Raw genomic sequence first — 55,738 nt, forward strand, 5'->3', positions numbered from 1 at the left:
ATGAGATCGCGATTGACCTCGGTGATGGCGTGGGGCAACGCAATGACGCCCCCTCGACTTCCGCTCGCAATGAACTCGGCGAATGCGCGCTCTACTTCGGCGCTGTTGTGGATACCGGCAGCAGTTACCTGAATCTTGAGTGGTCCAGCCAAGCTCTCTATCGCCCCGAAGAATTCCTTGTGTGCGGCCGTTTCGGGATGCATGAAGACCAACACCCGAGTGGTGTCCGGTGCAGCTTCCCTGAGCACCTCAAGCCACTTGCCACCCATCGAAGCCTCAAAATTGGTGAAGCCGGTTATGGTGCCGCCGGGCCGAGCCAGATTTTGGATGAAGCCGCTTCCGGCCGGATCGGCAACCATCCCGAACACGATGGGTACGTTGCCGCCGAGCGGCTTCAGGATGGCAACTGCCGGGTTACTTAGCGCCACGATAACATCAGGGTGCGCAGCGACCAACTCGCCTGCTTGCAGGCGCATGCTGCCGGCATCGCCGTCCCAAGCGCGAACCAGGAATTGGACGTTTCGGCCTTCGACCCAACCGAGTGCCTCAAGGCGGGCCTTATAAGGCGCCAGTATCTCGCGCACTTGGAGCGGGCTCCACCATATGCCGATCGTGCGCAAACTTCGCTGCGCGAGAGCCGCCGACAGATCTCCGTAAGCCGCGGCCCACAAGCCCGCAAGAAACACCCGTCGTTTCATCGATGAGCCAGCATCAGATCATCCATCGGAGGCACATTGTACCGAATTTGATCGATCTAACTACGTCATCGGCAGCACATAGTCGCATCCTACGTCGGGAGCGCATGGCCCGCTGCTGGCAGTCGCAAAAGCCGTTTGGGTGAGCGAATCGCGTGTCACTTGCGGGCACCCCAGGTTCGCGTTGCGGTGCCGGATCGATGCTAAATCTTCGGCGCGATGGCGCAGATCACGTTTGTCTCGACTGACGTTGTACCGCTCTCCCGCAGCTTCTTCAGGTTCGCGGCTTTGACCCCCGCTCTTTCGCCCTCGCTCATCTGCTCGACCGTCCAGCGGTAACCTGAACCGAGCACTATGGTCCACCAATCCTCCACAGACTCAAGCCGCTGCCGGCCGTCTTCCGAGGTCACCTCAGCGCCACTGATCCCACTCTCCGACAGAAGCTGGCGCAGCGCGTCCGGCCTGGTGATGCGCTCCCAGGGGCTGACGGTTGCGACGAGATCGGGACGGAACTCCTTCACCGCCGACCAGAATGCTTCAGAGCCAGGCTCGAACATTCTTGGCCCCCAGGTGGTGATGGCGAGCTTTCCGCCGGGCCGCAGCACGCGCCACAGTTCGCGAATCTCAGCGACCATATCGGCCACGAAGAAGAGCGAAAACACCGAGATCACGGCGTCGAATGATGCATCTGGGTAGCTCAGTGCCGTCATGTCAGCACGACGGAACTCGACGTTGTGCAGATGTTGCGCGAGGCTTTTCGAGCGCGCGATCGTCAGCAGCCGTTCTGCAAGGTCGATCCCAATAACTCGCCCCTGCGGTCCGACATCGATCGCGGCTGGTATGGCGGAAGCGCCGCTCCCGCAACCTACATCAAGCACCGCCGATCCCGGTGCGAGCGAGAGCCTTTGCAGGGTGAGCCGACCATAGCGATCCCAGAACGCAAGCGGGCCATCATCGAAGTGGTCCGCTGCCGCGTTATACGTCGCCTCTGCCTTCAGCTTGGCTGGGTCGCTGACTGGATCCATTTCGTAGATCCCCTACAAACCGTAGGCTACGTTACACGCGCTTATATCAAAAGCGGTCCCAACTTGGAAGGTCCGGCTGGGTCAACAGCCGACGTTCACTGGCCCTTACTGCCGTCAGGTTGAATGGGAGAAGGCGGGCCGCCCTGGGGTATGAAAATAAGTCCCGATCAACGAACAGTCCGAACGCTGACCAGCGGATGAGCGCGGCGCCAAACAGCACTATGGCCGTCGAGCCAACCAGCACTCTTTGACCTCACGGTGCATACCGCATTCTAGTTGCCGCCTGCTGTCAGGCCCCCTTCCGTTGCTCCCGCTCGCTCCCTTCAGGGTAGCTCGTTCGACGGCGGTTTGAACTCGATATCATCGGGAAACGAACGCGATTGCCGCGCCCGCCCCAGGACTTCGCCAGCGGCCGACTTAACGGTCACCTCATATTGGTAGACACCGGGGTTGCAAGGTCCGAACGTCCGAAGAGCGCCAGCCGGAAGGATGCCGTTCTTTGGCAGGAGAACTTCCTGGCCGCCGTATTCGTGATCAGCTTGGGTAAGCTGCACGAGGATTGAAGCCGCTCCTTGCGGAACGTCCTTAAGTCGGATTTCTGGATTTTCGAACAGGCTAACGCAGGGCCTTGAGGTGAGAAAGGAGAAGCTCATTGTCATTCCTGCACTGGCCTGTCGTGAGACCAAGCCGTGCTGAAGCTGCTGCCGCGCGGCCGTTTGGGCCGCTGCCGAGGTGGCCCAGATCAGGACCAAACATGTGACTGAAATTTCTCGCATTGGCTACGATAGCACAGGCCGAGAGACGAGTCTGATCTATTCTCGATCCGTTGCTATGGCGGTCCGTCTTCTGATCTCGTCCTCGATTTTCTCAAGCAAGTCCAGGATCTCGGGACTATCCAAGTCCTCGACCGCGGCGCGCGTATAGCGCTCCACGATCGTCAGCTCAGTCTCTGAGAAAGGTCCAGCGCCGTTTTGCATCACCATCTCCAGTCTGTACGAAGCGGGAGCATTCGGCTCTCGGTCACCGATAGATGCCGCGGACCGTGCGGTGATATCAAACGTTAGCACGCCGTAAGCGACCTCGTCCAAAGCAAATCAAGCGATTTAAATGACTCGCATTCCGGCTGCTTTCGGATAAGGATTGGGTGTCACAGTGCGGATCGTGGCTTTTGCCTGTGATGAGAACGCCCGGTGCGCTCCCGCCTTCCTCTAGGAAAAGGAGCTTGCCATGCTGTCCCAGGGCCATGTTCAACAGGCAGCGGCACTTGAGGAGCGTCTCATAAGAGAGGCGCAAACTCTACGAGCGGAGGCGAAGCTCCTGCCCGAGGGCTTGCTCCGTGACGCTGCCTTGAGAAAGGCGCTGCAGATCGATACGGCTGTGATCTGGTTCAACTCTCCGGGCGTGCGGCAGTCGAACGGCAGCGATAGCGATTGATATCCCCCTTGTCTCAGCGGCGCCTGCTGAGTAGTCCTCGAGACTTAAGCCCAATCGCCAACATCCCGTTCACACCTCATCGGGGTGCTCACAGCGCCATGGAGAGGAGGACGAGCAGCCCGGCGGCAGTCAGCGCCCAAACCAGCGAGAGCGGACCGGACTCTCCATCGGCGTTTCTGGCGGGATCGAAGGCGCGAATAGCGATTCATGACGCCCCTTGAGCGCAACGATCTCGCCTTTTCGAACCGCGAAAATGTGGTGATTGTCATGACGCAGGTGATCGGGCCGACGGGTGAAGCGTGTGACGATTTCGCGATTTTCGTCGGGCTTTGCCGCGCGTCTCGGTGTTGAGGAAGAGTTCACCGGCGGGCGGAGAAGGCATTCACGCCGCCAGCAATTGTGCCGGCGCCATCGCGAGATTCCGACGCTCACAAGAGTTGAGGCGGGTGCCTGGTCATGCCGCGCCTGCGGTTCCGTATAGGATCGTTGCAGCTGCCGGCTGCCCACGCGGCAATCAAGGTGAGAGAAGTGTTGAGGACATCCAAACAGGGGAGATTGATCAGCTCCTTCCATAGGCCTACCGCCGTCAAGACTTCAAAGGAAGGGCCTGACCTGCTAGGCGAACAAAGGCGCTTTCGATTGCCTGACAGGGCGAAAGTTGCAAACTGGTGTGCGTCCAGCAGATAGTGACAGCCAATGATCGAAATCAACGACGTTTCCTTGAGCTATGATGGGTTCTCAGTACTCAGGAATATCAATCTAACGCTCTCCGAACAGCGGATCGCGATTGTCGGATCGAACGGGTCGGGAAAAAGTAGCTTTGCGCGCTTGCTCAACGGCCTTCAGCTGCCGACTGAAGGCAAGGTCGTCGTCGACGGATTCGACACAAAAAGGGACGGCAAGCAGGTTCGCAAGAAGGTCGGCTTTGTCTTCCAGAATCCGGACAACCAGATCGTTTTTCCGGTTGTGGACGAAGATCTTGCCTTTGGGCTAAAGAACCTAAAGCTTCCAAAGGAGCTCGTCGATCAGAAGGTCACCGAGGCACTGAGCCGATATGACCTGCTGCCATTTCGCAAGCATGCCTCTCATCATCTGAGCGGCGGCCAGAAGCAACTCATAGCGATTTCCGGAGTGCTGGCGATGGAGCCAACCTATGTCGTGATGGATGAGCCGACAACGCTCCTTGATTTGCGGAACAAGAGACGCATTGCTGAGGTCATCGACTCGCTCGAACAGACCGCGATCGTAGTGTCCCACGATCTTGACTTCCTTCGCAGCTTCGATCGAGTCATCGCGTTCGAGGACGGAGGAGTTGTGATCGACGACAGTCCGTCTTCGGCGTTAGCGCGGTACGTAGAGCGTCTCTCATGAGCCTAGGCACGTACCTTCATCGGGACTCGATTATCCACCAACTGCCTGCCGGGATCAAAGTCCTTCTATTGCTGGTCGGCGGTACAGCACTCTTTCTAATTCACGACATTTGGATCATCGGTGCTGTCTTGAGCGGAATCGTATGGCTGTACGTTCTCGCTGAGATCCCCGGCAGAATCCTCATAGCGCAAATTCGTCCCGCCTCCTGGATATTCTTGGTCATTTTCCTGTTCCAGCTGTTCACCAGAGACGCGGTATTCGCGGGGCTAGTGGTCTCGCGTTTCGTTGCTCTTCTCCTGTTGGCATCATTGGTGACGTTGAGCACGCCGGCTTCGTCCATGATCGAAGCCGTTGAGGGGAGTATCGGGGGGCTGCGGCGTATTGGCATCAACCCAGCTAAGGTCAGTCTCGGACTGTCGCTGGCGCTTCGTTTTATTCCAGTGGTTGCAAAGATCACGGCCGAGGTCAGAGAGGCTCAGCGGGCTCGCGGTTTGGAGCGGAGTGTGATCGCGGTAGCGCTGCCGGTCATCATAAGGACTCTGAAAATGGCGGACGATGTCGCCAATGCTATTGATGCGCGAGCCTACGACCCGTAGAATGCTCTGGTTGTGGGGGAGCCATGGCGACCAAAGATATCGTTTACATCGCTCTGTTTGCAGCGGTGACGGCTGCCGTCGGGTTGTTTCCGCCATTTCCATTGCCAGTCACTGGCGTTCCAATCACAGTGCAAAACATTGGCCCGCTCCTGGCAGGGACAATTCTCGGCGCGAAGCGCGGCCTGCTCTCGCAGGTTCTGTTCATTATCTTGGTGGCGGTCGGTCTACCGCCGCTCGCGGGTGGCCGCGGTGGCTTCGCGGTGTTTTTGGGGCCGACCGGAGGTTTCCTTCTCGCCTGGCCCGTGATTGCCTTGTTTGTTGGCTACGCGGTCGAGAGCTGTTGGAGAAATCTGACGCTACCCAAGACGATCGCGTTCTGCGTCATAGGCGGGCTCGGAATTAGCTATCTGATGGGAATTCCCTGGATGGCCGCCTTGCTACACCTGAGCCCGAACCAGGCGATGCTTGGCTCGCTACCTTTTGTGCCTGGCGACTTGGCTAAAGCCGTTCTCGCCTCGGTTATAGCCATGTCCGTACGACGTTCATACCCGATCATTAACCGCGAGTAGAGTTGCCGGTAGACGGACAGCTGGATGCAAGGTCGCAGGAAGGAACATGATCGGTCGATCTAAGTGCGCTATTCCTATTCACGACTATGATGAGTTGGATAGCACCAATGCTGAGGCCAAGCGCTTGGTCGAGCTTGGAAGCGACGGTGCATTTGTGGTGTCTGCGGCCAAGCAAACGGCCGGAAGAGGCCGTTTTGGTCGCGTCTGGCACGCCCCAAAGAACAATGTCGCAATGACAATTACGCTGCCCCATAATGCGGAGCATGAAGATTTCACGACTTTGCCATTGACGACTGGCCTCGCGATACACGACGTCTTGCGAGATCTGATCAATGATCGGGCTGCGGTGAAGATCAAATGGCCGAATGACATAGTTGTTGATGATGCAAAGATCTCTGGAACTCTCATCGAGAGCGACGCCAACAGGATCTATGTCGGGATCGGGGTCAATCTTGCATCGGAACCGGAGGGGGTAATCTACCCTACGACTTTCCTCGGTCGCTTCTGCGACATCGAACGATTAGCTCTCGTTGAACGGATCGCAAGTAGCTGGTTGGCGCGCTTTGAAAGCTGGACCCAAGCCGGTTTCGTGCCGATCGCAGACGCCTATAGTAGAAATATCTGGCGATATGGACAGTCCATATCGATTGCGCTTAACGAGGCTCGGACAGTCCGCGTCGAAGGGCTCTGTCGTGGCGTGAGCAACGCAGGGTTCTTGCTTCTCGAATTGCCCGGAGGTGAAGTGCGGGCGTTCTCGACCGGTGATGTTGGCGCGTAAAGTTGCGGTAGCCGCGGCCAAGTAATTCGCACGGAGACCCTGACTGGTTGGGACCTCTCGCGACCCCTGCGAAGAAGCAGCCGTTGGATGGTCTCCTCTTAGGCCCGGCAGGCAGCGTCTCGGGGGGCAAGTCGGATCACCGGCAGGTGAAACACTAAGAAATCAAAATCCCGCTCAGTCGGCCAGAGCAGATCAGACGGAAGCGGCTAGCGCGACAATAGGCCGTGCGAAAACTCCATTCGGACGCATCGCATGACATCGCCCGCTTCTCGAAATTTGCGGATAATTGTCTCCCAGTGTAAACTAAACCTCTGGTAGTTCCTGTTTGTTTTGATAAGTTGGATATCCAGGGTCTTGGATGAGTGACGAAATCAGGCATCACGCCCGCGTCCGAGGCGCTGTGCGTGCCGGTGCGACGTGCACCGACCTGCGCTTGACGCCGGAGTAGATCGCTAGCGACGAGTCGGGTTTTACATGCCGTTTCATCAACAGCTTCATCACCACGCCGCGGCCACCCCAGATAAGCCCGCCTTCATAATTGATGGCAAGGTGCGCAGTTTTGCCGAACTGGAAAATCGATCGCAATTATTCTGGGCTTATGTCGCGTCGTTGCCAGGGAGCCGGAAGGAGCTTCCCATCTTGAATCGGGTTGAAAAGGTCGTTGCGCTCGATCTCGGAAACCACCTGCTCTTCCCTGAATTGTTTGTTGGCGCCACTCACGGAAATAACGTGTGCGCGGTTCTTGATCCCAAGATGCTGCCCAGCCAGCTTCAGGATATACTGACAAGACTGAGGCCGGATCTGATCGTCACAGAGACGACGAGCACCAGCGTTGCAGATATTGCAAGGCGCATGGGATTTAACGTCGAGACTGCCGATGCGTTCGTGAAGCCACGTCAAGGCAATCCGCCGGCCGACCCTAAACAGCCGCCAGAGACCGAAGACGGCACCTTCTTGGTGAATTTCACCTCCGGCACGACCTCTCAACCGAAAGCCTATAGTCGGTCGCGCGCGGCGTGGCGCGCAAGTCTGGCTCGTGGAGTGCCCCTGTTCGGCCTGCAGGATGCTCCTGCTACTGTGTGCCCGGGCGCTCTCGCCCACGGTCTGGCGTTGTACTCTCTGGCTGAGACCCTTCACAGCGGCGGCACGTTCCACACTGTGAAGCAATGGAATGCCGATCTCGTGGCGAACGCGCTGAGCCGTGGCGACATCGACAGATTAGTCGCGGTCCCAACGATGGTCAGCGCGCTCGCGGAGCGGGTCTCACCCCCATCCCCTGTCTTTCCGTCGATTCGGGACGTGCTGACTGCAGGCGCCAAGCTCAGCAGCAAGCACGTTGCGCTGATGCGCAGCATGTTCCCCCAAGCTCGCATCATGGAGTACTACGGAGCATCAGAACTGGGTTTTGTTTCCGTTTCGACCGTGCATCCCTCCGACCCCGAAACGCCAATCGGCACAGTTGGGAAGGCGTACCCAGGGGTCGAGATCAGTGTACGGCGCTCCGAGCAGATGCTTGGCGATGAGACCGCAGGAACCATCTACGTCAAGAGTGACCTGATTTGCGACGGGTATCTTTGGGGCGATGATGGCAAAGCCTTTAGAGTCGATTCGAGCGGAGCAACCGTGGGCGACATTGGCGAGCTCAAGCCAAACGGTGCCCTGACGGTGATGGGGCGAGAGGGAGGCATGCTGATTACTGGCGGCTTCAACGTATACGTCTCGGAAGTGGAAGCCGTGCTGAAGAATATTGCCGAAGTGGATGAAGCCGTTGTTCTTGGCGTCGATGATGCGTATCTGGGGACGCGTCTGGTCGCGATACTGTGTGGGGGCTTTGAGGGTGGCAAAGGTATCCTCGAAGAAGCGGGCAAATCGCTTCCACGGTACAAGATACCCCGAGACCTCTACAGGACATCGTCATGGCCGATGACAACCAGCGGCAAAATCGCCAGGGGAAAGATCGCAGAACTGCTTCAAGATGGCCAGTATGACTCCATCGAACTTACAACCTGATCGTCAGCCTATCGTTGTTTCGGCTTTTCGTACACCGATTGGTCGTGCCTTCGGAGCATTCGAGGACGTCGAGCCACACGAACTCGTCGCACCAATCATCCGCCATATGCTCAGCAGAATTGACGCTCGGCCCGGCCTGATCGACGACGTCATTCTTGGCAATGCGATGGCGGCTGGCGGCAACATAGCCCGACTTGCGGCGTTGGCGTCTGGCCTGCCCGTCAGTGTCCCCGGGCTAACCGTAGACCGTCAGTGTGGCTCAGGATTGGAGGCGATCATTCTTGCATGCAGGCTGGTGCAATCGGGCGCTGGCGAGTGGTACGTTGCGGGAGGCGTCGAGTCGACTAGCAGGGCTCCTTGGCGGATTGAAAAGCCGCGCACCAAAGGCGGTCTACCTCGTTTCTACAACAGGGCGCGCTTTTCCCCCGACGACATCGGCGATCCGGAAATGGGTGTCGCGGCAGAAAATGTAGCCCGTGAATGCAACATTACGCGCGAGCGCCAGGACATCTTCGCTCTTGCTAGCCATCAGAAGGCCATCGCGTCGATCGATGCGGGGTCTTTCGAGGAGGAAATTGTTCCCATCGAGACTCGACGCGCGGTGATAGATCGTGATGAATGCCCGCGCCGCAACACGTCGTTGGATGCTCTCTCGTCGCTAAAGCCCGTCTTTGTCGAGAACGGAACCGTCACAGCCGGAAATTCGTGCCCGCTCAACGATGGCGCCTCCGTGACGATGATCTTGAGCAGGCGCCTGGCCCGTGAGCTTCGCCTGAAGCAGGGGTTGATGTTCATCGACGCGGCCTCGGCTGGAGTCGATCCAAATCTGCTCGGTCTCGGGCCCGTCGACTCGACAAATCGGCTGTTGCGACGATTGCCATCTCTCACGCTCGACAAAGTTGAACTGATCGAGTTCAACGAGGCATTTGCTGCGCAAGTTCTCGGCTCGCTGGATCGCCTCGGTATTGCTGCCGATAAGGTCAATCACGAAGGAGGCGCTCTCGCTCTGGGACATCCCTTCGGCGCATCTGGTGCGATACTCGTGACGCGGCTGTTCTCCCAATTGTTGCGCCGGCGAGCAGATGGCGCTCTTGGAATGGCGATGCTCGGGATTGGTGGCGGGCTTGGGCTCACCACGCTGTTTCAATGGGTCGGAGAACTCTAATGCAGACAACTCCAAAGAGCGTCTTTATTACGGGGGCCTCTAGCGGGATAGGCGCAGCCCTGTCGGTGGCCTATGCAAGTCCAGGTGTGCACCTCGCCCTTGTTGGTCGCGACGATCGGCGGCTTTCCGATGCCGCCGCTCGTTGCCAAGCCCGCGGAGCTGATGCTTCGGCGCTTGTTCTGAATGTCGCAGACCAGGCCGCGATGGCGAGTGCCATCACAGCAGTTGACCACAAATATCCCTTGGATCTGGTGATCGCGAACGCTGGTATTGCCAAAAGCCAGGAAGATTCAGCATTTGCCAGGCAGTTGGTGAGCACGAATATCTTGGGTGTTCTGAACACTGTCGAGCCGGCAATAGATGCGATGCTCTCCAGACGGCATGGGCATATCGCGATCATGAGTTCGCTTGCCGCTTTCCGGGCGTTTGGAGGTCCGCCGGGATACGCAGCAAGCAAAGCGTGGGCGCGTCTCTATGGAGAGGCGCTGCGCGGACGATTGGCCAGCAAGGGAATCGCGGTCAGCGTTATCTGCCCCGGGTTTGTTTTAACCCCAATGACCTCCGCCGCTGGCAAAGACGGCATGTCTGCCGAAGACGCGGCAGAAGCGGTCAAGTCCGGAATTGAACGAAATTTGGCGCGGATCAGTTTCCCGCGAGGTATGGCCGGCAGCACGTGGTTGTCCAATATGTTGCCGAGTTGGTGGACTGACCGCAAAATCAAACGGAAATGGCAAATGTCGCGGCGGCATTAGGGCAATTCGAACATTGGCTCGTTTGTCCCTTTGCCACTTCTCGCGGTCATGAGCTTCTGGAGTTTGGCTCCGGCGGTCACGTTACGGCGCGAGTCGGTGAGGTATCCTCTTCGAGCTAGCGATGCATCAACTTGAGGATATTCTGGCCGGGGTCGATGGTGAGGGGGGCATGATTTGCGGGGCATAGGCTCTGTCCTTCATTGGTTCATGTGAGACCGGACGCGTGTGCTTTCCCTCCGTTGGCACCGAATAGTGTCATGTCGACTCTACCACTGGATTTATCATGGCCGTTCTGCTACCTTACCAAGTCTTATCTCTGATCGGAGGTGCTCCCTATGACCAAGGAAATTCTTGCGCGCCTTGATGGTGTTCTTTTGAAAGTTTCGGTCAAGGAAGGGCAGGTCGTCAAAGCGCGTGACGAATTGTACGTCGTGGAATCAGTCAAATCGGAACTGTTCGTTCGCGCGCCGTACGATGGAAAAGTCGAGCGGATTCTCCGTTCACCCGGCACGAGTGTTAAGGGTGACGACATCGTCTTGGTGATGAAGACGACGTGAACCGTTCAGCGTAGGTGTAGGAACTATTCGAGCACGCCACGCTCGCCAACACGACCAAAAGGACGCGGCGTCCGATCTTCCTCGGGCGTCCCAGGGCTTCGTAGTGTCGACGGCCTAGCAGCTAGACCGCTGGATGAAAAGCGTTCGGGGCTCAAGAATCAGGAGCTCATATTTAGAGCGGCTGATATTGCCTGGCGCGTGCCGCTGGGAATTGAGGTCGCCGTCCGGGTCTTGGTGTCGACGCATACCCAAACGACGGTCCCTAGCACGGACACGGCGTTGTCCGACTCGCGCTCTATAGAGCCCTCAAAGGTGAGACTGGAATTGCCGATGCGCCCAACGCGCACCCGCGCCACGACGGCCTCGTCGAATCCAAGCGGGCTTTCGTAGGTCAGCTCAGTCTTCTTGACATGGTAGCTACGGCCCTCGGCCCCCGGCACGAAGTGGCCCTCCAATCCAGAATGGCGAAGAAAATCGTTTATGGCGGTCTCGATGTAAGAAAGATAAGCGCCATTGTGGACATGGCCATGCATATCCACGTCCCGGAACGGGATACGAAATCGAGAACTTATTGGATTGGACGAAGAGCCGCTCTGCATGTCAATCTTGGGACGTGCGTTTAGAACTCGATGGATACCATACACTGCGATGCGTTCGGAAGACGAGTATTATCAGCGCGCAATCGTTCGAAATTTCGGGCCGGCCGAGCGCGTAGTCAAAATCGAGACATATCGTCCTCCACCTCTTGCAACTGACCACGTTCTGGTGAGGATGACGCATTGCGCAATCAATCCCTCTGACATTATTACAATCTCTGGCGCGTATGCCCACCGGACTGAACTGCCTTTTGTGCCTGGCTACGAAGGCGTAGGTGTCGTCGAGGCGACCGGCGGTGATTCCTTGCTCAATGTTGGCGACCGGGTTTGGCCTCTGGGTAGTGCTGGCGCTTGGCAAAAATTCAAGGTGACGGACAGCCGGTGGTGTTTTCGCGTTCCCGCAGGCCTATCGGATGAACAGGCCGCCTTCGCCTATGTGAACCCGCTGACAGCCCTGTTGCTGAGTAGGTCGCTTATGTCGTCGCCTGCTTTGCACGTGGCGGTAAACGCAGCCGGATCCGCAATTGGTCGGATTCTGATCAAGTTGGCAAATCGGGTCGGGATACGTCCGATTGCCATCGTGAGAAATCCAAGATCACTTCAGCTTCTTTCCGACCTCAACTTGCGTGTTACCCTTGTGGAACCGGGCGACAGGCTATCGGCTCTCATTGCTGAAGTCACAAGCGGCGCCGGATTGGATATCGTGTTCGACGCGGTTGGGGGCGAGGAGGGGGCGCGACTGGCGTCGGGGCTGCGCGTAAATGGCGTGCACTTGCATTATGGACTGCTGTCGGGGACCCCGCTGCCCGTGTCATTGACCACGACGCGTCCCGATATCGACCTTCGCTTTTTTCGCCTTCGCGACTGGGTACATTTCGTGGAGCGCGGCGAGCTTGCGCGGGAAATGACTGCTGTTTCGAATCTCATTCAATGTGGCGTAGCGGCCACCCCTGTCGAAGCTTGCTACCCTCTTGCCAAGATCGGCCAAGCGCTCGCGCACAATGCTCGTGAAGGTCGTCGAGGCAAAATCCTCGTCACATGCTAGTGTCGTTATGCATCCGTTTGACGCAACAAAAGAGATTGTATATTGAAGGTTGTGCTTTGAGGTTATGCCAACCGAGGTCTTGTTCTATGCTTCGATTTATATCGGCCTTTTTGCTTGTTGTCGGCTTGAGCCTTTCGAGTGCTTCTGCGCAAACGCTACCGCTTCCTTCGGTTTGGAAGAATGCGCGTGGTTCGGAGATGAGGATATGGCCCGGTGCGGCGGCCGGCTCCTTCCGAGGCGTATATACCAACAATGCGGCTGGATTTGATTGCCAAGGTATTCCGTTTGACTTGGTTGGCGAGACCAGCGCGAATGCGGTTAGATTCGTGGTTGTGTGGAAGAACGCCATGAAATCCTGCAACTCTATCACCGCATGGGTCGGAAGCTTGATTGGCAATGATATTCTGAGGACCGGTTGGGAGCTTGCTTATGTGGACAGGAATACCGGCCTTATGAAAACTCTGCGAGGAAGCGACGTTTTTCGTCGGGTGCCGTAGCGGTTGTCGTACGCTCTCCGTTTCCCTCAATACGACTGTGGCCGCAGCGTTATGATTTCGCTGGCCCCGGTGTGAGCGGGCCGCTCAGGTAATTGCTAGATTCCAATCGGAAAGCCCATTGCGATGACACCAAGATCCCGATCCTGGTGAGGGGCAAGACGGACGAAGGGCAAGACGGACACCGGCCAGATCTGAGCCTATGTCCGTGATACTCTTGCGTCAAAAATCATAAAGTCATTCCAATGAGACGAGTTCGTAGTTTTGTTCTGAATGGCGCACCATCTCTGTGATTCTCTACCCCCCGGGGCACCACGTCCCTCGGATCTCGCGACAAGTGCGCCAGACGCGGCTCACTCGACTGTGCCGGCAAGCCGCAGATTCGGCACGCCGACGCCGCGGACGCGGATTGGTGCCGAGAGCTCCGCTCCGCTGACGTCGAGCACGAGGCCATTATCGTCGCGGCGCTGGCGGAATTCGATCGTCCTGCCTGTCTTGCGCCAATCCGACGTCTCGCCATCGTCGACATAGACAAGACCGGAACCACCGCGATCGGGCGCGCCGAACACGATGGCGGTCAGCCCCCTGTCGTCTTCAATCGGAACGATCGAGCCCGCGCGCGCGAACAGCGGTAGCCGGCCCAGAGGCGCTGCCACGGTGATGGTTCGCCCGCCTTCGAATGGCGTCCCGTCATGCCAGTCGTACCAGCCGCCGGGATGAGCGGGCAGATAGACTTCGCGCGTTGTCGCCCCCTCACCGAGAACCGGGGCGACAAGGAGATCGGGGCCAAGCATGAACGCGTCTTCGACGGTCGCAGCAATCGCGTCGAAACCGAAATCCCACAACAGCGGCCGCACCGGCGGCACGTCTTCCACTGCCGCACGCCACATCTGCGTATAGAGATAGGGGATCAAGCTGTGGCGAAGCTCCATGACGGATCGGACTTGCGGGAGCACGCTCGCATGCATCCACGGAGTGTTGACGATGCCGCTCGACTTCCAGGAATTCATCACCATGCGCGGCCACAGCGCGCAGAACTCGACGAAACGGCAGAGCAGTTCCGGTCCCGGCGAAGGACCATGGAAGCCGCCAACGTCGTGGCCGATGTTGTAAAACCCTGATAGGCTCATGTTCAGGCCTTGGGTGAGATTGTAGCGCAGCGTCTTCCAGGCGGTCTCGTTGTCGCCGCTCCAGGTCTGGCCGTAGCGGGCGATGCCGGCGCCGCCGGCGCGCGTGATCGTATAAGGGCGTTTGCCGGGCGCCTGCGCGGCCTGCGTCTCGTAGGCGAGCTTGTGCATCAATAGCGCCTGCGCGGGGCGGGCGAGTGTCTGCGGGAACGGACGGCCGTCGCCGTTGCAGACCGCGTCCTCATCCCAGATCTCGTACTCGTTGTTGTCGCTCCAGACCGCCGTCACGCCATAGGCGAGCAGCGCGTCGCGGATGCCGTCCGCCCAAAACTGCCGGCCTTTCGGGTTGGTAAAGTCGACATGGAAGCCGAGACCATCCCAGAATTGCGCGACCGCCGGCTCGCCGGTCCCACCGTCCGCGACGAGGATGCCGCGCGCCTTGGCTTCGCTGAGTCGGGGATGATCATCGAGCAGGCAGGGCTTGATGTTGGTGACCGGCTGCATGCCCGATGCCTTGAGCCGCGCCATCGTCGCGGCCGGATCGGGGAATTTGTCGCGATTCCAGTTGAAGACGTAGCGACGGTTGCCGATCGAGGTGTAGCCGGAGCCGAAGTGAAAGCTGTCGCAACGGATGCCGTGGCGCCTGCAATCCTCGATGAAGCCGGTGATGCGCGCGTCCGCGTCCGGTGCGTCGGCGATGGTCATCGTCGTCATCGCGAAGCCGAGCGTCCAGCGGGGCGCGAAGGCCTGTCCGCCGGTCAGCCAGGAAAACCGGCGCGTGACCTCTGATACGGTCGGTCCGGCGAGCACGTAATAGTCGAGGTCGCCATCCTCGGCGCGATAGAAGCGGAAGAGGCCGTGGTAATTGTCGATGGTGCAGCCGAGGTCGACCGAGCCAAGCGCGAGATTGTCGTAGAAGATGCCGTGCGCGCCGCGTGCGCCGTCGACGATGAAGAACGGCAGCATCTTGTAGAGCGGATCGGACAGCTCGGCGTCGAAGCCGCAGGGATCGACGGCATCGATCGAAAAGCGCCGGCCGGTGCGATCGAGCGGACCGGCCTTGTCGCCGAGGCCGTAATGGCGCTCGTCTTCATGCCGTTCCATCGCGTGCAGCAACGCATTGCTCTTGCGCGACAGGAGATAAGCCTGGGTCGGGCGGTCCTGCAGGAATGGCTGGTCCTCGCCGTCGCGGTACCAGGCGATGCCGAACGGATCGAGCCGCACGCGTGCGCGAAGACCCGCGGCGGCCAGCGTGACGATGCCGCCGTCCTCCGACGCGGTCGTGGCCGGATTGGCAAAGCCGGAGATGTCGTCGCGCGGCCGGCCCTCGAATGGCGGCTCCATTCGATCGGGCGCGATCGCCCAGCCGCGATCGAGCCGATAGCCCTCCGGCCGGCGCAGGGTGACGCGACCGATGTCGCGCTCGAGAATCGCGATACGCAAGGTGGCGAGCGGGGCCGCCGCCGGCGCGGTCGCGAGGTCGAACAGCGCGGCGTGGCCGTCGAGGCCGCGGAAGCGGCCGTGGGTCAAGGCTTTCATTTGATCAGGCTCCGGAGACGATCACGGCCGGGCGAGAGCCGCGCCGGTTGCGTCGAAGATATGCGAATGGTCGGGTGCGAAGCGGATCGCGACGGCATCGCCGCGGTCAAAGCGCGACTGGCCATTCTGGCGCAGCGTGATCTGCGGCAGGCCGGGAGGCGTGGCATAGATGAAGGTCTCGCCGCCAAGCTGCTCGACCAGATCGACTGTCGCGGCGAGCATGCCCGCATCGGGGACGACGTCGATATGTTCGGGCCGGATGCCGAGCGTCACGCGCGCCCCAGTGGCAAGGCCGGACGCGGTGCGAGGCAACGCGATGTCGCGTTCGCCAACGCTGAGGCGCAGCGTGCCGTCATCGGACAGCACGGTCGCGGGCAGGAAGTTCATGCGGGGAGAGCCGATGAAACCTGCGACGAAGGCGTTCGAGGGGTGGTTATAGAGTTCGAGCGGCGTGCCGACCTGCTCGATGCGGCCGGCTTTGAGCACCACGATGCGATCCGCCAGCGTCATGGCTTCGACCTGGTCGTGCGTGACATAGATCATCGTGCCGCCGATATTGGCATGCAGAGCGGCAAGCTCCTTGCGCGTCGCGACGCGGAGTTCGGCGTCGAGGTTCGACAATGGCTCGTCGAACAGAAAAATCTTCGGATCGCGCACGATGGCCCGGCCAATGGCGACGCGCTGCCGCTGCCCGCCGGAGAGCGCCTTGGGCTTGCGGTCGAGATAGTCCGCCAGACGCAGCATGACGGCGGCGCGGTCGACCCGCGCCGCGATCTCGGACGGCTTCAGTCCCATGTTCTCGAGCGCAAAGCCCATATTCTTGCGGACGCTCATATGTGGGTAGAGCGCGTAAGACTGGAACACCATGGCCAGCCCCCGCTCGGAGGCGGGCAGGTGGGTGACGCGTTCGCCGTCGATATGAATCTCGCCGCTCGTCACGTTTTCGAGGCCGGCGATGACGCGCAGCAGCGTCGACTTTCCGCAGCCCGACGGGCCGACGAAGACGACGAATTCGCCATCCTTCACGGCGAGATCGATGCCGTGCAGCACGTCGATGCTGCCGAAGGATTTTCGCGCGGCGGTGAGTTTCAGGTCAGCCATGATCGATTGCCCGATTGGTCATTTCATTCCCGTCGAGCCGATGCCCGTCGTGATGAAGCGCTGCAGGAACACGAAGACGAGGGCGACGGGGGCGAGCGTCACCACCGTCATCGCGAGGAGGTAGTGCCACTGGGTCTGCAGCTCGCCCTGAAAGGCATTGAGGCCGATCTGGAGCGTGTAGACCTCGGTCTTGGTCAGGACCGCGAGCGGCCACAGGAATTCGTTCCAGCGCCACATGATCGAGAAGATCGAAAGAACCGCCAGGGCCGGCAGGGTCAGCGGCACGACGATGCGCCAATAGATCTGCCACTCGGAAGCCTTGTCCATGCGCGCCGCCTCGATCAGATCCTTCGGCAGCGTCAGCATGTATTGCCGGAGGAGGAACACGCCCGTCGGCGTCGCCGCACCCGGCAGGATCACCGCCCAGAGCGAATTGGAAAGGCCGAGCTCGGTCACCACCAGATAGACCGGCACCAGGATGATGGTCATCGGGATCATCAGCGTTCCGATCACCGCAAGCGTCGCCGCCTGCTTGCCGGGAAACGCGTAGATCGCGAGCGCATAGGCCGCCATGGAATTGATCAGCAGCGTGATCAGCGTGGCGACCACCGTGACGAAGACCGAATTGAACAGGAAGCGGATGAAGGCGAAGCGCTGCAGCGGCTCGGTGTAGTTCTCGGTCGCGAGTGCGACGCGGCGCACCGGTTCGCGCTTGTCGATCGCCACGCGAAACTGTTTTGAGGGATCGGCGGGATCGACCATCTGGGCGACAAGCCCGATGCGCCGAACCTGCGCCAGTTCGCGCACCGAGCCGTCGGGAAGCGTCGTGCGGAACAGCGGCAGCTTCTGGGGTTGGCCTGATACCGTCACTTCGACCTGTGCGAAGGGCAGCAGCGACGGCGGAAACTCCAGGAGCGCACTCTGGGTCTTGAACGATGACAGCACCAGCCACAGCACTGGCCCGAACATCAGCACGACGCCGAGCGCGAGATAGGCATAGGCTGCGATGTCGGTCCAATGCAGCGGCCGTCCGGGGCCGTTGCGACGTTGACCAAGCAAAATCCCAAGGCGCATGGCGGCTACCTCAGATCTCTTTGCGCCGCGCGGCGGCGAATTGCAGGAGCGTCAGGATGAAAAGCACCAGACCGAGCACAACCGACGCGGCGGCGGCGAGACCGAAATTCTGCACCTGGCTGGCGAAGCCGGTCTCGTAGATGTACTGGACGACCATCAGTGTCGCGGTGCCCGGACCGCCGCCGGTCAGCACGAAGACCTCGTCGAAGGTCTGCGCGCCCTTGATGAGCGCGAGCACGATCACGACGATCATGTTCGGCCACAGCAGCGGCAGCTTATGCGTGTCAGCACGCGCCAGCGCGGCGTTGCGTCCATCTCCGCAGCCTCGTAGAGGTCCGCGGGGATCGCCTGCAGGCCGGCGAGCAGGATCAAGGTGTAGAACCCCATATGCGCCCACACCGATACGAACACCGCCCAGAACATCGCCCAGCTGGGATCGACGAAGAACAGGATCTTCTGGCCGCCGAGCGTGGTGATGGCCGCGTTGAGGAGCCCGTCGCGCTGCAGAATCCATTTCCAGATCAGCGCAACGACGACGGGCGACAGCAGGACTGGGAAGAAAAATACCGCGCGGAAAAAGCCGCGCCCGCGGATCTTCATGTTGAGGACCAGCGCGGTGATCAGCGAGAACAGCACCATCGCGGTCACCTGAAATACGACGAACTTTGCCGTATTGGCGACGCCACGCCAGAAGTGATCCTCGCGGCAGCTGGCCGGGTCGAGAAAGGAGCCGCAGTCGAACAGATAGGCGAACTGGTTGCTGCCGACATAGGGACGCTCGGAGGGAAACAGCGCCGAGCCGCCGGTCACCGAGAACACGATGTTGATGCCGATCGGCAGGAACACGAACAGGCCGAAGAATGCGAAGTTGGGCAGCAGGAACACATAGGCCATGCGCCGCACGCCGATCACGCGCTGCAGCCAACGCATCGGCGGATCGAACAGGCGCAGCGCGAGGTCCACGGGCAGGACCGCGACGCGCGCGAGCGCGCCTGCGGCCATGCCGGGCTGCGGGCGGGCAGCGGACGGAGTGTCCGACATCGCGGTGATCCTTCGATCCTGTGAACCCGTCGCCGTCACTTCTTGTTGCGCTCGGCGATCTGCTGCGCGACATCAGCGGTGATGCGCTTCTCGGCGTCTTCGAGGCTCGTTTCGCCTGACACCGCCTGCCCGAGCCGGCTGATGACGGCGTTGAAGATGATCCGGCTGTTGATGTAGCCCTGGGTCCGGTAAGCGAGCGGCGAAACCTGGGCGGCGCTTGCGGTGAAGATCTTCAGCGCCGCGGCGGCTTCGGGGCTCGCCGTCGGATAATCGAGGCCTTTCTTGGCGAGCCCGAGATGGCCGGGCACGAACAGCGAGCGCGCACAGAACTCCGCCAGCACCGGTTCGCTTGCGAGATAATCCATCAGTCGCGCCACTTCCTTGGGATGCTGGGTCGACTTGAAGGCCATGAGAGCGCCGCCGCCGGGCATGCTGCTGCATCCCCCCGGCCCGCAAGGGTTGGGGACCGCCACCCAGTCGAAGGCGTTGTCCACGGTCTTGGCGAACTGGGCGATCTGCCACGATCCGGACAAGTACATGACGACCTGCGCGTTCTTGAATTCGTCGTTGGCGCCGCGATAGGCCGTGCCGGAGACCGAGCCCCACAGCTCCTTCGACATGACGCCGGACTTGTGCCAGTCGTAGACCAGCTGCGCGGCGCGCTTGAAGCCCTCGTCGACGACATCAGGCTCGCCGTTCGCGGCGAAAACCTTCGTGCCTTGCGACACGGCAAGCGCATAGAAGCGATGGCCCGAGCGGTCGAGCGCGAGCGGGAACGGCGCCTGGACCTTGCCCGCAACCTCCTTCACCGCCTTCGCCCAGTCCTCCCAGGTCGCCTTCTCGCCCGGCATCGCGACCCCGGCCTGCTCGAACAGGGTCTTGTTGACGAAGGGGCCGGTGACGGTGAGCTGGGTCATGAAGCCCGGAATGGCCTGCGTGTCGCCCGCCGGGCGCATCCATTCGAGGAAGGGGCCGAAATTCGCCTCCCAATAGCCGGGGTCCTTGAGGAAGGGACGCATATCGAGCGCGAAGCGCGACAAGCCGCCCATATCGACGACACGCGCGATGTCGGGGCCCTGGCCTGAGGCCAGCTGCACCGGCAGATTCTCGTTGACCGCCTTGTAGGGCACCTGATCGAGAACGACGTCGATGTCCTGGTTCTGCTCGTGGAAGCGCTTGAGCAGGTCGGCCATCACCTCGCCTTCGTTGCCGTCCGAGTACCAGGCCATTCGGAGAGTCGTCGTTTCGGCCGCGGCAGGCCCGCCGAGTACGCTGGCGGACAGAAGGGACAGCGCAAGAGACGTGATGACGGGGGTGATGGCACGCATGATCGTTCCTTCCTCCACACTCGCCGGCCCTGCTGGGGCCGCGTGAGACAGGCGCAACGGGTCCGTTCTCCGACGGATCCTTCAGCACCAGACGTTTCCTTCCACATTGGCGTCCGCCCCCGGGGCGGCGGATGCCGTTTTGTCACGCGCTTGGGCGCCCGCTTCCGCTGACGCGGACACCAGGGGCAGACCCAGTGGCGCTCCTAATGGCAAAACGATCTTGGCAAACGTTTGCCAAGCTGTCAATCGTGGTTTAAATCGTCATGGCGGGCCTCGGAAGCAGGCTCAACTGTCGCTATAGGTTGCATTCGGACCAGTCCCCATGGAGGCCGATGCCGGAAGACGTCTCACTTGCCACCGTTGCGGCCCGGGCCGGCGTCTCCGTTTCGACCGTATCGCGGATCGTCAACGGTGAGATGCGCCGCGCCTCCCCGGCGACGGTGGCGCGGGTGCTCGATGCGATCGAGGCGGTCGGCTACCGGCCAAACCCGGTCGGACGGGCGCTCAAGAGCGGACAAAGCCAGCTTGTGGCGATGATCGCGGCCAATCTCGACAATCCGGCCATGGCGACCATCGCGAGCTCGACCGAGGCCGCATTGCGCGAGGCCGGCTATGTCATGGTCCTGTGCGATACGCACGACCGACCCGAACTTCAGGACGAATATCTCTACGCGATGCGGGCGCAGATGGTGCGCGGCTATGTTCTCGTTGCGGCCGTCGCCAGCCCCGGGTTGAGCGAGTTGTCCGCGTCCGGCGCCCCGACGGTCTTCGTGACCCGCCGCAATCCAAGCGGCAATGGTCCGTTCGTCGGTATCGACGATTCCGCAGCCGGCGCGGCCGTCGCCGACCACTTCGCCGATCTCGGACGGCGCGCCCCGGCCGTCGTTTTTCCGCGGCTGGGCTCGTCCGCATCGCGCGACCGTGTGTCGGGCTTCCTGGCCAGACTGCGGGAGCGTGGATGGTCCGACGACGCGATCATCCGGGCCGATGGAGACGGGCGATCGCATCTGCAGATAGGCTACGATGCCGGTGCGCGAATTTTCGGCGGCCGCGACAGGCCGGACGCCATCCTCTGCGTGAGCGACCAGATCGCCTATGGCGTGAACCGGCGCGCGCTTGAACGCGGCCTGAAAATCCCCGGCGATTGCGAACTGGTCAGCATCGACGGCACGCCTCTCAACCAATGGGTTGCACCCTGGCTGAAGTCGATCGAAATCCCCTACGCCATCTACGGGGCGGAGATCGTCGCGGGCCTGCAATTGATCTGGCGCGGCGAAGCTTTCGGCGAACGCCTGCTACCCTACAAGTTCGGCTGACACGCGAACGTTCATGGTTTGCCACAGGACGCGCGTCCGACTATCCTCCAGGTTGTAGCGTCTGCACATGAATTGCCGAGCGGCGCTTCGACGGCAACAATCCGCTGGCACCTGCAACATCTTGGGTTTCGCCGGTGGGAATCACGGACAGCATGGAAGCCACCGCACTTGACCTCGGCCTGCGCGGCGCAGTTGCCGGTCTTTTCCTGATGATGGTGGTCGTAACCCTGGGGCGTGTTCGCCCGCTGGATACGATCAAATGGCTCAGCGTCGCCATGGCCGCTTCGGGCGCGCTCTACGCAATCGTGACGGCACCGTTCGTGCCGAAGGCAGCGGTCTGGTGGATCATGCCGGTCCTCGGCGCCAATCCGGTGCTCGTATGGTTGTGGGCGCGTGCGAGTTTCGACGACGATTTCGTGGTTCGGCGCTGGCACGGCGCCCTGTGGCTGGCCGTCGTCGCCGTCTGGTTCTCGGTGATCTTCACCTGGACGACGTGGCCGATATTCGCCAAGGCAGGCGTTCGATCGATGTCGATGCTGGCGATTATCCTGTCGCTCTCCGCAGCCGTGCAGACGGTCAGGACGTGGAAGACCGACCTTGTCCCCGGCCGGCGCCGGCTGCGGCTCGCAGTCCTGATTCTCGCGCTGCTCATTGTCGTCTTGCTGTCCGTCCCGGACCTGACCTCGATCTCGGCCAGGAGCGTCGGCATATCAGCCAGCCTGGTCGCATCGGCCGGTCTGCTGGCCATCGCGGCACTCGCCGGATGGGCCCTGTTCCATCCGCCGCCGGCCGTCCCCGTGATGGCAGCGACGACTACCTCCGAAACTGCGGATCGGATGCTTCCGATCAAAGCGGCCGGCGGCCGTCGCGATGCCACAGCGTCGCTGCTGTTGCGCCGGCTCGACATCTTGATGACGGTCGAACGGATCTATCGGCAGGAAGGTCTCACCATCGGCGCCCTCGCGGCCAAGCTCGACCTGCCGGAATACCGGCTCCGCCAGGCCATCAATGAGGGCCTCGGCTATCGCAACTTCAATGCCTTTCTCAACCGTTATCGCATCGACGAGGCCAAGGCGGCGTTGTCCGATCCGGATCAACGGGACGTTGCGGTGCTGACGATCGCCATGGACGCCGGTTTCCAGTCGATCGGACCGTTCAACCGTGCGTTCAAGGCGGAAGTCGGCCTGACGCCGACCGAATTCCGTCGCGATGCGCTGGCCCGGTCGGCGGCCATGGCGTTGGAAAAGATGGCCTCGGAAAAGATGGCCTCGGAAAAGATGGCCTTGGAAAACGACGAAAACTTCAGAATCGGCCAATCCCGTTGAAAATCGGCTAGCCGAATTCTGTATCGGGCGAGAGAGCGCTTGCCGGACCGGACAAGCTCTCGAGATGGATGACAGGACGCGCTCGCTCCGCTCGCTCATGATCGACCGGCCCCCGCCGGCCGGGCCTTCGTCGCGGCCGCGACGATGGCTGCTTCGGGCCATCGGGAGTTTGATCGTCCTGATCGGGCTGGGAAGCGGCGTGGTGCTTTGGCTCGGCAGCCCGATACAGCCGGCGCAGGCACCAGCCGTCGAGGGACCGTCTCCTCAGCTCGTCCGGTCCGACAATACGGTTCAGAGGAGCGTGGCGCTTGCGCCTGGCAGCACGGGCAGCCTGATCGCGTCCGGCTATGTCGTGGCCCGCCGCAAGGCCACCATCGCGGCCGAGGTCACCGGCAAGGTGGTCGAGCTCCTGGTCGATGAGGGCATGGTGGTGCAGGCAGGCCAGGTTCTCGCCAGGCTCGACGATGTCCTCGCCGACAAGGATTACGCGCTGGCGCAGGCGCGCGCCGAGGCTTCGGAAGCGGCCGCGGCCGCCATTGCCGCCGACCTCGCCGACGCCGAGCGAATCCTCACGCGTACCCAGACGCTGTCGGGGAAGAACTATGCCACCGAGGCCGATCTGACCAAGGCGCAGGCGAGAGCCGGCGTGCTGCGGGCCCAGCTCCACCAGGCGGAGGCGCAGCTGGCGGCGGCCCGGCTCGAGGCCCAGCGCTACGGCGAGGTGCTCGGCAAGCACCGGATCCGCGCGCCGTTCGCCGGCGTCGTGGTCGACCGCAGCGCGCAACCCGGCGAGATGATCTCGCCGCTGTCGGCCGGCGGCGGCTTCACCCGCACCGGCATCTGCACCATCGTCGACATGGACTCGATCGAGGTCGAGGTTGACGTCAACGAAGCCTCGATCGGCCGCCTGCATGCCGGCACCCGCGTCGAGGCCGTGCTCGACGCTTATCCGGACTGGCGCATCCCGGGCGCCGTCATCGCCATCGTGCCCACCGCCAATCGCGAGAAGGCAACCGTCAAGGTCCGCGTCGGCATGGACGTGAAAGATGCGCGCATCCTGCCTGATATGGCGATCAAGGTCACATTCCTGGACGACGGCGCGCCCAACGCGGCGCGATCCGATTCCCCTTAAGGCACGCGGGAGCAAGATCCATGTTATCGCCGACCGATCCAATCGACCCGATGATCGACATCGTCGACCTGTGCAAGCGGTTCACCAAGGGGAAGGAGACGATCACCATCTTCGATGGTCTCAACCTCGCCATTCCACGCGGCGATTTCGTCGCGGTGATGGGACCCTCGGGATCCGGCAAGACCACCCTGCTCAACCTGCTCGGTGGCATCGACCGGTCCGACGCCGGCGAGATCGAGGTCGCAGGTGAGCGTCTTGATCGCCTGTCCGAGAGCGAGCTTTCGCGCTGGCGCGCATCGCATATCGGCTTCATCTTCCAGTTCTACAATCTGATGCCGATGCTGACCGCGGCGCAGAATGTCGAATTGCCGCTGCTGCTGACGCGGCTCGGCCGCAAGGAGCGGCGCCAGCGGGTCGAGACCGCGCTCGGCGTGGTCGGGCTCGCCGAACGGGTCAAGCACTATCCCAAGGAAATGTCGGGCGGGCAGCAGCAGCGCGTCGCCATCGCGCGCGCCATCGTCTCCGATCCGGCGCTGCTGCTCTGCGACGAGCCGACCGGAGATCTCGATCGCACCACCGCCGACGAGGTGCTGTCGATCCTGCAAGTGCTCAACCGCGATCTCGGCAAGACCATCGTGATGGTGACCCACGATCCGGCGGCGGCGCAATACGCCAGGCGATCGCTGCATCTCGACAAGGGCCACTTCATCGAGAAGGAGCTCGCGGCGTGAACGATCTGGTCCTGATCCGCAAGAATCTGTTCCGCCGGAAATTGCGGGCCATCCTGATGATGGTCTCGATCCTGATCGCGTTTGCGATCTTCGGCGTGCTGGCGAGCTTCGAGCGCGCCTTCAACGCGGGGCAAGACCGCGCCACGCCCGACCGCCTGGTGGTCCTCAACAAGATCAACTTCACCCAGCCCTTGCCGATCTCCTACTACAATCGCGTCGCCGCCATCGACGGCGTCGCCCAGATCACCCATTTCAGCTGGTTCGGCGGCTACTACCAGGAGCCGAGGAACTTCATCGCTGCCTTCGCGGTCGATCCCGAGAACTGGATGAAGCTTCGCGACAGCGACTTCGTGTTCTCACCCGGGGCGCGCGCCGCCTTCATCCGCGAGCGAACCGGCGTTCTGGTCGGAGCGCGCCTGATGGAGAAGTGGGGCTGGAAGGTCGGCGATCATATTCCGATCTCGAGCAGCATCTGGTCGCAAAGGAACGGCTCGCACGCCTGGGACTTCATCATCGTCGGCAGCTTCACTGCCCGCATTCCGCAGGCCGACACCAACGTCATGGTGATGGGCTACGACTATTTCAACGAGACCCGCTCGTTCGGCAAGGACCTGATCAACTGGCTGGCGCTGCGCACCACGTCGGTGGCCGCGAACGAGCGCGTGATCGACGCCATCGACGGGATGTTCGCCAATTCGCCCTACGAGACCACGACCGACAGCGAGAAGGCCTTCAACAAAGCGTTCGCCGCCCAGCTCGGCAACGTCGCCCTGATCGTCGAGCTGGTGGTCGGGGCCGCCTTCGTGACCATCCTGATGATCGTGGGCAACACCATGGTGATGACGGTGCGCGAGCGCACCAGCGAGATCGGCGTGCTGAAGACGCTCGGCTTTTCCGGCGGCCGCATCCTGCGCATGGTGCTGGGGGAATCGATCCTGCTGGCGTTGCTCGGCGGCCTGCCCGGCCTCGGCGTCGCGCTGCTTCTGATCACGCGGGTGCGCGATAGCCTGATGAGCTTCGTTCCAACGCTATCGTTATACCCCGATATCGCAGCGGCGGCCGTGGGATTAATGGTTGTGTTCGGCATCATCACGGGCCTGGTGCCGGCGCTCAACGCGATGCGCCTCAATATCGTCACTGCGCTCGGACGGAGTTGACCCGATGCGCTCGATGATCCTGCAGATCCTGGCGGTCACCGCCATCAATCTCAAGAGCCTGCCGCAGCGGCTGTGGCTGTCGCTGGCGACGGTGATCGCGGTCGGCCTCGTCGTCACGGTCCTTCTGGCGTTCCTCTCCATGGCCAACGGCTTCAGGCGCACCATCGCGGATTCCGGCGCGGAGGACATCGCGGTCGTGCTGCGCAGCGGCGCGGTTTCGGAGATCAACAGCGTGGTGTTGCGCGACCAGGCCCGGCTGATCGAGGACGGCCCCGGCATTGCGAGGGGATCCGACGGCAAGCCGCAGACCTCGGGCGAGCTCTATCTGACCGTCAATGGAATCAAGCGCAGCACCGGGACCAAGGCCAGCCTGCCGCTGCGCGGCCTCGGCCCGCAGGGCCCGGGCTTGCGCCGCGGCGCCGTCATGATCGCGGGCCGGATGTTCAATCCGGGCAGCAACGAGATCATCGTCGGCAGGGCGCTGGGCAAGGAATTCGAGGGCTTCGAGCTCGGCCAGACGGTGACGTTCAACAATGTCAGGTGGACGGTGGTCGGAATCTTCGGCACCGACGGCAGCGTGTTCGAATCGGAAATCTGGGCAGATCTCCCGGTGCTGCAGAGCCTGTTCAACCGCGCCGGCGCCGTCCAGACCGTGCGGGCGCGGTTGACCAGTCCGGCGGCGATCGAGACGCTGCGCGCCTACAGCGACAACGATCCACGTCTCAAGCTCGACGTGATGTCCGAGGCCGCCTATTTCGCCCAGCAGGCGTCGAACACGTCGGACCTGATCCAGAGGCTCGGCTGGCCGCTGGCGATCGCGATGGCGTTCGGCTCGCTCGCCGGCGCGCTCAACACGATGTACTCCTCGGTCGCGGCGCGGGCGACCGAGATCGCGACCCTGCGCGCCATCGGGTTCGGCGGCTTTTCGGCGTTCGTCGGCACGCTGGTGGAGTCGCTGATCCTGGCTGCGATCGGCGGAATGATCGGCGCCGCAGCCACCTATCTGGTCTTCGACGGCTTCACCGCCTCGACCATGGGCGCAAGCTTCAGCCAGGTGGTGTTCAACTTCGAGCTCAGCCCGCGCCTGATCGGCCAGGGCCTGTTGCTCGCGCTCGCCGTCGGCTTGTTCGGCGGATTGTTTCCCGCCGTCCGCGCCGCCCGCATGCCGATTGTCGCCGGGCTCTATGGCTGACTCGCGACCTGCCCCACCTTCTTCCGCTGCCCCAAATATCGCAGCGCCAGCTTGATGAAATTGTGCACCACCATCGAGGTCTCGTCTTCCCGAAATACCAGGAACACGTCGGCGGCGGGCGGGGAGGGGCGGATGGGGCGAAAGGCGATGTCTGACGTCGTGAAGCGCGCGATCGACTGCGGCACGAGCGCGACGCCGAAGCCGGCTGCAATCAGGCTCGGGATCGACTGCGCGTCGACGACCTGCTGGGACACCTTTGGCAGGAAGCCGGCATCGACACAGCAGCTCTGCACATAGCGCGCGAAATCGGAGCTGTCGGGGTCGAGCACGACGTGATCCTCCGACGCCAGCTCGGAAAGCGCGACGCGCTTGCGCCTTGCCAAGGGGTGAGTGCGGGGGACGGCGAGAACGACTTCTTCCCGCCATGCCAGTCTGCTGGTGAGGTCGCGCTCGGTGGGCACGCCGCGGATGAGCGAGATGTTGGTGGTCCGGTTGAGCAGGGCCGCGATCTGCAGAGCCGGTGCCTGTTCGTGCACGGTCATCTTCACCAACGGCGCGACCTGCCGGTAGGCCGCAAGCAGCTCGGCGAGAGGACCGCGCAGGATGGACCCGGTCGCGCCGAGATCCAGCGTTCCCACCAGGCCGGCGCCGATCGAGCGCACCTCGTCTTCCGCTGACTTGACCTGTTGCAGGATGGCGCGGCCGCGCAGCAGCATCGCTTCGCCAGCCTGCGTCAGCTCCACCTTGCGGCTGGTCCGGTAGAGCAGCGGCGTGCCAAGCTCGGCCTCGAGGGCCTGGATATGCTGGCTCAGCGGCGGCTGCGACAGGTTCAGCCGCCGCGCGGCGAGGGTGAAGCTGCGCTCTTCGGCCACCGCGATGAAGTACCTGACCTGGCGAAGATCCATAGCGAAAACCTATCAATCGTGTCGTTCTATATATTGGACTTGATGTCGTGCCTGGTCAACGAATGACCGATGCAGCCGTCGTCCGCCCTGAAAGCGGCCAGTAGCCCTGCACGCAGCGCGTCGCGGCGCCAACGACAATAATGGCGAAAGGCTCAAGTCGCCGACCAAGCCAGACCGACACCAATCCCGCCAGCCGAGGAAAGCCATGCCCAGGATCTTCAAGTCACTCTTCTTCCAGGTCGTCGTCGCACTCGCGCTCGGCATTGGGCTCGGCATGGCCTATCCTGATACGGCCTTGCAGATGAAGCCGCTCGGCGACGGCTTCATCAAGCTGATCAAGATGCTGGTGCCCGTCATCGTGTTCTGCGTCGTGGTGCACGGAATTTCGGCGGCGGGAGACCTTTCGAAGGTCGGCAGGGTCGGCATCCGCGCGCTGCTCTATTTCGAGATCGTCACCACAATTGCGTTGGTGTTCGGCATCGCGCTCGCCTATTACTTCCAGCCCGGCGCCGGAATGAACATCGATCCCGCGACGCTCGATGCCAAGGCGCTCAGCGGCTTCAGCCAGACCGCGGCCCAGGTCGCCGGCGGCGGCGTCTCCGAGTTCCTGATGAAGCTGATTCCGGGAACGATCGTCGGCGCGTTCAGCTCCGGCGATGTGCTGCAGGTGCTGATCGTCTCGATCATGTTCGGCTGCGCGGTGTCGTTGTGCGGCGAGCGCGCAAGGCCGGTGGTCGATTTCATAGAGCGCGTCAACGAGATCATCTTCAAGATGATGAATTTCGTCGTCCGCCTCGCTCCGATCGGCGTGTTCGGCGCGATCGCGTTCACCGTGGGGAAGTACGGCATCGGTTCGCTGAAACAGCTCGGCGGCCTCGTCGGGCTGTTCTACCTGGCGGTGGTGCTGTTCGTGGTGGCCGTGCTCGGATCGATCATGCGGCTGTCCGGCTTCAGCCTGTTCAAGCTGCTGGCGTACTTGCGCGAGGAGCTGATGATCGTGCTCGGCACGGCCGCCGGTGACAGCGTGCTGCCGCAGACCATGCGCAAGCTCGAGCTGCTCGGGATCAAGCGATCGACCGTCGGCCTCGTCATCCCGACCGGGTACTCGTTCAACCTCGATGCGTTCTCGATCTATCTGACCCTGGCGGCGGTGTTCATTGCACAGGCGACCAACACGCCGCTGGCTCTGGGTGATCTTCTGGCAATCCTCGGCGTCGCGCTGCTCACCTCCAAGGGGGCCCATGGCGTCCCCGGCTCGGCGATCGTCGTTCTCGCCGCGACGCTGTCGGCTATCCCGGCCATCCCGGCGATCGGCCTCGTGCTGATCCTGTCGGTGGACTGGTTCATCGGTATTGCTCGCGCGCTCGGCAACTATGTCGGCAACTGCGTCGCGACGGTCGTTGTCGCCGCATGGGAAGGCGACCTCGATCGCGCCAGGGCGCATCGCATCCTGGACGGCGAGATCGATCCTCAGACCTTGCAAGCCGAACCTCATGGTGCGACTGCTCCCGTCGCGGGGCTGCAAACGCTCTGAGTACCGAAACGGTTGAGGTTGGTGATGGTAAGGCTTTCGATTGAGCCGCTGACGAAGCAGGCATTCGCGCCGTTCGGCGAGGTCATCGAAACGGACGGGGCGATCCCCCTGTCGATCAACCAGGGTTTCGCTGAGCGATTCAACGACCTCGCCGAGATCGATGTCGCTGCTGAAGGCGGACAGACCAATATCAGCTGGTTTGTCGCCTCCTTGCGTCCGGCGCCCATTGCCATCCGCCTGATGGAGCGCCATCCGCTGGGAAGCCAGCTGTTCATGCCGCTCAATGGCGCGGACTGGCTGGTCGTCGTTTGCACGGACCCGCGCAAGCCTGAGAGCTATCGGGCGTTCGCGGCGACGGGCCAACAGGGCGTGAACTATGCACGCAATTGCTGGCACCATCCGCTTCTGGTGCTCAAGGCCGCAAGCCCGTTCCTCGTCGTCGACCGCAAGGGCGACGGCAACAATCTCGAAGAATATTGGCTGGACGAGACCATGCAGCTCGACCTCATGCCTGACCGCCACGAGGCCTGACGATGTCATCGCGCACCTATCACGTCCCGCAGGGCGGCCTGCCGCCGCAGACGGATCTCCTCAGCGGCCGCGCCGTCTTCACCACCGCCTACGCCGTCATACCGAACTGCGTGCAACGCGATATCGTCGTCAGCCATCTGCCGCATTGGGACAACAGCCGTGTCTGGGTGCTGGCGCGGCCGCTCTCCGGCTTCGCCGAGACGTTCTCCCATTACCTCATGGACATCGGGCCGAACGGAGGTAGCGAAATTCCTGAGCCCGAGAAGGACGCCGAGGGTGCGCTCTTCGTCGCGGGCGGGCAAATCACGCTCAAGCTGGCCGGCAAGGAACGAGAGCTGAAGGCTGGCGGTTTCGCTTATCTGCCGCCGGGATACGCCTGGAGCCTGCGCAATCGCGGGACGGCACCGGCGCAACTGCACTGGATCCGCAAGCTGTACCAGCGCGTGCCTGGTCTGGCCGACCCAGAGCCGATCGTGGCCAATGAAGACTCGATGACACTGGTGCCGATGCCCGATACGGACGGGCGGTGGGCCACCACACGCTTCATCGATCCCTCGGACATGCGCTATGACATGCACATCAACATCGTGACGTTCGAACCGGGAGCAACGATCCCCTTCACCGAGACGCATGTGATGGAGCACGGGCTGTACGTCCTCGAAGGCAAGGCGGTCTATCGCCTCAATCGCGATTGGGTGGAGGTGGAGGCCGGCGATTACATGTGGCTGCGCGCGTTCTGCCCGCAGGCCTGCTACGCCGGCGGCCCCGGCCGCTTCCGCTATCTGCTCTACAAGGACGTTAACAGGCACATGAATCTGCGGCAGGGCGCGCCGCTGATTTGACGTGGTGTGCGCCGGCGGCTGTCGTCAGCGCTCCCGCAGCCCGTCTCTGGCACTCCCCTTGCTCAGTCCGCACCAAAGCCAGGCCTCATCGGAGAGGCCGTTTCAGGTTGAGGCAAGCGATGCAGGCAATGTCCCGTTCTGGTGCAATTGGAGAGCTCAAGCTCGACGCGTTGATCGCCGATTTGTGGTGGCGCGTTCGGCTGCTCAACACCGACATTCTGGAGGAAGAGGCCAAGGCAGGGGTGTTTGACCCGCAACAGCCTACCTATCCGCCGCTCGCGGCCAGCCTTCGCGCGCGACGCGACAATCTGGTCGCGACGATCGGCATGCTCGAGCAGCGCGCGGCGTCGGCACACGAGGCCGCCTGAGAGCCGGCCTCGCTCCCCTTCCCGCCCTGCCTTCGTCAGGTCGCCGCCAGCTCATCGCTTCGGACCGGCTTTGTCAGCCGTGACCAATCGAGCGTGAGCCCTCGTTATCGGCATGGCCTGATATGACAAGGACCTGGCGCTCGGGGTAGAGGTTGCGCAGCGCCAAGCCAAGATCCGCTCCTTGGCCGGCCTGCACTCAAGACCCCATAGCGCGCGGGGCAGCCTTCCGGTTCCATGACAGGTGTTTCGCACCACTCGTATGCTATGACCGCTCGGCGCAACGATGCGAGGTCGCCATGCTCCCTCTTCCCGCCGACATCTTCACCGAGCCCGAGGACGTTTCCCCTGACAGCCTCGCCAATCTCGGGCCGCTGCGCCGGCTCGCCGGCACCTGGCAGGCCGACAAGGGCATTGATATCAATCCGAAGGCGGGGGGACCGGAGCGGCGGACCTTCATCGAGCACGTCAGGATGGACCCGATCGATCCGCAGGCCAACGGGCCGCAGCTGTTTTACGGCCTGCGCTATCACATCCACATCAATACACCTGAGGAAGACATCACCTTCCACGACCAGGTCGGCTATTGGCTCTGGGAGCCCGCGACCGGCTTGATCATGCAGACACTGGCGATCCCGCGCGGGCAAGTGCTGCTCGCCTCGGGCCATGCCAAGCCGGAGGACAGGACCATCTCGGTTGCAGCGAAGCGCGGCGACACGACCTACGGAATCTGCTCGACCGACTTCCTGGAACAAGCCTTCCGCACCGACTCTTACCGCTGCGATATCACCTTCAACGACGACGGCAGCTGGAGCTATCAGATCCAGACCGCGTTGTTCGTCCGCGGCGCACCGTTCAATCATCACGACAGCAATACGCTCAAGCTGGTCGCGCCGCCAAAACTCAATCCGCTCGCGGTGATCGTGAACGATCGCGAGAAGGGCAACCAGCCGGCTTGAGAAGCTGTCGCGGAGAATGTGCATGAAGCCTTACGTCATCTGCCTGATGCATGCGAGCCTCGATGGCCGCACCCATCCCAGCCGCTGGCGTCCGAAGGGCGCCGGCACCGACTGGTTCGAGAAGATCCATGACCGGCTCGGCGGCGATGCCTGGGTGATCGGCCGTGTCACCGGCTCGGAGTTCGCCAAAGGCAAGCCCTATCCGGAAACGTCGGACGAAAAGTTCCCGCGCGAGAATTGGTTCGCGCGGCGCGATGCCGACACCTACGGCGTCGTGCTCGACGCGCATGGCAAGATCGGCTGGGGCCGCTCCGATATCGGCGGCGATCCGATCGTCGTGGTGCTGACCGAGAGCGTACCGGATTCGCATCTCGCCGGCCTGCGCGGCGAGGGCGTGTCCTACATTTTTGCCGGCAAGTCCGAGATCGACCTCGCAATGACGGTCGAGATCCTCAATCGCGAGCTTGGCGTCAAGCGCCTGCTGGTCGAGGGCGGCGGCGTTGCCAATGGCGCGTTCCTGCGCGCCGGCCTGATCGACGAGTTCAACTTGATCCTCAGCCCCGCGATCGACGGCGCCAGGGGCGCGCCCTTCGTGTTTGATTCGACCGAGGCCGACGGCGACAAGCGCGCGCCGCTCAGCGCGATGACGCTGGCGAGCACCCAGGATCTCGGCGGCGGCGTCCTATTGCTGCGCTATCTGATCCAGAACGATCCCGCGCGCCATCTGCAGCATGCCTGATACGTCCGAGCACATCGTCATCGTCGGCGCGGGCGCGGCCGGCCTGATGGCGGCGCGTGAGCTCGCGCGCGGGGGAAGACGGGTCACGATCCTGGAGGCGCGCGAGCGCTGCGGCGGGCGCATCCATCCGCTGCCGGCGTCGGAGTTCGGTTATGCTGCCGATGGCGGCGCCGAGTTCGTCCATGGTGAGGCGCCGGTGACGCGCAGCCTGGCGCGCGAGGCGGGGCTGACTGTGCGCACGATCGGTGGCGCGCAATGGAGCTTCGACGGCACGACATTCTCGCGCGAGAACCCGCGCGAGCCCTACGACGAACAGCTTCATGCGGCAGCGAAGGACTTGAAGGACGATCTCACCGTCGCCGAGTTCCTGCGCCGGTATTTTGCCGGGCCGGAGTACGCGCGACTACGGCATGCGGTCGAACGCATGGTCGAGGGCTACGATGCGGCCGATCCCGCGCGCGCCTCGACGCTGGCGCTGCGCGACGAATGGATGAACGACGGACACGCGATGCAGGCGCGCCTCGACGGCGGCTATGGCGGCCTGATCGATTTTCTCCTCGCCGAGTGCCGCAAGTCCGGCGTTGTCCTTCACCTCGGGGCCGTGGTCACCGCCATCGAGGAGGAGGCAGGCAAGGCCATCGTCCGTTGTGCCGGCGGTGAGTTGCAGGCCTGCGATCGGGTGATCCTCACCGTGCCGCTGCCGCTGTTGCGCGAGATCGCGCTGCCCGCGGCCGCGCGTGCAAAAGCGGCAGCCGCAGACGACATCGGCTTCGGCGGCGTCATCAAGATCCTGCTGCGGTTCAAAAAGGCGTGGTGGCGCGAGCAGCGCGAAGAGCTTGCCGACATGCTCTTCCTGCTGTCGGACGAGACCATTCCGGTGTGGTGGACGCGCCATCCGGATCAGCATCCCGTGCTGACGGGATGGTTAGGCGGTCCGCGAACGGCGGGGCTGGCGCATCTCGATCAGCAAGGACTGATCGATGCCGGCATCGCCTCGCTCGCCGCCATCTTCGGCCTGCCGCGCGAGGAGATCGCGCGGGACCTCGTGGCGGCGGCCGCCGCCAACTGGGCGAATGATCCCTTTGCCCGCGGCGCCTATTCCTGGGCGACGCCGCGGACGCGGGCGGCGCAAGAGATTCTCGCGCGCGCCGATGGCTCGATCTTGTTTTCCGGCGAGGCGCTCTACCGCGGGCGGGACATGGGAACGGTCGAGGCCGCACTTGCGAGCGGTCTGGAAACGGCCGGGATCATTTTGCAAGGTTGAGAAAGCAGGCCCGCATCTCTGCGGGCCTGGCGTCTCACCAGCGGCTGCCGCCGTAGCTGAATGTCACGCCGGGACCGCGGCCGCCGTAATAGCCGTAGGGGCCGCCTCCGTAATAGCCGTGGTGCCGCGGGTAATAGCCATAACTGCGATGGTGCCGGCGATCATAGCCGTAATGATGCGGACGCCAGTGCTGATGGCGATGACCGTGTCTGTGCTGCGCGCTGATGTCGGTTGATTGGCCGAGTTGCACGTTCGGCCTGGCCTTTCCACCGCTCGCCGCGTTGGCCGCCGACGCGGTGAGTGCAGCAGCGCCGATGGCCATCGCGACAAAGAGATATTTCATGTCATCACTCCAGTTGAGATATCGCGTGACAACAGATGGGCGCTACCCGCGTTCCGGCGAGAGCGGGCGTCGAAACGACGCATGCGATCGTCGCGAAATTGCGCTGAGATTTATTGTCGCACCGTTTTGAGCGAGGCGATTACCTCGTTCGTGGTCACGATGCGGGCAAATTCGCCGTTGAGATTCGACAGCGTCATCGCATGGATCGATTCGGCCGCATGCGTTTCGCCATCGGCGCCGATGCGGTCGAACGTCCAGGTCGCATCGCGCACCAGCTGCGCGTTGAAACCGAGATTGCCGGCCATCCGTGTCGTCGTCTCCACGCAATGATTGGTGGTGGCGCCGCAGATCACGAGCGTGGCGATGTCACTTGCGCGCAGGCGCGTCTCCAGATCCGTGCCGATGAACGCGCTGTTGACGCGCTTGACGATCACGGGCTCGCCGCCCTGCTCGCGCGCCTCGTCCTTGACGGCGTAGCCGGAGCGCGAGGGCAGGAATGTCGAGTTCGGCTTGGTGCCTTCGTGGCGGACATGAAAGATCGGCGCGCCGCTCGCCCTGAACGCGGCGAGCAGGTCAACGATGCGCGCCACCGCATCCGGATTGTTGCGCCGCTTGCCCGCCGCCTCCCATTCGTCGAACGCGCGTTGGACGTCGACGACGATGAGGGCGGGAAGGGGATCGGGCATGGCGACGGATTCCGCAATTTTGCAGACTATGCCGGGCGCTCGCCGGTTCAGGCAATGCCGATTATCCCTCGTTTCGGGACGGTCTCACGGATGCGGCTCGGGAAAGCCGTGGCGCTCCGACAGCGCGGCAATGATGGCATCCTTGTCGTTGATGAAGGCGCGCCCATGACGGCTGCCGGTCTGATGAGGCGAGGTTGTCCCGTCGGCGAGGACCAGCAGTGGCAGCCACTGATTCTCCTCGCCGACCAGTGCGATCACGTCCTGCCGAGGCTTCGGCCACGCGATGCGCTCGACGTCCAGTTCTTGTGCAAGCGTTGGAAAGGAGGTGAGCAGGCCCTCGATCAGCGCACAGTGCCAGCAAAAGAAATGGCGGCCGGGAAGGGCAGGGTCTTCGAAACCCTGGCGCAGCAAAAAAAGGCGGTCACGCGTCATGGGGCGCTCCAACAGAGAATCGAGGCCGTCGCGAGAGAACTCCATGCCATGGCCACCCAGCCAACGGCAAGGCGTGAGCCTTCACTTCGATTTGAAACGCACCATCCGCGGCACTTGATCCAGCGCAACTTTCCGCGTCGCTATCAGATGCAATGTCGCGCCGATCAATCGGGCTGCAATCGAGGCAAGGCATGAAGGCGTATTTCATCGGCGGTGGCGTCGGATCGCTCGCAGGCGCGGCGTTCCTGATTCGCGACGCGAAAGTGTCGGGGCGCGACATCATGATCTATGAGGCGCAGCCGCTGCTCGGCGGCAGTCTCGACGGTGCGCTACTCCCGAACGGCGCCTATTCGCTGCGTGGCGGTCGCATGCTCACCACCGACCATTACGAATGCACCTGGGACCTGCTGTCGGACATTCCCTCGCTCGAACGTCCGGGCCACAGCGTGCGCGACGAAACCGTGGCGTTCAACGAGGAGAACCCGGCGCATTCGCGTGCACGCCTGGTCGACCGGAACCGCTTCAAGATCGACGTCTCGCATATGGGCTTCACCGCCCGCGACCGGCTCGAGCTGTTGCGGCTCACAGAGGCGTCGGAAGAGACGCTCGGGAACAGTCGTATCACCGACTGGCTGTCGCCGGGATTCTTCGAATCGAATTTCTGGTACATGTGGCAGACCACCTTTGCCTTCCAGCCCTGGCACAGTGCGGTCGAGCTGAAGCGCTATCTGCACCGCTTCATGAACGAATTCCCGCGCATCGAGACGCTCGGCGGCGTCAAGCGTACGGTCTACAATCAGTATGACGCGATCGTGCGGCCGCTCGAGGATTGGCTGAAGCGGCAGGGCGTGCAATTCGTGCGAGGGACGCGCGTCACCGACATGACCTTCGAGCAAGCGGGCGAGAAGCTGCGGGTAAGCCAGCTCGTGCTGGACCGCGACGGCCGCACCGGCAATGTCCGTCTCGAGGACAGCGATCTCGTGTTCTTCCAGAACGGCTCGATGACGGATGCCTCGAGCCTGGGCACCATGACCGAGCCTGCGCCTTCCCTGACCAAGGACGACAGCCAGGGCTGGGCGCTCTGGGAGACGATTGCCAAGGGGCGTCCCGAATTCGGCAATCCGGCGGTGTTCAACACCTCGATCCCCGAATCCTATTGGCTGTCCTTCACCGGCACATGCCGCGACCCGCGCTTTTTCGACCAGATGGAAGCCTTCTCCGGCAACAGGGCCGGCACCGGCGGGCTGGTGACATTCAAGGATTCCAACTGGCTGATGTCGGTTGTGCTCTATCACCAACCGCATTTCGCCGGCCAGCCTGACAACGTCCAGGTGTTCTGGGGTTACGCGCTGCATCCAGATCGCATCGGTAATTTCGTCGCCAAGCCGATGTCGGGTTGCGGAGGCGCCGACATCCTGAGAGAGCTCTGCGGTCATCTGAATTTCGACCGCGCCGTATTCGACGACGCGATCTGCATTCCCTGCCGCATGCCCTACATCACCAGCATGTTCATGCCGCGGCATCTGACCGACCGGCCGCTGCCAGTGCCGAAAAATTCGGTGAACCTGGCTTTCGTCAGCCAGTTCGTCGAGATTCCCGACGACGTCGTCTTCACCGTCGAATATTCCGTGCGCGCAGCGCAGATGGCGGTCTATCAACTGATGAAGATCGACCGGCGGGTCCCCGCCGTGACCCGCCACGACAAGTCGCTCGCCGTGATCTTCGCGACGCTGGAGAAGGCGTTCGCCTGAGCGGACTATCCCGACGCGACCAGCGGCAGGCTGATGTGAAAGACCGCGCCGCCCGACGGCGCATTCTCGGCCCAGATGCGGCCGCCATGCGCCTCGACGATGGTGCGCGCGATCGACAGGCCGATCCCCATGCCTTGCGCCTTGGTCGTGAAGAACGGCTTGAAGATCTCGGTCAGCTTTTCGGCAAGAATGCCCTCGCCCGTATCGGCGATGGAGACGATGGCATGATTGCCCTTGGCGAGGCCGGTCCGGCCGACGACGCGGCGCCGGTCCGCTGGAAGATGCGCCACCGCATCCATGCCGTTCATGACCAGGTTCAGGATGACCTGCTGGAGCTGGACCCGGTCGGCCTCGACGCGGATGCTGGCGGACGATGGCTCCGTGCTGAGTCCGACATCCTTGGTCAGCGCCTGCACCGAGAGGAAGCGAAATACCTCCTCGACGGTTGCGTTGAGGTCGATCTCGCGCCGTTCGGTCGGGTCCCGCTTCAGAAACGTCCGCAGCCGGGCGATGACGTCGCTCGCCCGTTGATCGTCACGGCGAATATGCTCCAGCATGTCGCTGACTTCGCCAAGGTCAGGCGCCGGGCTCTTGAGCACCTGCCTGGCCGTCTCGGCATTGAGCAGGATCGCGGCCAGCGGCTGGCTCAGCTCGTGTGCAATCGAGGCCGACATCTCGCCGGCGGTGGCACGGCGATTCATGTGGGCGAGCTCCGACATGCGCTGACGTGCCTCGACTTCCGCAAAGGAGCGCAAGTGACGCTCGCGCAGCAGAATGGTGATCATCAGCGCCTGCGTCAGCACCACGCCCGCGACGATCATGGTGTGCCAGTAATACTGCTCCCAGAAGCTCGGCACACGGAAACGCACCTCGCTGCCTTCAGGCAGATTGGCTTCGTCGACGTTCCAGCGTTTGAGCTGTCGCCAGTCGAAGATGGGCTTGACGTTGTTTCCGTTGAAGGGCGGGATGCTCGACGGTGCCTCGCCACCGAGAATTCGCATCGCGACATCGCCGGCCTCCCGTCCGATGATGTCGGGCAGCAGGACGAAACCTCCCACGCCCGCCTTTCCGAGCAGCGTATCGGATGTGATGATGACCGGGCGGTTCGTGCTTTCGGCAACGCGCGTGAGCGCGGCGATCGGGGAATAATAAGTGCCCTCGCCGTCGGAATACATTGCCGAGGTCAGGATCGCGGAGCCGTCAGGCAGGTTGGCGACCTGCTTGAGCACATCGCGCAGCACCGTGCCTGAGAGATCGGTGACCTCGAGACCGGGCATCGCCGCCGCGAAATCCTGCTTCCAGCGTCTATAGACCAGCGGATTGGTCCAGGCGCCGCCGACAAGGACCACACGGGTCAAATCCGGAACGACGGCGCGCGCTGCGGTCAGGATATCAATCGGCCGCACTCTTGAAAAAATGGCGGTGGTGTTGGGCAGGAACACCGCGCGAACCTCGGGCAGATCAGGCACGAGGCCGTACACGACGGGCGCGGCCGGCCAGATGTCCTGCTTCCGCCTCTGAAGAAACTTGGCTGATGCGACGCCGATCGACACGATGACGTCGATCGGCCGGCGCGCATATTTGGTCTTGAGGTGATCGACGAGACTGTCTTCGTAGTCCGATCCCGGGAAGCGTGGGAGATCGAGGCTTTCGCCGTAGATCACCGTGTCGATATTGCCGTTCTGTTTTGCGACGGCACGGATGCCGTCAAAGATTTCGGAATAGAACGGCGAGCGGAAATCGGCCTCTTCCAGCACCAGGATGGCGCGCTGTCGCGGGCCGTCGGCGGCGCATTCACACGACAGGCAGGCGGACAGAAGGACGATCAGGATACGCGCGAGCCCGGTGATGATACGCATTGCTGGACGTTCGGCCCCGCCTCGATTTGCAATCGGCCTCCTCTTGAGGACGCGCGAAAGAGCATAACCAGCTGAAGCGGAGTTTCAACGGAAGCATGCGCGTCGCGCCCCGATGAACAGGCGGCGCGAGGAGGGGTCGTTACTTGAACGGATCCTGGATCGAATGCGACGACTTCCTGATGCGTCGCACACTCACCGGCTTACCGTCGGAGACGAACAGCAGTTCATATGTCCGGCCTTCGCTGTCGGTCGCCGAGCAGGTGACGTCGTTCACCTTCCTGGCCGCGAAATTGCCGGTCTGGCGGCAGGTGCCGATCGAGGCCTGCGCGGCCGGCACCGGCAGGCCGTCGACCTTCGGCCGGTTCTTGGAATTGAGCAGCATGCGATCTACCGGCAGCTCGTAGGAGTTGTCGTCGGCGCGCTTGCCGTTCTCGCCGGAGAACGACACGACGTGGTTCTCGTCGCTGGGGTCGTCGACGGCAACGGCGAAATTAACCCGGCCCTTGTCGTCATGGGCGAAGGCCACGGTCTTGCAGGCAAAGGGACGCCCGTCGACCTTCAGCGTCTTGCAGTGGCCCGACATCAGCGCCAGCATGTCGACAAGAGAATTCTGCTGGGCCGGCGGATTGTTCACCGCGATCGCGGTGGAAGGCTCGGCAAAACAAGGGCTTGCGAGAGAGACGAGGATTGCAGCCAGAACCGGTCGGGGCAGGCGCATCGTCAGGCTCATGTGCCAGGGGGCCACGGACGGGCGAGAGTTCCGCCCACTAACCATCGAATCGCAAATTGGTTGCGATCCCGTTTGCTCGGCCAGCCGATCGACAAAGCCCGTCTGGAATACCACCGCGCCACCCATCGGCGTTTCGCCCCCGATCGCTCCAACCGTTCTGGCGGACACTTGTCGTCAGGCCGATGTTTTTTTCGTGGCAGGGAGGGGAGAGGCGTCAGGTGGCCTGCATCATGGTCAGCGCAAAAGCCGGGTAAGTCTCGGCCAGCTCGTCGAAAATCCCGCCCCCGCGGCAGCGCCAGCGTGGCGGCATCCGGCCGCTTCGTCTCGGGCTCGACCTCCGGGCTGCCTCCGCAAGTTCACGCCGTCCGCGCGCGACGTCCCTCGATTGGATAGGCGGGGTCGTTGTAGCCCGGTGTCGAGGGATGGCCCGGCACCACCAGCCGGTCGATCAGCGCCTCGTCCTCGGCAGTGAAGCGATAGTCGAGCGCGCCGATATAGCCGTCCCACTGCTCTTCAGTGCGCGGCCCCGCGATGATCGACGAGACGAAGGCGGAGTTCAGCACCCAGGCCACTGCGAACTGGCCCGCAGTGATGCCCTTCTTCTCGGCGTGCGCCTTGATCTCCTGCGCAAGCTGCAGGGACTCCGGGCGCCACTCGGTCTGCATCATGCGGGCATCGTTGCGGCCGGCGCGCGTGTCCTTCTCGGGGGCAGCGTCGGGCTTGTACTTGCCGGTGAGCACGCCGCGCGCCAGCGGGCTATAGGGCACGATGCCGAGGCCATAATAAGCGCAGGCCGGAAAATGCTCGACCTCGGGCATGCGGTTCATCGCGTTGTAATAGGGCTGGCTGACTACGGGACGGTCGATGCCGAGCCGGTCGCAGATGTTGCAGATCTCGGCAACGCGCCAGGCGCGGTAGTTGGAAACGCCGAAATAGCGGATCTTGCCTGCGCGGATCAGATCGCCCATCGCGCGCACCGTCTCCTCCAGCGGCGTCGCATGGTCTTCCTTGTGCAGATAGTAGATGTCGATGTGGTCGGTGCCGAGCCGCGTCAAGCTCTCCTCGGCCGCCTGCAACACCCAGCGGCGCGACAGCCCGGCGCGATTGGGATCGTCCCCCATGGGGTTGGCGAGCTTCGTCGCGAGCACCCAATCGTGACGGTTGCTGCCGATCGCGCGTCCTACGACCTGCTCCGAGCCGCCTTTCGAATAGGCGTCCGCCGTGTCGATGAAGTTGATGCCGGAGTCATGCGCCTTGGCGATGATGCGCGTCGAGGTCGCCTCATCCGTCGGCCCACCGAACATCATGGTGCCGAGGCAAATCGGCGAAACCTTCAGGCCAGAGCGGCCGAGCTGGCGGTACTGCATGGGCTGTTTCCTCAACGGTCCTGTCGTCAGGCACCATAGCCAGCCGCGCTCGTCATTGCGAGCGTAGCGAAGCAATCCAGAGATGCGTCCGCGGAGGGATGCTGGATTTGCTTCGCTGCGCTCGCAATGACGAGATGAGCACACCCATGCCACACATCAGGTGTCATCGCCCGACTTGATCGGGCGATCCAGTATTCCAGAGGCAGTCGAAACAGAGTCGAGCCGCCGCGGCGTACTGGGTCGCCCGGTCAAGCCGGGCGACGACAGCGGAGGGCGCCGATTGCAGCGCTGGCCCTGATCGCGGCCTACGCCGGCCCCTTCAAGATCTTGAACACGCCATTGGCCATCACGATGCAGCGGCCGTCGACCGTGACCTCGGTGCTCATGAAGATCAGGCTGCGCGTCGAGCGCACCACGCGGGGGCGGGAGATCAGGATGTCGCCGATCTGGCCGGCCTCGACGAAATGGGTGTCGAGCTGAACCGTCGCCATGTACTCCTTGCCGGAGACGTAGCGGGCGGTCATGCCGCAGGTGCGGTCGGCGAAGGTCATCATCACGCCGCCCTGGACCATGCCGCGACGGTTGTGATGCTTGTCTTCGGTGGCGAGCGCGAATTCGTATCGGCCGTCGACCTTGCGCTCCCACAAGGGGCCGACGAGGTGCATGAAGCCCGTGGTTTCCAGGATGGTCCAGCCGTCTGATTTGAGCTTTGCTGCGGCCTTGCTGGTCATCGCTTCATCCATCCTCGCAACGCTTGATCTCTCCTCGTTTCATCAGATGCGGTCCTGGTGTAGTCAAGCATCATGAGAACTTTCGACGATGCCACCAGACGGAATATCGAAGCCGCCTGCGCTTCATTTGCGCGGCTGCCCGATGCGACTGAACCGTCGGCGCTGAAGCGCGCCGCGGTGGTGCTGGCGCTGACGGCATCCAACGACGGCGACGACACGGCGTTTCTACTGACGAGGCGTGCATCGAGTTTGCGCTCGCACCGCGGTCAATGGGCGCTGCCGGGTGGTCGCTGCGATACCGGCGAGACGCCGGTCGAGGCGGCGCTGCGCGAGCTCCACGAGGAGCTCGCGCTCAAGCTTCCAGCCGATGCCGTGCTCGGCCTGCTCGACGATTACCCGACGCGCTCCGGCTATCTGATCACGCCGGTTGTGGTCTGGGCCGCGAACAGCGCTGCGATGACCCCGAACCCGGACGAGGTCGCCTCCGTCCATCGCATCGCGCTCGACACGATCGAGCGCGACGATGCCTTCGACTTCACGGCGATTCCCGAAAGCAGCGGGCGCGTGATTCGCTTCCATCACCAGATGAGCCTGATCCACGCGCCGACCGCGGCGCTGATCTACCAGTTCCGCGAAGTGCTGGCGGGGCGGCAGACCCGCGTTACCGACCTGGAACAGCCGGTTTTTGCCTGGAAGTGAGATGGTAAACGGCGTGTTAACGTGACGGTTACCGGATGCCTGCTAAGAGGGCAGCATGCATCATTCGATTCGAACATATCTGGCGCTGGTTCCACTGGCGCTCGTCCTGCTCGTCCCCGCCGCGCGTGGCGGGGAGTTCGGCGCGCTGCCGCCTGCCGTCAGCAATGCCAACGCCCAGCTGCTCTCGCAGTTTTTCGCGCAAGGCGGCGCCTCGCCGGCCGTGCTCGAATATCGCCGCAAGCTCGCCGAATATCAGGCTATCAGGGGCGCCTTTGACCAGGAGGCCGCTGCCTATTGGAGCCAGGTCTCGGAGAAGCGCAAGGGCCGCAATGCCAAGCGGCGAAGCGGGCAGCAGATCACGCTCGACGATTACGTGCTGGAACAGCCGCCAGTCTATACCGGGCCGAAGCGGCCGGTGAACCCGGAGCCGGAGGAAACGCCGGAGCGACCGCCCCGCAAGCCGTTGCCGGTGGCCTCCGATCTTCTGCGCGCCGCGCAGGATCTTTATCAATTCACGCCGCAGCGGCCGACGAGCGAGGTCGAGTTCAAGCGCGCCTATGCGCGCTACGCACTCGCCTCGGGGCTGACGCGGGAGCAGGCGGTGCGGGTCTATTCCTTCGAGACCGGCGGCACCGGCAATTACGACGTGCAGGCGGGGATCGAGAATGGCGGCAAGCGCGCGATCTCGACCGCGATGGGCTACAACCAGCTGCTCACCACCAACAGCGTCGAGCTCCTGGCCGAGCAGGGCCACGAGTTCGTCCGCGCGCTCGCCGACAAGGTGGCGCGCACCTCCGGACCGGCCCGCCAGGCGCTCGAGCACAAGCTCGCCGTTCTGAAGAAGATGGTGGCGCATGCGAAGTCGGTGCCGGATACCTGGTCCGAGCACGAGAAGATCGGCGACACCGCGCAGGGCTGGGCCATGCATGCGATGGTGCTGGACATCGACGTCGGGCCGATGCTGCAAACCCACAAGCTCTTGACCTCGGTGCTGTTCGCCCGCGCCAAGGGCTACACCCGTCCGCTGACGGCTGCCGAGCTCGAGATGATGAACCTCACCGGCGACGGCACCGGCCTCGACATGGTGACGATGCCGCAGGCGATGCGCGAGCAGGTGCCGACCTCGAACTTCTTCCAGCGCAGCGGCTACGAGCGCAATCCCGTCGCGATCCGCCACAACACGGTGGCGAAGCTGCTCGCGGTGACGGATGACCGGATGGACTCGAACAGCAGCAAGCCCGGCGCAAGGGAATTGGCGGCGGCGTTTTAGGACGGTGGCGAGCTGCCGTAGGGTGGGGTTAGCCGAGCAGATGCGCGAAGCGCATCTGCTCGGCGTAACCCACCTCTTCTGTCTCAGCTGATAGAGCCAGTGGTGGGTTACGCCTTCGGCTAACCCACCCTACAAAGTTAGACCTACTGGTCCGGCCCGAACTTGAACCTGCCGTCGCCTTCCAGATATTGGCCGCTGCGCATGTAGAGCTGGCCGTTCTGGCCGATGAAGAACAGCGTGCCCCTCGGCACTTTCTTGGCGCCCTTCAGCAGCTCGCCGGCATTGCTGGTGCCCATCTTGTAGGAAAACGTCTTGCCGTCCTTGTCATAAGCATAGCCGGTGTCCGGCTTGAGCTCCCACGGCGTCGCCGCGTTTTGCGCGAGTGCGGGCGCGGCGAACGCGCCCAGCACGGCTGCGATTGCAAATGTCTTGATTGAAAATGCCATCATCCATCCTCCCCATTGTCGGGGTGCCCTTTTGAACAAATCACGAACGATGTCTCTGGGTCAATCTGCGAAGACGCCGCAGCGCATCACGTCTAGACCAGCAGTTTGTGATTTTCCGTTCGTCCCCTCGCGACTATGTTCCGCTTTCAGTCTAGAACGCAACACGACAAAGATATTGGTGGGGATGATTCGAATGGGTCACGTCGTAAAAGTTTGCTGGATTGCCTTGATGTCACTGACGGCGCTGGCGCCGGCGGCACGGGCCGATGACTACCAGCTCAGCCACAACCAGCGGATTTCGTGCAGCCGTGGCCTTGCCCCGGGCAAGCTCAACACCGCGACCTGCAAGTCCTACACCTATCTCTTCAACACCAGGACCTCGGAATATTTCCGCTGCCAGGTCTCGCTGGCGCTGACCCGCGACAACAAGGAGGTCATCAACGTCCAGACCGACGGCGGCTGCACCAAGAGGCCGCGCATCTTCGAGTCCGACGGCCACTACGATTTCGACGCGACCGAGACCGAGCCGCCGAACACCAACTCGTTCTTCGGTCCCGGCGGCTATTCGATCTGGGCCGCCGACATGACGGCGCAGAAGATCCGCGGCTGCATCACCATCTCCTCGGGCCTCGGCTCCGACATCTCCAAGTGCCTGGACATGACGTTCCAGTGACGGCTTGCCAGTGACGCTACAAGAACAACAACCACGGGAGAACGCGCGATGGACCGGCTCAAGGGCAAGGTTGCGATGGTGGTGGGCGCCGGCTCGATCGGGCCGGGCTGGGGCAACGGCAAGGCCACCGCGGTGACCTTTGCGCGTGAGGGTGCGCAGGTGTTTTGCGTCGATCGCAACGGCGCGGCCGCCGAGGAGACTGCCAATATCATCACCGGCGAAGGCGGCAAGGCGACCGCGTTCACGGCCGACGTCTCGCGGCCTGCCGAGATCGAGGCGATGGTTGCCGCATGCCTGAAGGCCTATGGCCGCGTCGACGTGCTCGACAACAATGTCGGCATTGCCGAGATGGGCAGCGTGGTCGAGGTCACCGAAGAAAGCTGGGACCGCGTCTTCAGCGTCAATCTCAAGAGCGCTTATTTCGCCATGAAGCATGTCATTCCTGTCATGGTGAAGCAGGGCGGCGGCTCGATCATCAACATCTCCTCGATCGCCTCGATCCGCCACATGGGCATCTCCTACGTCACCTACGGCACGTCGAAAGCGGCGATGAACCAGATGACGCGCACCACCGCGATCGAGTTCGCGAAACATCATGTGCGGGTGAACGCGATCCTGCCCGGCCTGATGAAGACGCCGATGGTGGAGCATTCGGCCGGTCTCGCCAACAGCTACGCCAAGGGCGACGTCGAAGCGATGTGGCGCGCCCGCGATGCCCAGGTGCCGATGGGCCACATGGGTGACGCCTTCGACGTCGCCAATGCCGCATTGTTTCTGGCGTCGGACGAGTCGAAATATGTGACGGGGATAGAGCTCGTGGTCGACGGCGGGATCACGTGCAAGGCCGGGGCTTAGCCTAGCTCTGTCATCCTGAGGTGCGAGTGGCGCGATGCAAAGCATCGCGCCGGGAGCCTCAAGGATGAACGGCCACGATGCAGCCGGGCCGTCGCCCTTCGAGGGCCGCTGAAGAAGCGGCCACCCTCCGGCGACAACGGCCTCGCCGTTGCGCCGGGGTGACGGATCGGCATTGGCGTTTTCGCTAGGCCTACTGCGCCAGCGCCAGGATCCCGCCGGCAAACGCGTGCCACGCACCGCTATCGCTGATCGGCCAGTTCAGAACCTTCAGCGCCAGCAGCGCGAGCGTGCCGGTGATGTAGACCGGATGAACGCGCCCCTCTGCGCGCCAGTCGCGCACCATGGCGACGACGAGGAGAAGCGAGGCGATCACAGCCGGCGCGATCGTCACTGGCACCGGCGGAGGGCCGGGCGGTCCGGGAGGCGCGAGGAAGGTGATGAACCAGCGGGCGATCGCGGCATCGAGGATCGAGACTGCCGCGAGCAGCATCAGGCGCTTGTGAATCTCCGGCCTGCGCGTGTTCATGATGGCGAGCACGAACACCACGGCAAAGAACGCGATCCCGGTCATCGGGACGATCGAGAAGCTGATGCCGGCCTCGGTTTGACCAAGCGCGGCGGACTGCCTCATCACATGCACGGAGGCGAGGAAGCCGAAGATCGTCATCGCGGTTGCGAGCGAGACGCCGACGATGCCGAGCGAACGATGATTGACCACGCGGCCGGAGGCCGCGAGCCAGGTCTGCATCACGAAATAGAGGGACCAGGTGAAGAACAACAGTCCGTGAAAATGAATCACCGGGCTTGCGGAAAACGTCCGGTAGGCGAGCGGCACAAAATAGGTCGGTGCAAAGCCGAGAAAGGCGGTGGCCGCACAGGCCAGCGCCATGTGGAGATAAAAATATCGTGCAGGCGACGCATCTCGCGCGCGTACACGACGGTCGTCGATCAGGGTTGTCATCAGGAATGAGTCTGGGGACGCGGAGTTTGGTTCAAATTCCAATGTCGTCCCGGATCTGCGCGCGCTTGTCCGGGACGACACCAGAGTTGCAGCGAGAGCAATTCATCCCCCCGCGCTCAATTCCGCCCGATCGAGCTCCTCCTCGAGCCGGTGAAACGCGTCGTCCCCGATCACCTCGGTGGCACGGAGATCGAAGATTGACTTGCGCGCGGCCTCGATGGCGCGGCGGCGCAGGGGATCGGCCGGCAGCTCGCCGTTGGGGATGCCGCCGTGCGGATCGTCGTCCGCCTGCATCAGGATGGCGCGGTATTCGAGCCTGAGGATTTCAGCCTCTTCCGACGGATCGTCCTCGATCGCATCGAGTGCGGCACGATAGGCGATGGCGCGGGCGCGCGCGACCTCGATGGCGACGGGATCGTCATCCCTGAGGCCGAAGGCCAGGATCAGCGGTCGCAGCGTCAGGCCCTGGATCACCAGCGAGCCCAGCACCACCGCGAAGGCGATGAAGACGATGAAGTCGCGATAAGGGAAGGTCTCCGGCAGCGCGAAGGCGGTCGCGAGCGTGACGAGGCCCCGCATGCCGCACCAGGAAATGATGAGACCGCCCTCGGGCGAAGCGACCTGGTTCGGATCCTTGGGGCGATAGATCCCGTGCGCGATCAACAGACGCAACGTGGTACGGTAGAACGTCACCCAGAGCAGCCGCACCAGGATGACCGTGAGCAGAATCCAGCCCGCGGCCGCGCAATATTCCCAGCGCACGTCCGCATCCAGCTTGGTCCAGATCGGCCGCATCTGCATGCCAATCAGCATGAAGGCGAGCACGTTGAGGACGAACACCGTCGTTTCCCACACCGCATAGGAGGGCACCCGCAACCGCGCCGGGACGCGCGCAGGCGCCGACTGCGCGAGGGTGATGGCATAGACCACGATGGTCAGGATGCCGGAGAGGCCGAGATGCTCGGCACCGATCCAGATCAGGAAGGTTGTCGCGAACTGCACGATGATCGCGCTCGGCACCTCTCGCACCCGCTCCATGATGGGCGGGATGACGCGCCCCGCGACAAGGCCGGCCAGCACGCTGCCGACCAGTCCGAGCGCGATCGTCGGCGCGACCTCGCTCCATTTCAGGTGCTCCATGACGACAGCGCCGACAGCGATGCGATAGATCAAGAGCGCGCTCGCGTCGTTGAGCAGGCTCTCGCCCTCGAGCACCTTGATCATGCGATAGGGCAGCTTCACCTGGCTCAGGATCGCGACGGCAGCCGCGGCATCCGGCGGCGCGACGATGGCGCCGAGCGCCACGGCGGCGGCCCAGGGCATGTTGGGGAACAGCCGGTGCGCGACATAGGCCACGCCAGCCGTCGTCAGGCCGACCGCGACCACGACAAGGGTCGAGACCGGAACCCAATTCTTGCGCAGGTCGCGCAGCGACGTATCGTAGGCCGCATCCAGCAGCACTGGTGCGACAAAAAGGGCCAATGCGAGGCCTGGATCGAGAGACCAGGACGGGCTGTTCGGCACGAAGGCGATCAACGCGCCGCCGATGGCGAGAAAGGTCGGGTAGGGGACCTTGATCCGCCGCGCCAGCGCCGATAAGGCAACGGCGCCGAGCAGAAGCGCGATGATCCATTCGAATGTCGACACGACGATCCCCGAAACCGATGTGAGCGGCGCCACAAGCTAGCACCAATCCGGCCGTATGATGGATAGTGCGGCCTCAAGGCAAGACCTTCCAACTGCAACGAGCATGCGTTTTCACAAACTCATTCACATGTCGGCAGCCGTCGTGCTTGCAGCGGTCTCGCCAGGTGCGGCCCGGGCCGCGACCGGCGGCGAGCCGGCAGCCGTCGCGCCGATCGACGTCGCGGCATGCCTCACCGCTGCCGCTGCCGATGACATGGACAAGGCAGGCCCGGCCTGCGCCGCCGTCATCGACAACGACAAGACGGCAAAGCCCGATCTGGTCAAGGCGCTGATCGCGCGCGGCGCGCTTTATGCCCGGCATGACCAGATCGACCGCGCCGTCGCCGACGACAGCCGTGTTCTGCTGCTCGATCCGACGCTCGCCGACGTCTTCAACGCGCGTGGCGAGCTGTGGCTGAAGAAGGGCGACAAGCCCAAGGCGGTGCAGGACTTCGGCGCCGCGCTTCGGATCGATCCGAACCACGAAAAGGCCAGGGCCAATCACAAGGCCATCGCGCGCGAGCTCGAGCGGATCGGTGCCCAGATGGCAGTGGCCGGCAAGCCGAGCTTCAACTGCGCCGGCGCGCGTCGCCCGGTCGAGAAGGCGATCTGCGCCAATCGCGAGCTCGCGGATCTCGATCGCGAGGTCTATGCCGCCCATGCGCGCGTGCTGCGCGAGGCGCGCGATCCAGGTGAGGCCAAGAAATTCCAGCGCGAGCAGGATGACTTTATTGCTCGTCGGAATGCCGGATTCGGCCGCCCGGGATATGATCTGAAGAAGGCGATGCAGGAACGGCTGCAAAGGCTGAATGGGGTGGACGGGTATTGAGGCCCTCCTCCCCTCCCCGCGTGCGGGGAGAGGTGGCGCAGGCATCGTTCGCCCCTCGCGATCTGCCTTATTTTTGAACCCACACTCCCCCCGCCGCGACAACGGGAAAACCTGATGTCACGGAGCTTTACGCCATGTGCGGCACGCGTTCTTCCGCGCAAATGTCCTCGAGCACACATAGCCGGCTGCGCACTTTCCTCCTCAGCGCCGCGCTCAGCCTTGTCCTCGCCGCCCCGGCATCGGCCGCCGATTGCGTGATGGACAGCAAGGCCGCTCCAGCGGACATCATCTCCGCGTGCGGCGCCATCATCGACCAGACCTCGAATCCGAATTCCGACCGCGTCGCGGCGCTGCTGGTGCGGGCCGATGCCAATGCGCGGATATCCGGCGGCCTCACGCAGGCGCTGCGGGACATCGACCGCGCCATCGCGCTCGACGGCAAGAACGCGCGGGCCTGGCGGCTGCGCGGCAACCTGTTGCGCGAAGCGGGCGGCGATCTCAACCGTGCCACGTCCGATCTCAGCAAGGCGATCGAGCTCGATCCGAAAGATGCCGAAGCCTACGAGCAGCGCGGCGTCGCCTACACCAACCAGCACCGTTACGATCGCGCGATCGCCGATTACGACCAGGCCATCAAGCTGAAGCCGGATGATGCGCAGGCCTGGTCCGACCGCGGCGCGACTTACTACCTCAATGGCGACAACGAGAAGGCGGTTGCCGATCTCAGCGAGGCCCTGCGGCTCGATCCCAACCGGGCGCGCAGCTATACCAATCGCGGTGCCGCCTACAAGAAGCTCGGCCAGCTCGACAAGTCGGTCGCCGACGACAGCGAGGCGATCAGGCTCGATCCGAAAGTGCCTGAGTATTACGACAATCGCGGGCTAACCTACGCTGCGATGAAAGACTACGACAAGGCGATCGCCGATTACGACCAGGCGCTGCGGCTGGCGCCGCGGGCGAACTTCTTCACCAACCGCGGCGATTCCTATCAGTACAAGGGCGAGTTCGGTGCGGCGCTCAGCGACTACGAGGCCGCGCTGAAGCTTGATCCTGACTTCGCGAAGACCTACAACAACCGCGCGGTGCTCTATTCGAAGATGGGCGAGCGCAAGAAGGCGCTGGCCGATTACGAGACCGCGCTGCGGCTCGACCCCGGCAACGCCAATGCCGCAGACGGCCGCCGCACCATGATGGCGGAGATCGCCAGGTTCGGCGCCGAGGCGCCTCACCCGCTGGCCGCGAATTCAGGCAGCGGCCCATCATTCGATTGCGCCTCAGCCAAGCGCGAGGTGGAGAAGGTGATCTGCGCCGATCCGCAATTGGGCGCGCTCGACCGCCAGCTCGCCGAGGCCTATGAGCGCGTGCTGAAATCGATGAGCCGGCGTCAAGCCGCCGGCTTGCGCAAGTCCCAGCACGATTTCCTCGCCACCCGCGACGCCAGCTTCCGCCGCCCTGGCTACGATCTGAAGAAGGTCATGCAGGACCGGTTGCAACGGTTGAATGCGATGGAAGGGTAGTTTCAGCTTGAACCGCGGCCCGTTCCCGGGAAAATACCCCTCAAACAAGGTCGGCTTTTGATCCCTGTCATGGCGGAACTGACGTTCCGCCGTCAGGTCAAGGCAAGGCCATCAAAGGGAACGGGAGCGCCGGGAATGAATGTCCAGGGAAAGAGCAGGTATCACGAGGTCCATGCGCGCTCGCTGTCCGATCCCGAAGGCTTTTGGGCTGAGGCGGCCAAGGAGATCGACTGGATCGAGCCGCCGAAAAAGATCTTCGACCCTACGCAGGGCGTCTACGGCCGCTGGTTCGCCGGCGGCGTCGTCAATACCTGCTACAACGCGCTCGACCGCCACGTCGAACGCGGCCGCGCCGACCAGGTCGCACTGATCCACGATTCGCCGCTGACCGGCTCGGTCACCAAATTCACCTATGCCGAGCTGCTGACTGAGGCGCAGGTGCTCGCCGCGATCATGCAGGATTTTGGCGTCGCCAAGGGCGACCGCATCATCCTCTATATGCCGATGGTGCCGGAGGCCGTGGTCGCGATGCTCGCCTGCGCGCGCATCGGCGCGGTGCACTCTGTGGTGTTCGGCGGCTTTGCCGCCAAGGAACTCGCGACCCGCATCGACGACGCACAGCCAAAGCTCATTCTCTCGGCGAGCTGCGGCATCGAGCCCGGCCGCATCGTGCAGTACAAGCCGCTGCTGGACGAGGCGATCAAGCTGGCGTCCGCCAAGCCAAAGGCCTGCATCGTGCTGCAGCGTCCGCAGCTGACGTGCGACCTCACGCCGAAGCGCGACTATGATTGGGCGAGCCTGCGCCGCAAGGCGATGAACGAGGGCAAGAAGGCGCCTTGCGTGCCGGTCGCTGCGACAGATCCGCTCTACATCCTCTACACCTCGGGCACGACAGGCATCCCCAAAGGCGTCGTGCGCGACAATGGCGGTCATCTTGTCGCGGTGAAGTGGTCGATGTTCAACCTCTATGGCGTCAAGCCGGGCGAGGTCTGGTGGTGCGGCTCCGATATCGGCTGGGTGGTCGGCCACAGTTACATCGTCTACGGCCCGCTGCTGCATGGCGCGACCTCGGTCATGTATGAGGGCAAGCCGGTCGGCACGCCGGATGCCGGCGCGTTCTGGCGCGTGATCTCCGAGCACAAGGCGGTCGCGCTGTTCACCGCGCCAACCGCCTTCCGCGCGATCCGCAAAGAGGACCCGGACGGAAAATTCATCCGGCGATATGACCTGTCGAAATTCCGCACGCTGTTCCTCGCCGGCGAGCGCGCCGATCCGCCGACGGTGGAATGGGCGGAGCAGCAACTGAAGGTGCCTGTGATCGACCATTGGTGGCAGACCGAGACCGGCTGGTGCATTGCCGGCAATCCGGTCGGCCTCGGCCAATTGCCGGTGAAGCATGGCTCGCCGACGGTGCCGATGCCGGGGTATCAGGTCGACGTAGTGGATGAAGCCGCAAAGCCCGTGCCGGCGAACAGCATGGGCTCGATCGTGATCAAACTGCCGATGCCGCCGGGCTGTTTGCCGACGCTGTGGAATCAGGATGAACGCTTCAAGGAGGCGTATCTCAGCGAATTTCCCGGCTACTACAAGACCTCGGACGCCGGTTACAAGGACGAGGACGGCTACGTCTTCGTCATGGGGCGCACCGACGACATCATCAATGTCGCCGGCCACCGCCTCTCCACCGGCGGCATGGAAGAGATCCTGGCTTCGCACCCGGATGTCGCCGAATGTGCCGTGCTCGGCGTCAAGGATGCGATCAAGGGCGAGGTGCCCTGCGGCTTCCTGGTGCTGAAGGCCGGCGTGAAACGCTCTCCTGGTGAGATCGAAAAGGAGATCATCGCGCTGGTGCGCGACAAGCTTGGCCCCGTCGCCGCCTTCAAACTGGCCATCACCGTCGGCCGCCTGCCCAAGACGCGCTCGGGCAAGATCCTGCGCGGCACCATCAAGAAGATCGCCGACGGCGAGGCCTGGACCATGCCGGCCACGATCGAGGATCCGAAGGTGCTGGACGAGATTGGCGAGGCGCTGAAGGGGAGGGTGTGAGATTTTCTCCGTCGTCATCACCCGCGACGGCGGGTGATCCCGTATTCCAGAGACGGGGTGCTTGAACCGAGAAAGCCGCGGCGAACTGGATTCCCCGCCTGCCGCCTGCGCAAAAGCGTCGGCGCGCCAGAAACCGAACCTCGGCGAAGCCTTGGCGTAGCCGGCTCGCGGGGAATGACAGTGCGTGTGGAGCGGCGTCGAGGGACCTTACAATCTCCTCATTCCGCGCTAAACAGGGCCGGCCAACAGGGGACCTGCTATGTCACTCGCCACCGCGCCGCGGCTGCTCGTTGCCGTGGGCTTCGCCCTCGCTCTCTCCGCCTGTGCGGGGCGTTACCAGACGCCGACCGCGATGGGTGGCGACGACGACGATGCGGTGTGCCAGGGCCGCGGCCTCGCGGTCGGCTCGCCGGAATATGTGGCCTGCCGCAAGGATCGCGACGTCCAGCGCAATGCGGCGCTCGCCCGCTCCGACCGCCGCCAGCGCGATCTTGGCGAATACATGCTGAACCATCCGGAGCGGCCCTGACATCGGCTGCGGTACTATCCTGCGCGCGACGGCTGGCCTTGACGTGACTCATCTGCAACGCCACGGCCAAATCGTGTCGCGCCTGTCCTGATTTGATCGACATCAAATCCTTCCCCAGCGCCTTTCTGCTCTGACCCTGATGTCGCGCAACGAAGCGCGCTTATGGTTGAAGGGGATTGAAATGCAGAGAACGATAAGAAACTTGGCGCGGCTGGCGGCGCTTGGCGCCGCCTTCGCGGCGGCTGTTGAGGTCGCGCAGGCGGCCGACTTGCCCGTCTACACGAAGGCCCCGCCGCCGGCAGAGAGTTTCAATCCCTGGATGATACGCCTGCGCGTGCTCGGCGTCCTGCCGGATGCCGGCGGCTCGACCGTCAATGTCGCGGGCGTCCCGACGCTGTCGTCGCCGAATTCCGGTCTGTCGATCAGCAACCAGGCTGTGCCCGAGCTCGACATCAGCTACTTCTTCACGAAGAACATCGCGGCCGAGCTCATCCTCGGCGTCACCAGGCATTCCATCAGCGGCACCGGTTCGCTCGCCAACCTGCCGATCGGCAAGACCACGCTGCTGCCGCCGACGCTGACGCTGCAATATCACTTCGACAATTTCGGTGCGTTCAAGCCCTATATCGGCGCCGGTGTGAACTATACGGTGTTCTTCAACAACTCGGCCGCCAACATCCCCGCCGCCATCGTCGGTCCGCCCGCCATCGTCGCCACCACGACTGCGCTGCATGTCAGCAACCAATGGGGCGGCGCCGTGCAGTTCGGTTTCGACTACATGCTCGACCGGCACTGGGGCCTCAACGTCGACGTGAAGAAGCTCTGGCTGCGTCCAGATTATTCGGCGACCGTCAGCGGCCTGCCCGTGACGGGCACCGCACATATCGACCCATGGCTGGTCGGAGGCGGCGTTACCTACAAGTTCTGATGACGTTTCGCGGCGCTGCGACCTTGTCGTCGTTCGCCGCGGCGAGGGGCGCGCGGCTATCTCGCATGCATGGTTCGCGGATGCCGCTCGTGCAAGAGCTTCGCCAATGCGTCGCGATCCTCCGGGCGGTCTTTGACGGCAATTTCGAAAAGGGCTTCCTGGACATCGCGGGGCATATCGCCCCACACAGCCAGAGCAGCGCGCCCCAGCATCAGCGCAAAATGGTCTTCGTCATCCCGCATTGCTGATCCTCCGCGTTGAACACAATGCGAGGTCAGCCGCAACGTTCCCTGCGCGAGCCTGCGAGGGTTCGGTTGCGCAAAATAAAACGCGGCGGATCGCTCCGCCGCGTTCGAACCGGATGCGAGGGAGGGAGCCTACTCCTCCTCTTCCTCGTGCTTCTTGCCGCCGAGGGTCTTGAGCTTGGCGAACACGGCGTCGACGTTGAGGTCGTCGCTGGACTTCTCCGACGACTCGTACTCGTCCTTCTTGGTGGTCTCGGACGCCGGCAGCAGGGTGGCGCCGCCGTAGTTGGCGTCAACAGGCTTTTCCTTGGCGGCGCGCGCCACTTCGAAATCGAGCTCGATCTGCGAGCAAAGGCCGAGGGTCACCGGGTCAATCGGGGTCAGCTGCGAGGTGTTCCAGTGGGTGCGGTCGCGGACGCTGGCGATCGTGCTCTTGGTGGTGCCGACCAGGCGCATGATCTGAGCGTCCTTGAGCTCGGGATGGCTGCGCAGCAGCCAGAGGATGGCGCTGGGACGTTCGTGACGGCGCGATACCGGGGTGTAGCGCGGGCCCTTGCGCTTGGGCTGGGGTGGCAGCACGACCTTGCTCTCCTGGAGACGGAGCCGGTAGTCCTGGTTCTTCTCGCCCTTCTCGATTTCCTCGCGGGTCAGCTGGCCGTTGGAAATCGGGTCCATGCCCTTGATGCCCTGGGCGGCGTCGCCGTCGGCGATCGCGCGCACCTCGAGGGGATGCATCTTGGTGAAATCGGCGACCTGGTCGAAGGTCAGCGCGGTGTTGTCGAGCAGCCAGACGGCGGTCGCCTTGGGCATCAGAGGTGCGTTGCTCATGGCAAATCTCCTTTGTGCTTCGCCCACCCCCTCAGGAG

General features: G+C 63.0%; 57 protein-coding genes and 1 pseudogene (1 of these 58 only partly in view). 35 read left to right on the top strand and 23 right to left on the bottom strand.

Annotated features, from left to right (window positions below):
• The 4 genes from XH80_RS41635 to XH80_RS41650 form a co-directional block, all read right to left on the bottom strand.
• Positions 1 to 698 carry the 5' portion of an ABC transporter substrate-binding protein gene (locus XH80_RS41635; RefSeq protein ID WP_271603636.1) on the bottom strand. Its footprint begins 277 nt before the window's first position, so 698 of the gene's 975 nt are visible here — the first part of the coding sequence; it begins with the start codon at positions 696 to 698; its stop codon lies beyond the left edge, outside the window.
• A gap of 200 nt (positions 699 to 898) precedes the next feature.
• Positions 899 to 1,720 carry a class I SAM-dependent methyltransferase gene (locus XH80_RS41640; protein ID WP_271603637.1) on the bottom strand — a complete coding sequence of 274 codons (822 nt, stop codon included), beginning with the start codon at positions 1,718 to 1,720 and terminating at the stop codon, positions 899 to 901.
• A gap of 323 nt (positions 1,721 to 2,043) precedes the next feature.
• The gene (locus tag XH80_RS41645) at positions 2,044 to 2,373 is read right to left on the bottom strand and encodes a hypothetical protein (protein ID WP_271603638.1); all 330 of its coding nucleotides are present in this window, start codon (positions 2,371 to 2,373) and stop codon (positions 2,044 to 2,046) included.
• Between the two features lie 159 nt (positions 2,374 to 2,532).
• Positions 2,533 to 2,697 carry a hypothetical protein gene (locus tag XH80_RS41650; protein ID WP_271603639.1) on the bottom strand — a complete coding sequence of 55 codons (165 nt, stop codon included), beginning with the start codon at positions 2,695 to 2,697 and terminating at the stop codon, positions 2,533 to 2,535.
• Between the two features lie 250 nt (positions 2,698 to 2,947).
• Here XH80_RS41650 and XH80_RS41655 point away from each other — a divergent pair, with 250 nt between their 5' ends.
• The 10 genes from XH80_RS41655 (at position 2,948) to XH80_RS41700 (ending at position 10,952) form a co-directional block, all read left to right on the top strand.
• Positions 2,948 to 3,154: a hypothetical protein gene (locus tag XH80_RS41655; RefSeq protein WP_271603640.1), complete on the top strand. Its 207-nt coding sequence runs from the start codon at positions 2,948 to 2,950 to the stop codon at positions 3,152 to 3,154.
• Positions 3,155 to 3,361: 207 nt separating this feature from the next.
• A complete protein-coding gene (locus tag XH80_RS41660; protein ID WP_271603641.1) occupies positions 3,362 to 3,505 on the top strand; it encodes a hypothetical protein in 144 nt (47 codons plus the stop codon).
• Positions 3,506 to 3,850: 345 nt separating this feature from the next.
• Positions 3,851 to 4,525, top strand: a complete 675-nt coding sequence (locus XH80_RS41665; protein WP_271603642.1) for an energy-coupling factor ABC transporter ATP-binding protein — start codon at positions 3,851 to 3,853, stop codon at positions 4,523 to 4,525.
• Positions 4,522 to 5,121, top strand: a complete 600-nt coding sequence (locus XH80_RS41670) for an energy-coupling factor transporter transmembrane component T family protein (protein ID WP_271603643.1) — start codon at positions 4,522 to 4,524, stop codon at positions 5,119 to 5,121. Before XH80_RS41665 ends, XH80_RS41670 begins: the two co-directional genes overlap by 4 nt.
• A gap of 23 nt (positions 5,122 to 5,144) precedes the next feature.
• Positions 5,145 to 5,690, top strand: coding sequence for a biotin transporter BioY (locus tag XH80_RS41675; protein ID WP_271603644.1), 546 nt, complete (start codon positions 5,145 to 5,147; stop codon positions 5,688 to 5,690).
• Positions 5,691 to 5,736: 46 nt separating this feature from the next.
• Complete coding sequence (locus tag XH80_RS41680; RefSeq protein WP_271603645.1) at positions 5,737 to 6,468, top strand: biotin--[acetyl-CoA-carboxylase] ligase; 732 nt, start codon at positions 5,737 to 5,739, stop codon at positions 6,466 to 6,468.
• A gap of 474 nt (positions 6,469 to 6,942) precedes the next feature.
• The gene (locus XH80_RS41685; RefSeq protein ID WP_271603646.1) at positions 6,943 to 8,478 is read left to right on the top strand and encodes an AMP-binding protein; all 1,536 of its coding nucleotides are present in this window, start codon (positions 6,943 to 6,945) and stop codon (positions 8,476 to 8,478) included.
• Entirely contained in the window at positions 8,453 to 9,643 is a 1,191-nt protein-coding gene (locus XH80_RS41690; protein ID WP_271603647.1) for a thiolase family protein, read from the top strand. Before XH80_RS41685 ends, XH80_RS41690 begins: the two co-directional genes overlap by 26 nt.
• Complete coding sequence (locus XH80_RS41695) at positions 9,643 to 10,395, top strand: SDR family NAD(P)-dependent oxidoreductase (protein WP_271603648.1); 753 nt, start codon at positions 9,643 to 9,645, stop codon at positions 10,393 to 10,395. Before XH80_RS41690 ends, XH80_RS41695 begins: the two co-directional genes overlap by 1 nt.
• A gap of 335 nt (positions 10,396 to 10,730) precedes the next feature.
• Positions 10,731 to 10,952 (top strand): biotin/lipoyl-containing protein, encoded by a 222-nt coding sequence (locus tag XH80_RS41700; RefSeq protein ID WP_271603649.1) that lies wholly within the window; start codon positions 10,731 to 10,733, stop codon positions 10,950 to 10,952.
• Positions 10,953 to 11,110: 158 nt separating this feature from the next.
• On the opposite strand, the gene XH80_RS41705 is transcribed toward XH80_RS41700, so the two are convergent.
• A complete protein-coding gene (locus XH80_RS41705; protein WP_271603650.1) occupies positions 11,111 to 11,551 on the bottom strand; it encodes an acyl-CoA thioesterase in 441 nt (146 codons plus the stop codon).
• Between the two features lie 49 nt (positions 11,552 to 11,600).
• Between XH80_RS41705 and XH80_RS41710 the strand changes: the two genes are divergently transcribed.
• Positions 11,601 to 12,593, top strand: a complete 993-nt coding sequence (locus XH80_RS41710; protein ID WP_271603651.1) for a zinc-dependent alcohol dehydrogenase family protein — start codon at positions 11,601 to 11,603, stop codon at positions 12,591 to 12,593.
• Positions 12,594 to 12,679: 86 nt separating this feature from the next.
• The gene (locus XH80_RS41715; RefSeq protein WP_271603652.1) at positions 12,680 to 13,090 is read left to right on the top strand and encodes an avidin/streptavidin family protein; all 411 of its coding nucleotides are present in this window, start codon (positions 12,680 to 12,682) and stop codon (positions 13,088 to 13,090) included.
• A gap of 350 nt (positions 13,091 to 13,440) precedes the next feature.
• Here XH80_RS41715 and XH80_RS41720 read toward each other — a convergent pair whose 3' ends face one another.
• The 5 genes and pseudogenes from XH80_RS41720 to XH80_RS41740 form a co-directional block, all read right to left on the bottom strand.
• Positions 13,441 to 15,753: a glycoside hydrolase family 31 protein gene (locus tag XH80_RS41720; RefSeq protein WP_271603653.1), complete on the bottom strand. Its 2,313-nt coding sequence runs from the start codon at positions 15,751 to 15,753 to the stop codon at positions 13,441 to 13,443.
• Positions 15,754 to 15,774: 21 nt separating this feature from the next.
• Complete coding sequence (locus tag XH80_RS41725; RefSeq protein ID WP_442868547.1) at positions 15,775 to 16,857, bottom strand: ABC transporter ATP-binding protein; 1,083 nt, start codon at positions 16,855 to 16,857, stop codon at positions 15,775 to 15,777.
• Between the two features lie 15 nt (positions 16,858 to 16,872).
• Entirely contained in the window at positions 16,873 to 17,928 is a 1,056-nt protein-coding gene (locus XH80_RS41730; protein WP_271603655.1) for a carbohydrate ABC transporter permease, read from the bottom strand.
• 10 nt (positions 17,929 to 17,938) lie between these two features.
• Positions 17,939 to 18,969, bottom strand: a pseudogene (locus XH80_RS41735) (carbohydrate ABC transporter permease).
• Positions 18,970 to 19,004: 35 nt separating this feature from the next.
• Positions 19,005 to 20,297, bottom strand: a complete 1,293-nt coding sequence (locus XH80_RS41740) for an ABC transporter substrate-binding protein (protein ID WP_271603656.1) — start codon at positions 20,295 to 20,297, stop codon at positions 19,005 to 19,007.
• A gap of 332 nt (positions 20,298 to 20,629) precedes the next feature.
• Here XH80_RS41740 and XH80_RS41745 point away from each other — a divergent pair, with 332 nt between their 5' ends.
• From XH80_RS41745 to XH80_RS41770, 6 genes are all read left to right on the top strand, one after another.
• On the top strand, positions 20,630 to 21,613 hold the full coding sequence (locus tag XH80_RS41745) for a LacI family DNA-binding transcriptional regulator (RefSeq protein WP_271603657.1): 984 nt from the start codon (positions 20,630 to 20,632) through the stop codon (positions 21,611 to 21,613).
• 152 nt (positions 21,614 to 21,765) lie between these two features.
• On the top strand, positions 21,766 to 22,938 hold the full coding sequence (locus XH80_RS41750) for a helix-turn-helix domain-containing protein (protein ID WP_271603658.1): 1,173 nt from the start codon (positions 21,766 to 21,768) through the stop codon (positions 22,936 to 22,938).
• Positions 22,939 to 23,002: 64 nt separating this feature from the next.
• Complete coding sequence (locus XH80_RS41755) at positions 23,003 to 24,070, top strand: efflux RND transporter periplasmic adaptor subunit (RefSeq protein WP_271603659.1); 1,068 nt, start codon at positions 23,003 to 23,005, stop codon at positions 24,068 to 24,070.
• A 20-nt stretch (positions 24,071 to 24,090) separates the two neighbouring features.
• A complete protein-coding gene (locus XH80_RS41760) occupies positions 24,091 to 24,801 on the top strand; it encodes an ABC transporter ATP-binding protein (RefSeq protein WP_442868541.1) in 711 nt (236 codons plus the stop codon).
• Positions 24,798 to 25,958, top strand: coding sequence for an ABC transporter permease (locus XH80_RS41765; RefSeq protein ID WP_271603660.1), 1,161 nt, complete (start codon positions 24,798 to 24,800; stop codon positions 25,956 to 25,958). Before XH80_RS41760 ends, XH80_RS41765 begins: the two co-directional genes overlap by 4 nt.
• A 4-nt stretch (positions 25,959 to 25,962) precedes the next feature.
• Positions 25,963 to 27,150 (top strand): ABC transporter permease, encoded by a 1,188-nt coding sequence (locus XH80_RS41770; RefSeq protein ID WP_271603661.1) that lies wholly within the window; start codon positions 25,963 to 25,965, stop codon positions 27,148 to 27,150.
• On the opposite strand, the gene XH80_RS41775 is transcribed toward XH80_RS41770, so the two are convergent.
• Complete coding sequence (locus tag XH80_RS41775) at positions 27,141 to 28,055, bottom strand: LysR substrate-binding domain-containing protein (RefSeq protein ID WP_271603662.1); 915 nt, start codon at positions 28,053 to 28,055, stop codon at positions 27,141 to 27,143. The two genes, XH80_RS41770 and XH80_RS41775, sit on opposite strands and share 10 nt — an antisense overlap.
• Positions 28,056 to 28,260: 205 nt before the next feature.
• Between XH80_RS41775 and XH80_RS41780 the strand changes: the two genes are divergently transcribed.
• From XH80_RS41780 to XH80_RS41810, 7 genes are all read left to right on the top strand, one after another.
• The gene (locus XH80_RS41780) at positions 28,261 to 29,589 is read left to right on the top strand and encodes a C4-dicarboxylate transporter DctA (RefSeq protein WP_271603663.1); all 1,329 of its coding nucleotides are present in this window, start codon (positions 28,261 to 28,263) and stop codon (positions 29,587 to 29,589) included.
• Between the two features lie 24 nt (positions 29,590 to 29,613).
• Complete coding sequence (locus tag XH80_RS41785) at positions 29,614 to 30,120, top strand: ureidoglycolate lyase (protein WP_271603664.1); 507 nt, start codon at positions 29,614 to 29,616, stop codon at positions 30,118 to 30,120.
• A 2-nt stretch (positions 30,121 to 30,122) separates the two neighbouring features.
• Positions 30,123 to 30,962, top strand: coding sequence for a bifunctional allantoicase/(S)-ureidoglycine aminohydrolase (locus XH80_RS41790; RefSeq protein WP_271603665.1), 840 nt, complete (start codon positions 30,123 to 30,125; stop codon positions 30,960 to 30,962).
• 107 nt (positions 30,963 to 31,069) lie between these two features.
• Positions 31,070 to 31,330, top strand: a complete 261-nt coding sequence (locus XH80_RS41795; RefSeq protein ID WP_442869211.1) for a hypothetical protein — start codon at positions 31,070 to 31,072, stop codon at positions 31,328 to 31,330.
• Positions 31,331 to 31,626: 296 nt separating this feature from the next.
• Positions 31,627 to 32,286, top strand: coding sequence for an FABP family protein (locus XH80_RS41800; protein WP_271603666.1), 660 nt, complete (start codon positions 31,627 to 31,629; stop codon positions 32,284 to 32,286).
• Positions 32,287 to 32,308: 22 nt separating this feature from the next.
• Positions 32,309 to 33,025 carry a dihydrofolate reductase family protein gene (locus tag XH80_RS41805; protein WP_271603667.1) on the top strand — a complete coding sequence of 239 codons (717 nt, stop codon included), beginning with the start codon at positions 32,309 to 32,311 and terminating at the stop codon, positions 33,023 to 33,025.
• The gene (locus XH80_RS41810; RefSeq protein WP_271603668.1) at positions 33,018 to 34,289 is read left to right on the top strand and encodes a flavin monoamine oxidase family protein; all 1,272 of its coding nucleotides are present in this window, start codon (positions 33,018 to 33,020) and stop codon (positions 34,287 to 34,289) included. Before XH80_RS41805 ends, XH80_RS41810 begins: the two co-directional genes overlap by 8 nt.
• Before the next feature lie 34 nt (positions 34,290 to 34,323).
• Here XH80_RS41810 and XH80_RS41815 read toward each other — a convergent pair whose 3' ends face one another.
• The 3 genes from XH80_RS41815 to XH80_RS41825 form a co-directional block, all read right to left on the bottom strand.
• On the bottom strand, positions 34,324 to 34,632 hold the full coding sequence (locus tag XH80_RS41815) for a hypothetical protein (protein ID WP_271603669.1): 309 nt from the start codon (positions 34,630 to 34,632) through the stop codon (positions 34,324 to 34,326).
• Positions 34,633 to 34,742: 110 nt separating this feature from the next.
• Entirely contained in the window at positions 34,743 to 35,318 is a 576-nt protein-coding gene (locus XH80_RS41820) for a cysteine hydrolase family protein (RefSeq protein WP_271603670.1), read from the bottom strand.
• An 84-nt stretch (positions 35,319 to 35,402) separates the two neighbouring features.
• Positions 35,403 to 35,750, bottom strand: coding sequence for a DUF3088 domain-containing protein (locus XH80_RS41825; RefSeq protein WP_271603671.1), 348 nt, complete (start codon positions 35,748 to 35,750; stop codon positions 35,403 to 35,405).
• A gap of 152 nt (positions 35,751 to 35,902) precedes the next feature.
• Between XH80_RS41825 and XH80_RS41830 the strand changes: the two genes are divergently transcribed.
• Entirely contained in the window at positions 35,903 to 37,501 is a 1,599-nt protein-coding gene (locus tag XH80_RS41830; protein ID WP_271603672.1) for an oleate hydratase, read from the top strand.
• Between the two features lie 5 nt (positions 37,502 to 37,506).
• Here the strand turns inward: XH80_RS41830 and XH80_RS41835 are convergent, their stop codons facing one another.
• From XH80_RS41835 to XH80_RS41850, 4 genes are all read right to left on the bottom strand, one after another.
• Entirely contained in the window at positions 37,507 to 39,360 is a 1,854-nt protein-coding gene (locus tag XH80_RS41835) for a sensor histidine kinase (RefSeq protein ID WP_271603673.1), read from the bottom strand.
• Positions 39,361 to 39,499: 139 nt separating this feature from the next.
• Positions 39,500 to 40,078 (bottom strand): hypothetical protein, encoded by a 579-nt coding sequence (locus XH80_RS41840; protein WP_057759954.1) that lies wholly within the window; start codon positions 40,076 to 40,078, stop codon positions 39,500 to 39,502.
• Between the two features lie 368 nt (positions 40,079 to 40,446).
• Complete coding sequence (locus XH80_RS41845; protein ID WP_271603674.1) at positions 40,447 to 41,457, bottom strand: aldo/keto reductase; 1,011 nt, start codon at positions 41,455 to 41,457, stop codon at positions 40,447 to 40,449.
• Positions 41,458 to 41,762: 305 nt separating this feature from the next.
• Positions 41,763 to 42,188, bottom strand: coding sequence for a PaaI family thioesterase (locus XH80_RS41850; RefSeq protein ID WP_271603675.1), 426 nt, complete (start codon positions 42,186 to 42,188; stop codon positions 41,763 to 41,765).
• Between the two features lie 72 nt (positions 42,189 to 42,260).
• On the opposite strand from XH80_RS41850, the gene XH80_RS41855 reads away from it, so the two are divergent.
• Together XH80_RS41855 and XH80_RS41860 are read left to right on the top strand one after the other, a co-directional pair.
• Positions 42,261 to 42,887, top strand: coding sequence for an NUDIX hydrolase (locus XH80_RS41855; RefSeq protein WP_271603676.1), 627 nt, complete (start codon positions 42,261 to 42,263; stop codon positions 42,885 to 42,887).
• Positions 42,888 to 42,942: 55 nt separating this feature from the next.
• Positions 42,943 to 44,157 (top strand): hypothetical protein, encoded by a 1,215-nt coding sequence (locus tag XH80_RS41860; protein WP_271603677.1) that lies wholly within the window; start codon positions 42,943 to 42,945, stop codon positions 44,155 to 44,157.
• A 143-nt stretch (positions 44,158 to 44,300) separates the two neighbouring features.
• Here the strand turns inward: XH80_RS41860 and XH80_RS41865 are convergent, their stop codons facing one another.
• Positions 44,301 to 44,603, bottom strand: coding sequence for a hypothetical protein (locus tag XH80_RS41865; protein ID WP_271603961.1), 303 nt, complete (start codon positions 44,601 to 44,603; stop codon positions 44,301 to 44,303).
• A 193-nt stretch (positions 44,604 to 44,796) separates the two neighbouring features.
• Here XH80_RS41865 and XH80_RS41870 point away from each other — a divergent pair, with 193 nt between their 5' ends.
• Positions 44,797 to 45,276, top strand: coding sequence for a hypothetical protein (locus XH80_RS41870; protein ID WP_271603678.1), 480 nt, complete (start codon positions 44,797 to 44,799; stop codon positions 45,274 to 45,276).
• Between the two features lie 48 nt (positions 45,277 to 45,324).
• Positions 45,325 to 46,131: an SDR family NAD(P)-dependent oxidoreductase gene (locus XH80_RS41875; protein ID WP_271603679.1), complete on the top strand. Its 807-nt coding sequence runs from the start codon at positions 45,325 to 45,327 to the stop codon at positions 46,129 to 46,131.
• Between the two features lie 190 nt (positions 46,132 to 46,321).
• On the opposite strand, the gene XH80_RS41880 is transcribed toward XH80_RS41875, so the two are convergent.
• Both XH80_RS41880 and XH80_RS41885 read right to left on the bottom strand, forming a co-directional pair.
• Positions 46,322 to 47,092, bottom strand: coding sequence for a hypothetical protein (locus XH80_RS41880; RefSeq protein ID WP_271603680.1), 771 nt, complete (start codon positions 47,090 to 47,092; stop codon positions 46,322 to 46,324).
• 102 nt (positions 47,093 to 47,194) lie between these two features.
• Positions 47,195 to 48,772 carry a cation:proton antiporter gene (locus tag XH80_RS41885; RefSeq protein WP_271603681.1) on the bottom strand — a complete coding sequence of 526 codons (1,578 nt, stop codon included), beginning with the start codon at positions 48,770 to 48,772 and terminating at the stop codon, positions 47,195 to 47,197.
• A gap of 70 nt (positions 48,773 to 48,842) precedes the next feature.
• Here XH80_RS41885 and XH80_RS41890 point away from each other — a divergent pair, with 70 nt between their 5' ends.
• From XH80_RS41890 to XH80_RS41910, 5 genes are all read left to right on the top strand, one after another.
• Positions 48,843 to 49,607 carry a tetratricopeptide repeat protein gene (locus tag XH80_RS41890; RefSeq protein WP_271603682.1) on the top strand — a complete coding sequence of 255 codons (765 nt, stop codon included), beginning with the start codon at positions 48,843 to 48,845 and terminating at the stop codon, positions 49,605 to 49,607.
• Positions 49,608 to 49,741: 134 nt separating this feature from the next.
• Positions 49,742 to 51,124 carry a tetratricopeptide repeat protein gene (locus tag XH80_RS41895; protein ID WP_271603683.1) on the top strand — a complete coding sequence of 461 codons (1,383 nt, stop codon included), beginning with the start codon at positions 49,742 to 49,744 and terminating at the stop codon, positions 51,122 to 51,124.
• A gap of 135 nt (positions 51,125 to 51,259) precedes the next feature.
• Entirely contained in the window at positions 51,260 to 53,170 is a 1,911-nt protein-coding gene (locus XH80_RS41900; protein ID WP_271603684.1) for a propionyl-CoA synthetase, read from the top strand.
• Between the two features lie 259 nt (positions 53,171 to 53,429).
• Complete coding sequence (locus XH80_RS41905) at positions 53,430 to 53,699, top strand: hypothetical protein (RefSeq protein WP_057759663.1); 270 nt, start codon at positions 53,430 to 53,432, stop codon at positions 53,697 to 53,699.
• 181 nt (positions 53,700 to 53,880) lie between these two features.
• Positions 53,881 to 54,627: an OmpW/AlkL family protein gene (locus XH80_RS41910; RefSeq protein ID WP_271603685.1), complete on the top strand. Its 747-nt coding sequence runs from the start codon at positions 53,881 to 53,883 to the stop codon at positions 54,625 to 54,627.
• 56 nt (positions 54,628 to 54,683) lie between these two features.
• On the opposite strand, the gene XH80_RS41915 is transcribed toward XH80_RS41910, so the two are convergent.
• Together XH80_RS41915 and XH80_RS41920 are read right to left on the bottom strand one after the other, a co-directional pair.
• Positions 54,684 to 54,869, bottom strand: a complete 186-nt coding sequence (locus XH80_RS41915) for a hypothetical protein (protein WP_083514886.1) — start codon at positions 54,867 to 54,869, stop codon at positions 54,684 to 54,686.
• Between the two features lie 135 nt (positions 54,870 to 55,004).
• On the bottom strand, positions 55,005 to 55,700 hold the full coding sequence (locus tag XH80_RS41920; RefSeq protein ID WP_057759654.1) for a DUF1013 domain-containing protein: 696 nt from the start codon (positions 55,698 to 55,700) through the stop codon (positions 55,005 to 55,007).
• Between the last annotated feature and the right edge of the window lie 38 nt (positions 55,701 to 55,738).

The organism is Bradyrhizobium sp. CCBAU 45384 (assembly GCF_028128665.1).
GTDB lineage: Bacteria > Pseudomonadota > Alphaproteobacteria > Rhizobiales > Xanthobacteraceae > Bradyrhizobium > Bradyrhizobium manausense.

Bases quoted from the DNA above. Each gene is read 5' to 3' on its own strand.
- XH80_RS41640 (WP_271603637.1), bottom strand. From the start codon at position 1,720: ATGGATCCAGTCAGCGACCCAGCCAAGCTGAAGGCAGAGGCGACGTAT.
- XH80_RS41645 (WP_271603638.1), bottom strand. From the start codon at position 2,373: ATGAGCTTCTCCTTTCTCACCTCAAGGCCCTGCGTTAGCCTGTTCGAA.
- XH80_RS41650 (WP_271603639.1), bottom strand. From the start codon at position 2,697: ATGCAAAACGGCGCTGGACCTTTCTCAGAGACTGAGCTGACGATCGTG.
- XH80_RS41655 (WP_271603640.1), top strand. From the start codon at position 2,948: ATGCTGTCCCAGGGCCATGTTCAACAGGCAGCGGCACTTGAGGAGCGT.
- XH80_RS41660 (WP_271603641.1), top strand. From the start codon at position 3,362: ATGACGCCCCTTGAGCGCAACGATCTCGCCTTTTCGAACCGCGAAAAT.
- XH80_RS41665 (WP_271603642.1), top strand. From the start codon at position 3,851: ATGATCGAAATCAACGACGTTTCCTTGAGCTATGATGGGTTCTCAGTA.
- XH80_RS41670 (WP_271603643.1), top strand. From the start codon at position 4,522: ATGAGCCTAGGCACGTACCTTCATCGGGACTCGATTATCCACCAACTG.
- XH80_RS41675 (WP_271603644.1), top strand. From the start codon at position 5,145: ATGGCGACCAAAGATATCGTTTACATCGCTCTGTTTGCAGCGGTGACG.
- XH80_RS41680 (WP_271603645.1), top strand. From the start codon at position 5,737: ATGATCGGTCGATCTAAGTGCGCTATTCCTATTCACGACTATGATGAG.
- XH80_RS41685 (WP_271603646.1), top strand. From the start codon at position 6,943: ATGCCGTTTCATCAACAGCTTCATCACCACGCCGCGGCCACCCCAGAT.
- XH80_RS41690 (WP_271603647.1), top strand. From the start codon at position 8,453: ATGACTCCATCGAACTTACAACCTGATCGTCAGCCTATCGTTGTTTCG.
- XH80_RS41695 (WP_271603648.1), top strand. From the start codon at position 9,643: ATGCAGACAACTCCAAAGAGCGTCTTTATTACGGGGGCCTCTAGCGGG.
- XH80_RS41700 (WP_271603649.1), top strand. From the start codon at position 10,731: ATGACCAAGGAAATTCTTGCGCGCCTTGATGGTGTTCTTTTGAAAGTT.
- XH80_RS41705 (WP_271603650.1), bottom strand. From the start codon at position 11,551: ATGCAGAGCGGCTCTTCGTCCAATCCAATAAGTTCTCGATTTCGTATC.
- XH80_RS41710 (WP_271603651.1), top strand. From the start codon at position 11,601: ATGCGTTCGGAAGACGAGTATTATCAGCGCGCAATCGTTCGAAATTTC.
- XH80_RS41715 (WP_271603652.1), top strand. From the start codon at position 12,680: ATGCTTCGATTTATATCGGCCTTTTTGCTTGTTGTCGGCTTGAGCCTT.
- XH80_RS41720 (WP_271603653.1), bottom strand. From the start codon at position 15,753: ATGAAAGCCTTGACCCACGGCCGCTTCCGCGGCCTCGACGGCCACGCC.
- XH80_RS41730 (WP_271603655.1), bottom strand. From the start codon at position 17,928: ATGCGCCTTGGGATTTTGCTTGGTCAACGTCGCAACGGCCCCGGACGG.
- XH80_RS41740 (WP_271603656.1), bottom strand. From the start codon at position 20,297: ATGCGTGCCATCACCCCCGTCATCACGTCTCTTGCGCTGTCCCTTCTG.
- XH80_RS41745 (WP_271603657.1), top strand. From the start codon at position 20,630: ATGCCGGAAGACGTCTCACTTGCCACCGTTGCGGCCCGGGCCGGCGTC.
- XH80_RS41750 (WP_271603658.1), top strand. From the start codon at position 21,766: ATGGAAGCCACCGCACTTGACCTCGGCCTGCGCGGCGCAGTTGCCGGT.
- XH80_RS41755 (WP_271603659.1), top strand. From the start codon at position 23,003: ATGGATGACAGGACGCGCTCGCTCCGCTCGCTCATGATCGACCGGCCC.
- XH80_RS41760 (WP_442868541.1), top strand. From the start codon at position 24,091: ATGTTATCGCCGACCGATCCAATCGACCCGATGATCGACATCGTCGAC.
- XH80_RS41770 (WP_271603661.1), top strand. From the start codon at position 25,963: ATGCGCTCGATGATCCTGCAGATCCTGGCGGTCACCGCCATCAATCTC.
- XH80_RS41775 (WP_271603662.1), bottom strand. From the start codon at position 28,055: ATGGATCTTCGCCAGGTCAGGTACTTCATCGCGGTGGCCGAAGAGCGC.
- XH80_RS41780 (WP_271603663.1), top strand. From the start codon at position 28,261: ATGCCCAGGATCTTCAAGTCACTCTTCTTCCAGGTCGTCGTCGCACTC.
- XH80_RS41785 (WP_271603664.1), top strand. From the start codon at position 29,614: ATGGTAAGGCTTTCGATTGAGCCGCTGACGAAGCAGGCATTCGCGCCG.
- XH80_RS41790 (WP_271603665.1), top strand. From the start codon at position 30,123: ATGTCATCGCGCACCTATCACGTCCCGCAGGGCGGCCTGCCGCCGCAG.
- XH80_RS41800 (WP_271603666.1), top strand. From the start codon at position 31,627: ATGCTCCCTCTTCCCGCCGACATCTTCACCGAGCCCGAGGACGTTTCC.
- XH80_RS41805 (WP_271603667.1), top strand. From the start codon at position 32,309: ATGAAGCCTTACGTCATCTGCCTGATGCATGCGAGCCTCGATGGCCGC.
- XH80_RS41810 (WP_271603668.1), top strand. From the start codon at position 33,018: ATGCCTGATACGTCCGAGCACATCGTCATCGTCGGCGCGGGCGCGGCC.
- XH80_RS41815 (WP_271603669.1), bottom strand. From the start codon at position 34,632: ATGAAATATCTCTTTGTCGCGATGGCCATCGGCGCTGCTGCACTCACC.
- XH80_RS41820 (WP_271603670.1), bottom strand. From the start codon at position 35,318: ATGCCCGATCCCCTTCCCGCCCTCATCGTCGTCGACGTCCAACGCGCG.
- XH80_RS41825 (WP_271603671.1), bottom strand. From the start codon at position 35,750: ATGACGCGTGACCGCCTTTTTTTGCTGCGCCAGGGTTTCGAAGACCCT.
- XH80_RS41830 (WP_271603672.1), top strand. From the start codon at position 35,903: ATGTCGCGCCGATCAATCGGGCTGCAATCGAGGCAAGGCATGAAGGCG.
- XH80_RS41835 (WP_271603673.1), bottom strand. From the start codon at position 39,360: ATGCGTATCATCACCGGGCTCGCGCGTATCCTGATCGTCCTTCTGTCC.
- XH80_RS41840 (WP_057759954.1), bottom strand. From the start codon at position 40,078: ATGCGCCTGCCCCGACCGGTTCTGGCTGCAATCCTCGTCTCTCTCGCA.
- XH80_RS41845 (WP_271603674.1), bottom strand. From the start codon at position 41,457: ATGCAGTACCGCCAGCTCGGCCGCTCTGGCCTGAAGGTTTCGCCGATT.
- XH80_RS41850 (WP_271603675.1), bottom strand. From the start codon at position 42,188: ATGACCAGCAAGGCCGCAGCAAAGCTCAAATCAGACGGCTGGACCATC.
- XH80_RS41855 (WP_271603676.1), top strand. From the start codon at position 42,261: ATGAGAACTTTCGACGATGCCACCAGACGGAATATCGAAGCCGCCTGC.
- XH80_RS41860 (WP_271603677.1), top strand. From the start codon at position 42,943: ATGCATCATTCGATTCGAACATATCTGGCGCTGGTTCCACTGGCGCTC.
- XH80_RS41865 (WP_271603961.1), bottom strand. From the start codon at position 44,603: ATGGCATTTTCAATCAAGACATTTGCAATCGCAGCCGTGCTGGGCGCG.
- XH80_RS41870 (WP_271603678.1), top strand. From the start codon at position 44,797: ATGGGTCACGTCGTAAAAGTTTGCTGGATTGCCTTGATGTCACTGACG.
- XH80_RS41875 (WP_271603679.1), top strand. From the start codon at position 45,325: ATGGACCGGCTCAAGGGCAAGGTTGCGATGGTGGTGGGCGCCGGCTCG.
- XH80_RS41880 (WP_271603680.1), bottom strand. From the start codon at position 47,092: ATGACAACCCTGATCGACGACCGTCGTGTACGCGCGCGAGATGCGTCG.
- XH80_RS41890 (WP_271603682.1), top strand. From the start codon at position 48,843: ATGCGTTTTCACAAACTCATTCACATGTCGGCAGCCGTCGTGCTTGCA.
- XH80_RS41895 (WP_271603683.1), top strand. From the start codon at position 49,742: ATGTGCGGCACGCGTTCTTCCGCGCAAATGTCCTCGAGCACACATAGC.
- XH80_RS41900 (WP_271603684.1), top strand. From the start codon at position 51,260: ATGAATGTCCAGGGAAAGAGCAGGTATCACGAGGTCCATGCGCGCTCG.
- XH80_RS41905 (WP_057759663.1), top strand. From the start codon at position 53,430: ATGTCACTCGCCACCGCGCCGCGGCTGCTCGTTGCCGTGGGCTTCGCC.
- XH80_RS41910 (WP_271603685.1), top strand. From the start codon at position 53,881: ATGCAGAGAACGATAAGAAACTTGGCGCGGCTGGCGGCGCTTGGCGCC.
- XH80_RS41915 (WP_083514886.1), bottom strand. From the start codon at position 54,869: ATGCGGGATGACGAAGACCATTTTGCGCTGATGCTGGGGCGCGCTGCT.
- XH80_RS41920 (WP_057759654.1), bottom strand. From the start codon at position 55,700: ATGAGCAACGCACCTCTGATGCCCAAGGCGACCGCCGTCTGGCTGCTC.